This window comes from Aminobacter anthyllidis (assembly GCF_018555685.1).
Classification (GTDB): Bacteria; Pseudomonadota; Alphaproteobacteria; order Rhizobiales; family Rhizobiaceae; genus Aminobacter; species Aminobacter anthyllidis.
The window spans coordinates 115,344-171,126 of sequence record NZ_JAFLWW010000013.1 but is presented as its reverse complement, the minus strand read 5'-3'; the positions used below and the strand labels follow the sequence as shown (position 1 = coordinate 171,126).

55 protein-coding genes (1 of these 55 running past the window's edge) are annotated in these 55,783 nt (G+C 64.5%); 23 read left to right on the top strand and 32 right to left on the bottom strand.

Annotation, left to right across the window (positions count from 1 at the left end; genetic code table 11):
• The 5 genes from J1C56_RS29945 to J1C56_RS29925 all read right to left on the bottom strand — a co-directional run.
• Positions 1–242: the 5' end (the start) of a 2-hydroxyacid dehydrogenase gene (locus J1C56_RS29945; protein WP_214393583.1), read on the bottom strand. Its footprint begins 742 nt before the window's first position; 242 of the gene's 984 nt are visible here — the first part of the coding sequence; its start codon is at positions 240–242; its stop codon lies beyond the left edge, outside the window.
• Complete coding sequence (locus tag J1C56_RS29940) at positions 239–1,273, bottom strand: LacI family DNA-binding transcriptional regulator (protein ID WP_214393582.1); 1,035 nt, start codon at positions 1,271–1,273, stop codon at positions 239–241. The genes J1C56_RS29945 and J1C56_RS29940 overlap by 4 nt, the downstream gene beginning before the upstream one ends.
• Before the next feature lie 64 nt (positions 1,274–1,337).
• Positions 1,338–2,276, bottom strand: coding sequence for a DMT family transporter (locus tag J1C56_RS29935; RefSeq protein ID WP_214393581.1), 939 nt, complete (start codon positions 2,274–2,276; stop codon positions 1,338–1,340).
• A gap of 130 nt (positions 2,277–2,406) precedes the next feature.
• Complete coding sequence (locus J1C56_RS29930; RefSeq protein ID WP_214393580.1) at positions 2,407–2,919, bottom strand: MarR family winged helix-turn-helix transcriptional regulator; 513 nt, start codon at positions 2,917–2,919, stop codon at positions 2,407–2,409.
• Between the two features lie 198 nt (positions 2,920–3,117).
• Positions 3,118–3,852 carry an intradiol ring-cleavage dioxygenase gene (locus J1C56_RS29925; RefSeq protein ID WP_214393579.1) on the bottom strand — a complete coding sequence of 245 codons (735 nt, stop codon included), beginning with the start codon at positions 3,850–3,852 and terminating at the stop codon, positions 3,118–3,120.
• 185 nt (positions 3,853–4,037) lie between these two features.
• Here J1C56_RS29925 and J1C56_RS29920 point away from each other — a divergent pair, with 185 nt between their 5' ends.
• Positions 4,038–5,123: a CobW family GTP-binding protein gene (locus tag J1C56_RS29920; RefSeq protein WP_214393578.1), complete on the top strand. Its 1,086-nt coding sequence runs from the start codon at positions 4,038–4,040 to the stop codon at positions 5,121–5,123.
• Positions 5,124–5,321: 198 nt separating this feature from the next.
• Positions 5,322–6,296, top strand: coding sequence for a WD40 repeat domain-containing protein (locus J1C56_RS29915; protein WP_214393577.1), 975 nt, complete (start codon positions 5,322–5,324; stop codon positions 6,294–6,296).
• 54 nt (positions 6,297–6,350) lie between these two features.
• Here the strand turns inward: J1C56_RS29915 and J1C56_RS29910 are convergent, their stop codons facing one another.
• Complete coding sequence (locus tag J1C56_RS29910; RefSeq protein ID WP_214393576.1) at positions 6,351–6,809, bottom strand: hypothetical protein; 459 nt, start codon at positions 6,807–6,809, stop codon at positions 6,351–6,353.
• 73 nt (positions 6,810–6,882) lie between these two features.
• On the opposite strand from J1C56_RS29910, the gene J1C56_RS29905 reads away from it, so the two are divergent.
• Complete coding sequence (locus J1C56_RS29905) at positions 6,883–7,314, top strand: MarR family winged helix-turn-helix transcriptional regulator (RefSeq protein ID WP_214393575.1); 432 nt, start codon at positions 6,883–6,885, stop codon at positions 7,312–7,314.
• Between the two features lie 49 nt (positions 7,315–7,363).
• On the opposite strand, the gene J1C56_RS29900 is transcribed toward J1C56_RS29905, so the two are convergent.
• Positions 7,364–7,816, bottom strand: coding sequence for a hypothetical protein (locus J1C56_RS29900; RefSeq protein ID WP_214393574.1), 453 nt, complete (start codon positions 7,814–7,816; stop codon positions 7,364–7,366).
• Between the two features lie 152 nt (positions 7,817–7,968).
• On the opposite strand from J1C56_RS29900, the gene J1C56_RS29895 reads away from it, so the two are divergent.
• The 4 genes from J1C56_RS29895 to J1C56_RS29880 all read left to right on the top strand — a co-directional run bounded on the left by J1C56_RS29895 (position 7,969) and on the right by J1C56_RS29880 (position 13,576).
• Complete coding sequence (locus J1C56_RS29895; protein WP_420797445.1) at positions 7,969–9,354, top strand: aspartate aminotransferase family protein; 1,386 nt, start codon at positions 7,969–7,971, stop codon at positions 9,352–9,354.
• Positions 9,355–9,384: 30 nt separating this feature from the next.
• Positions 9,385–10,773, top strand: coding sequence for a glutamine synthetase family protein (locus J1C56_RS29890; protein WP_214393572.1), 1,389 nt, complete (start codon positions 9,385–9,387; stop codon positions 10,771–10,773).
• Between the two features lie 116 nt (positions 10,774–10,889).
• Positions 10,890–12,125 carry a putative DNA modification/repair radical SAM protein gene (locus J1C56_RS29885; RefSeq protein ID WP_214393571.1) on the top strand — a complete coding sequence of 412 codons (1,236 nt, stop codon included), beginning with the start codon at positions 10,890–10,892 and terminating at the stop codon, positions 12,123–12,125.
• Positions 12,125–13,576: a UdgX family uracil-DNA binding protein gene (locus J1C56_RS29880; RefSeq protein WP_214393570.1), complete on the top strand. Its 1,452-nt coding sequence runs from the start codon at positions 12,125–12,127 to the stop codon at positions 13,574–13,576. The genes J1C56_RS29885 and J1C56_RS29880 overlap by 1 nt, the downstream gene beginning before the upstream one ends.
• Here the strand turns inward: J1C56_RS29880 and J1C56_RS29875 are convergent.
• The 4 genes from J1C56_RS29875 to J1C56_RS29860 form a co-directional block, all read right to left on the bottom strand.
• Positions 13,573–14,838, bottom strand: a complete 1,266-nt coding sequence (locus J1C56_RS29875) for a glycerate kinase type-2 family protein (RefSeq protein WP_214393569.1) — start codon at positions 14,836–14,838, stop codon at positions 13,573–13,575. The two genes, J1C56_RS29880 and J1C56_RS29875, sit on opposite strands and share 4 nt — an antisense overlap.
• 170 nt (positions 14,839–15,008) lie before the next feature.
• A complete protein-coding gene (locus J1C56_RS29870; protein ID WP_214393568.1) occupies positions 15,009–15,506 on the bottom strand; it encodes a heme-degrading domain-containing protein in 498 nt (165 codons plus the stop codon).
• A 57-nt stretch (positions 15,507–15,563) separates the two neighbouring features.
• Complete coding sequence (gene guaD / locus J1C56_RS29865) at positions 15,564–16,880, bottom strand: guanine deaminase (RefSeq protein ID WP_214393567.1); 1,317 nt, start codon at positions 16,878–16,880, stop codon at positions 15,564–15,566.
• A gap of 110 nt (positions 16,881–16,990) precedes the next feature.
• A complete protein-coding gene (locus J1C56_RS29860) occupies positions 16,991–18,211 on the bottom strand; it encodes a urate hydroxylase PuuD (protein ID WP_214393566.1) in 1,221 nt (406 codons plus the stop codon).
• A 145-nt stretch (positions 18,212–18,356) separates the two neighbouring features.
• Between J1C56_RS29860 and J1C56_RS29855 the strand changes: the two genes are divergently transcribed.
• Positions 18,357–19,277: a LysR family transcriptional regulator gene (locus tag J1C56_RS29855; RefSeq protein WP_067958054.1), complete on the top strand. Its 921-nt coding sequence runs from the start codon at positions 18,357–18,359 to the stop codon at positions 19,275–19,277.
• Between the two features lie 27 nt (positions 19,278–19,304).
• Here J1C56_RS29855 and J1C56_RS29850 read toward each other — a convergent pair whose 3' ends face one another.
• Complete coding sequence (locus J1C56_RS29850) at positions 19,305–20,504, bottom strand: serine hydrolase domain-containing protein (protein ID WP_214393565.1); 1,200 nt, start codon at positions 20,502–20,504, stop codon at positions 19,305–19,307.
• Positions 20,505–20,693: 189 nt separating this feature from the next.
• Positions 20,694–21,167: an SRPBCC family protein gene (locus J1C56_RS29845; protein ID WP_214393564.1), complete on the bottom strand. Its 474-nt coding sequence runs from the start codon at positions 21,165–21,167 to the stop codon at positions 20,694–20,696.
• Positions 21,168–21,287: 120 nt separating this feature from the next.
• On the opposite strand from J1C56_RS29845, the gene J1C56_RS29840 reads away from it, so the two are divergent.
• Entirely contained in the window at positions 21,288–21,803 is a 516-nt protein-coding gene (locus J1C56_RS29840; RefSeq protein ID WP_214393563.1) for a winged helix-turn-helix transcriptional regulator, read from the top strand.
• 107 nt (positions 21,804–21,910) lie between these two features.
• Positions 21,911–22,399, top strand: coding sequence for a DNA starvation/stationary phase protection protein Dps (gene dps, locus J1C56_RS29835; protein ID WP_214393562.1), 489 nt, complete (start codon positions 21,911–21,913; stop codon positions 22,397–22,399).
• Positions 22,400–22,427: 28 nt separating this feature from the next.
• Here dps and xdhC read toward each other — a convergent pair whose 3' ends face one another.
• Genes xdhC through uraH form a run of 4 tightly spaced genes read right to left on the bottom strand, consistent with a single transcriptional unit; the run spans position 22,428 to position 27,587 of the window.
• On the bottom strand, positions 22,428–23,378 hold the full coding sequence (xdhC, locus tag J1C56_RS29830; protein ID WP_214393561.1) for a xanthine dehydrogenase accessory protein XdhC: 951 nt from the start codon (positions 23,376–23,378) through the stop codon (positions 22,428–22,430).
• Entirely contained in the window at positions 23,375–25,735 is a 2,361-nt protein-coding gene (gene xdhB, locus J1C56_RS29825) for a xanthine dehydrogenase molybdopterin binding subunit (protein ID WP_214393560.1), read from the bottom strand. The genes xdhC and xdhB overlap by 4 nt, the downstream gene beginning before the upstream one ends.
• A gap of 1 nt (position 25,736) precedes the next feature.
• Entirely contained in the window at positions 25,737–27,218 is a 1,482-nt protein-coding gene (gene xdhA, locus J1C56_RS29820; RefSeq protein ID WP_214393559.1) for a xanthine dehydrogenase small subunit, read from the bottom strand.
• A gap of 3 nt (positions 27,219–27,221) precedes the next feature.
• Positions 27,222–27,587 (bottom strand): hydroxyisourate hydrolase, encoded by a 366-nt coding sequence (gene uraH / locus J1C56_RS29815; RefSeq protein WP_214393558.1) that lies wholly within the window; start codon positions 27,585–27,587, stop codon positions 27,222–27,224.
• 180 nt (positions 27,588–27,767) lie between these two features.
• On the opposite strand from uraH, the gene puuE reads away from it, so the two are divergent.
• From puuE to J1C56_RS29795, 4 genes are read left to right on the top strand one after another with little or no spacing between them, the layout of a single operon-like run.
• The gene (puuE, locus tag J1C56_RS29810; RefSeq protein WP_214393557.1) at positions 27,768–29,201 is read left to right on the top strand and encodes an allantoinase PuuE; all 1,434 of its coding nucleotides are present in this window, start codon (positions 27,768–27,770) and stop codon (positions 29,199–29,201) included.
• 6 nt (positions 29,202–29,207) lie between these two features.
• Positions 29,208–30,053, top strand: coding sequence for a bifunctional allantoicase/(S)-ureidoglycine aminohydrolase (locus J1C56_RS29805; protein ID WP_214393556.1), 846 nt, complete (start codon positions 29,208–29,210; stop codon positions 30,051–30,053).
• Between the two features lie 21 nt (positions 30,054–30,074).
• Positions 30,075–30,575: an ureidoglycolate lyase gene (locus tag J1C56_RS29800; protein WP_214393608.1), complete on the top strand. Its 501-nt coding sequence runs from the start codon at positions 30,075–30,077 to the stop codon at positions 30,573–30,575.
• Positions 30,576–30,578: 3 nt separating this feature from the next.
• Positions 30,579–31,172, top strand: a complete 594-nt coding sequence (locus J1C56_RS29795) for a nucleoside deaminase (RefSeq protein ID WP_214393555.1) — start codon at positions 30,579–30,581, stop codon at positions 31,170–31,172.
• Position 31,173: 1 nt separating this feature from the next.
• Here the strand turns inward: J1C56_RS29795 and J1C56_RS29790 are convergent, their stop codons facing one another.
• Together J1C56_RS29790 and J1C56_RS29785 are read right to left on the bottom strand one after the other, a co-directional pair.
• Positions 31,174–31,455, bottom strand: a complete 282-nt coding sequence (locus tag J1C56_RS29790; RefSeq protein ID WP_214393554.1) for a type II toxin-antitoxin system RelE family toxin — start codon at positions 31,453–31,455, stop codon at positions 31,174–31,176.
• Positions 31,445–31,693 carry a type II toxin-antitoxin system Phd/YefM family antitoxin gene (locus J1C56_RS29785; protein WP_214393553.1) on the bottom strand — a complete coding sequence of 83 codons (249 nt, stop codon included), beginning with the start codon at positions 31,691–31,693 and terminating at the stop codon, positions 31,445–31,447. Before J1C56_RS29785 ends, J1C56_RS29790 begins: the two co-directional genes overlap by 11 nt.
• A 147-nt stretch (positions 31,694–31,840) precedes the next feature.
• Here J1C56_RS29785 and J1C56_RS29780 point away from each other — a divergent pair, with 147 nt between their 5' ends.
• From J1C56_RS29780 to J1C56_RS29750, 7 genes are all read left to right on the top strand, one after another.
• Positions 31,841–33,841 (top strand): CocE/NonD family hydrolase, encoded by a 2,001-nt coding sequence (locus J1C56_RS29780; protein WP_214393552.1) that lies wholly within the window; start codon positions 31,841–31,843, stop codon positions 33,839–33,841.
• 142 nt (positions 33,842–33,983) lie between these two features.
• Positions 33,984–35,567 carry an ABC transporter substrate-binding protein gene (locus tag J1C56_RS29775; RefSeq protein ID WP_214393551.1) on the top strand — a complete coding sequence of 528 codons (1,584 nt, stop codon included), beginning with the start codon at positions 33,984–33,986 and terminating at the stop codon, positions 35,565–35,567.
• Positions 35,568–35,580: 13 nt separating this feature from the next.
• Positions 35,581–36,540 (top strand): ABC transporter permease, encoded by a 960-nt coding sequence (locus J1C56_RS29770; RefSeq protein ID WP_214393550.1) that lies wholly within the window; start codon positions 35,581–35,583, stop codon positions 36,538–36,540.
• 10 nt (positions 36,541–36,550) lie between these two features.
• Positions 36,551–37,381 carry an ABC transporter permease gene (locus J1C56_RS29765; RefSeq protein ID WP_214393549.1) on the top strand — a complete coding sequence of 277 codons (831 nt, stop codon included), beginning with the start codon at positions 36,551–36,553 and terminating at the stop codon, positions 37,379–37,381.
• Entirely contained in the window at positions 37,374–39,032 is a 1,659-nt protein-coding gene (locus J1C56_RS29760) for an ABC transporter ATP-binding protein (protein ID WP_214393548.1), read from the top strand. The genes J1C56_RS29765 and J1C56_RS29760 overlap by 8 nt, the downstream gene beginning before the upstream one ends.
• A gap of 40 nt (positions 39,033–39,072) precedes the next feature.
• Positions 39,073–39,306, top strand: a complete 234-nt coding sequence (locus tag J1C56_RS29755) for a type II toxin-antitoxin system ParD family antitoxin (RefSeq protein ID WP_214393547.1) — start codon at positions 39,073–39,075, stop codon at positions 39,304–39,306.
• Position 39,307: 1 nt separating this feature from the next.
• Positions 39,308–39,610 carry a type II toxin-antitoxin system RelE/ParE family toxin gene (locus tag J1C56_RS29750; RefSeq protein WP_214393546.1) on the top strand — a complete coding sequence of 101 codons (303 nt, stop codon included), beginning with the start codon at positions 39,308–39,310 and terminating at the stop codon, positions 39,608–39,610.
• Position 39,611: 1 nt separating this feature from the next.
• Here the strand turns inward: J1C56_RS29750 and J1C56_RS29745 are convergent, their stop codons facing one another.
• From J1C56_RS29745 to bcoG, 6 genes are all read right to left on the bottom strand, one after another.
• Positions 39,612–40,553, bottom strand: coding sequence for an alpha/beta hydrolase (locus J1C56_RS29745; protein WP_214393545.1), 942 nt, complete (start codon positions 40,551–40,553; stop codon positions 39,612–39,614).
• A 10-nt stretch (positions 40,554–40,563) separates the two neighbouring features.
• A complete protein-coding gene (locus tag J1C56_RS29740; RefSeq protein ID WP_214393544.1) occupies positions 40,564–41,346 on the bottom strand; it encodes a carnitinyl-CoA dehydratase in 783 nt (260 codons plus the stop codon).
• Between the two features lie 115 nt (positions 41,347–41,461).
• Positions 41,462–43,714, bottom strand: a complete 2,253-nt coding sequence (locus tag J1C56_RS29735; RefSeq protein WP_214393543.1) for an acetate--CoA ligase family protein — start codon at positions 43,712–43,714, stop codon at positions 41,462–41,464.
• A gap of 71 nt (positions 43,715–43,785) precedes the next feature.
• Positions 43,786–44,949: an acyl-CoA dehydrogenase family protein gene (locus J1C56_RS29730; RefSeq protein WP_214393542.1), complete on the bottom strand. Its 1,164-nt coding sequence runs from the start codon at positions 44,947–44,949 to the stop codon at positions 43,786–43,788.
• 185 nt (positions 44,950–45,134) lie between these two features.
• A complete protein-coding gene (locus J1C56_RS29725; protein ID WP_214393541.1) occupies positions 45,135–46,214 on the bottom strand; it encodes a carnitine 3-dehydrogenase in 1,080 nt (359 codons plus the stop codon).
• Positions 46,215–46,251: 37 nt separating this feature from the next.
• The gene (gene bcoG / locus J1C56_RS29720) at positions 46,252–47,169 is read right to left on the bottom strand and encodes a 3-dehydrocarnitine:acetyl-CoA trimethylamine transferase BcoG (RefSeq protein ID WP_214393540.1); all 918 of its coding nucleotides are present in this window, start codon (positions 47,167–47,169) and stop codon (positions 46,252–46,254) included.
• Between the two features lie 76 nt (positions 47,170–47,245).
• On the opposite strand from bcoG, the gene J1C56_RS29715 reads away from it, so the two are divergent.
• Positions 47,246–48,226 carry a GlxA family transcriptional regulator gene (locus J1C56_RS29715; RefSeq protein ID WP_214393539.1) on the top strand — a complete coding sequence of 327 codons (981 nt, stop codon included), beginning with the start codon at positions 47,246–47,248 and terminating at the stop codon, positions 48,224–48,226.
• 212 nt (positions 48,227–48,438) lie between these two features.
• Here J1C56_RS29715 and J1C56_RS29710 read toward each other — a convergent pair whose 3' ends face one another.
• The 4 genes from J1C56_RS29710 to xylA all read right to left on the bottom strand — a co-directional run bounded on the left by J1C56_RS29710 (position 48,439) and on the right by xylA (position 51,514).
• Positions 48,439–49,197: a TIGR01458 family HAD-type hydrolase gene (locus J1C56_RS29710; protein WP_338001530.1), complete on the bottom strand. Its 759-nt coding sequence runs from the start codon at positions 49,195–49,197 to the stop codon at positions 48,439–48,441.
• Positions 49,198–49,259: 62 nt separating this feature from the next.
• The gene (locus tag J1C56_RS29705; protein ID WP_246592138.1) at positions 49,260–49,493 is read right to left on the bottom strand and encodes a hypothetical protein; all 234 of its coding nucleotides are present in this window, start codon (positions 49,491–49,493) and stop codon (positions 49,260–49,262) included.
• Positions 49,494–49,593: 100 nt separating this feature from the next.
• On the bottom strand, positions 49,594–50,079 hold the full coding sequence (locus J1C56_RS29700) for a GNAT family N-acetyltransferase (RefSeq protein WP_214393537.1): 486 nt from the start codon (positions 50,077–50,079) through the stop codon (positions 49,594–49,596).
• Positions 50,080–50,203: 124 nt separating this feature from the next.
• On the bottom strand, positions 50,204–51,514 hold the full coding sequence (xylA, locus tag J1C56_RS29695; RefSeq protein ID WP_214393536.1) for a xylose isomerase: 1,311 nt from the start codon (positions 51,512–51,514) through the stop codon (positions 50,204–50,206).
• Positions 51,515–51,665: 151 nt separating this feature from the next.
• Between xylA and J1C56_RS29690 the strand changes: the two genes are divergently transcribed.
• Complete coding sequence (locus tag J1C56_RS29690; protein WP_214393535.1) at positions 51,666–52,025, top strand: nuclear transport factor 2 family protein; 360 nt, start codon at positions 51,666–51,668, stop codon at positions 52,023–52,025.
• Positions 52,026–52,036: 11 nt separating this feature from the next.
• Here the strand turns inward: J1C56_RS29690 and xylB are convergent, their stop codons facing one another.
• From xylB to J1C56_RS29675, 3 genes are all read right to left on the bottom strand, one after another.
• Complete coding sequence (gene xylB / locus J1C56_RS29685; RefSeq protein ID WP_214393534.1) at positions 52,037–53,488, bottom strand: xylulokinase; 1,452 nt, start codon at positions 53,486–53,488, stop codon at positions 52,037–52,039.
• Between the two features lie 214 nt (positions 53,489–53,702).
• Positions 53,703–55,025 (bottom strand): tetratricopeptide repeat protein, encoded by a 1,323-nt coding sequence (locus J1C56_RS29680; protein ID WP_214393533.1) that lies wholly within the window; start codon positions 55,023–55,025, stop codon positions 53,703–53,705.
• A 10-nt stretch (positions 55,026–55,035) separates the two neighbouring features.
• The gene (locus J1C56_RS29675; RefSeq protein ID WP_214393532.1) at positions 55,036–55,659 is read right to left on the bottom strand and encodes a LysE family translocator; all 624 of its coding nucleotides are present in this window, start codon (positions 55,657–55,659) and stop codon (positions 55,036–55,038) included.
• Positions 55,660–55,783: the final 124 nt, after the last annotated feature.

Here is a 55,783-nt window from a genome sequence, read left to right as displayed (position 1 = left end):
TCGTAGCCGACGCCGAAATTGGCGATGATCTCGAGATTGGGAAGTGCGTCGATGAAGGCCGCGTCGACGCGGCCCATCGAGGCGATACCGCGCACCTCTGCCTTCATTTCCTCGGTCAACAATGCCGGATCGCCCGATGCGAGATGGATGAGCGGAAATGCCGATTTGAGCCGTTCGGTGACGTGCGGGTGCATCAGGCCGGGGATCAGGATCGCCGGCGCTTCGAAATTCGATACGGTCATGCGCGTTCTTTGGGTTTTCCGGTGGACTGCCTGACGTGCAGCTCAGGCTTGATCAGTTCCTGCGACGGCCGCACCGACTGGCCGTTGAGCTTGTCGAGTAGCGCGCTCGCGGCGCGGCGGCCGACCTCGCGCTGGCCGTTCCACACCGTGGTCAGCGCCGGCGTCGCGATCTGTGCCTCTTCGAGATCGTCATAGCCGGTCACCGAGACATCGATGCCGGGCACGAGGCCGGCGCGGGCGATGCCGTTCATCAGGCCGATGGCGACGAGATCGTTCCAGCAGCAGGCCGCCGTTGGCTTGTCCTTGAGCGCCAGGAACTGTGCTGCCGCCTCGAAGCCACCTTGCTTGGTGCGTGGGCCGGCGATGCGCCATGACGGCAGGACTTCGAGCCCGGCCGCTTCCATGGCGTTGAGATAACCCTGGTAGCGGTGGCGGCCGGTCGAGGTCTGGTCGGTGCCGCCGATCATGGCGATGCGTTTGTGGCCGAGCGAGATCAGGTGGTTGGTGGCGAGCGCGGTGCCGTAGGCGTCGTCGCCCCGGAAGACGGGAACCTCGGCGCCCTCGACCGAACGCGCGATCAGCACCGCCGGCAGGCCGTTCTCCTCGGCCATGATGATGTCTTCGGCCGGTGTTCCGATCGCCGGCGACATGATCACGCCGTCTGCGCCAAGCTGCAGCAGCGTGTCGACGAAGGTGCGCTGCTTTTCGAGGTCATCGTAGTGGTTGGAAAGGATGAAGGTCTGCCGACTGCGGTCGAGCTCGCTTTCGATGGAGCGCAAGATCTCGGCGTAGAACGGGTTCATGATGTCGTGGACGACGACACCGACGATGCCGGAGCGCGAAGTGCGCAGGCTGGCGGCGCGGCGGTTGTAGATATAGCCGATCTCACGAGCGTGCTGCTTGATGCGGTCACGGGTCGTGTCAGCGACAAGCGGGCTGTCGCGCAGCGCTAGCGATACGGTGGCGGTCGAAACACCGAGTGCGTCGGCGATCGTCGAAAGCTTGATCTTCTGAGCCAGCCGGCCCTCCATCCGCTAGCGTGAACGGACGGTCTTTTAAACCGTTTAAAGCCGTATGCCATTGTTCAACGGCAAATCAAAGCTTTTTTGCCAGCTCCTCGACTTCGGCATTGGGCGCGGCACGATTTCGAACCCTGAGCGTATGCTCGCGGTGGATGATGTAGAGGCCGCTGGCGACGATGATCATAGCCCCCGCCAGCGTCCAGCGGTCGGGCAACTGGTCGAACACCAGCCAGCCCAGGATGATCATCCAGACCATCTGGAGGTAGGGGTAAGGCGCAAGTGCCGTTGCGGAGGCGCGTTGGTAGGCCTTGATCAGCAGCCAGTGGCCGAAACCGCCGAAGACGCCGAGCCCGAACAGCACCAGCCAGTCGTAGAGATGGACGGGCAACGAGCCGGCGAGTGGAACGGCCGGCAACATGAAGATGGCGGGCACGACCGCCGAATAGAGGATCAGGCTCTCGGCCGTTTCCCGCTTGCCCATCTGGCGCGTCATGATGGTGTAGAGCGACGAGCTCAGCATCGCGCAGAGCGAAAAGATGTGCCCCATGTCGAAGCCGCCGAAGCCCGGCCGGGTGATGACGAGCACGCCGATGAAGCCGACGAATACCGCGAGCCAGCGCCGCCAGCCGGCCCATTCGCCGAGCAGCGGCCCGGCAAGCGCGGTGATGACCATCGGGCTGGCGAAGTTGATCGACACGGTTTCGGCCAGTTGCAGCGTCTGCAGCGCCAGGAAATTGAAGATCGTCGAGCCGAACATGAAGACGGCGCGCAGGATCTGCAGCCACAGGCTCTGCGGCACCAGGCGCTCAGGCCGTTCCCAGGCCCTGAACAGCACCAGCACGATCGCGGCATGCACGGCGAAGCGCACCCAGGTGACGAAGGGCGCGGCCATGCCTGACGTGACGAGATGCTTGGCGCTGGTGTCGAGGAAGGAAAACACCAGGCCGGAGGCAAATATCAGCAGTATCGCCGACGAGGGCGTTGCTGTTTCTGCTGATTTTTGAGGAGACACGCTGGCAGGCCGGGCAAATGACTAGAGATAATCGGCTATTGCGCCTATCGCCGCCGCCCGGCAAGGTAAAACACGTGGACCAGGCTCTTTTCCATCCCGGACACGGGATGGAGCGCTGCTGCCGCTGTGGCTATTCCGCCGCTTCGGCTTCCACTTCGGGCTCGACCTCGGTCGTGCCCTCGACGTCAGCGGCTGCCTCGTCGTCGATCAGGGTCAGGTCGGACAGATTGGCCTCGATGCGCAGCAGAAGCTTGGAAAGCTGCTTGACGTCCTTCTTGTCAAAACCCTTGAGCGCCTGCTTTTCGGTCTTCTTGACCGACTTTTCGACGGCGCGAATGGCATCGTTGCCGGTTTCGGTCAGGAAGATATGGGCCTGGCGGGCGTCGGTATCGGAAGCACGCTTTTCGAGGAAACCCTGGGCCTGGAGCCGGTTGATGGTCTTGGTGATCGTCGGCGGACGCACCCCGAGCCGCGAAGCGAGCTGGCCAGGGGTCTGGCCGTCGTCGTCGTGCAGCGACAGCATGATCTGGTCCTGGCCGGCATAGAAGCCATGCGCTAAAAGCCGTGCGGCAAGCGAGGTGCGCGCCAGCCGGGCCACCTGGTGAAGCCGGCTCATCGCCGCGCCTTTGTTGGACTTGGACATCCGCCTCTCCTGCGCCACGCCCCCGTGCCGTAATGGCCGAGAATAGTTGCTGCGTGGCCCTTGGCAATCGACCGCGCGGGAGATTGTTGCCAGCTCAGTTTGCCGGCAACCGACCATCCGCAGGAGCGCTATTGCCAGACGCATGTTACAGTTCGATGACATATACCCTTCGCCGGCAAATCTTCCCGCGAAGTGGGGTCATCCTGCCCGTTTCACCGCAATGATCATCAGCGCTTCATAGGCGGAAGCCGCCTCGCGCACCGCACTTTGCGTGCCCGAACCGGCGCGGCGCAGGATGCCGTCGTTAGCATTCATCGTGTCGCGTTGTCCGCCGCGCTGGTTGTAGGGCGTCCTGGTCGAGAAGATATGCTCGCTCACATCGTCGGGGAAGAACATCTGCCCGGTCATTTCAGAGCCTTCCCTCGGAAAGGCCTTGAAGTGGATGTGGGTGGTGCGGCCGCGGTACCAGCCGGGATAGATGGTCTCAAAGGACACGATGCCGGTCTTGTCGGCCCGTTGCCAGCCGCGCAGGAACTTCTGGCCCGTGGTGTCGACGTCGCGGCCGTCACCCTGGCCCGGGTAGCCGGAATAGTGCCCCGTTGCATCGCAATGCCATAGGTCGACGCGCGCGCCCTCGATCGGATTGCACGCTTCATCGACGATCTGCAGGCGTACGGTCAGCTTGACGCCTTCGCGGCCTTCGGTGATCTCGCTGCGCTCGAGTTCCGGGTCGAAATAATAGGGACCTTCGGTGGTCTCGGGCGTGATTGAGCAGACGCCGGCTTCCGGCATCAGCAGCGCTGTATCGGATGTCGGCGAAGCCTGCTGGGCAAAAAGCTGCACCGGTACGAGCGCGCTGCCGCCGGCGGTCACCGCGATCAGGCCAAGCGCCCGGCGGCGGCTCAGTTTGTTGGGAAAAGACGCTTTCTGCATCGCTGGCTGTCTCCGCGAAATGGGTCGGCAAGCCCCTTGCCCAGCCATCAATCTAGGCATGGTCTAGCTATCGTCCCAATGAAACTTCCGTAATGTCCGGCGAGCGCATTCGTGATGTCGTTTGAGACGTGCAAAAGCCCGTCCGGCATCCTATATGGAGCCTCTATCCGATCCCGAGGACGACCATGACCGAAGCCCAGACCCAAATCCCCGTGACCGTGCTGACCGGCTATCTCGGTTCCGGCAAGACGACGCTGCTCAACCGCATCCTGTCGGAGAACCACGGCAAGCGTTATGCGGTCATCGTCAACGAATTCGGCGAGATCGGCATCGACAACGACCTGATCGTGGAATCCGACGAGGAAATCTACGAGATGAACAATGGCTGCGTCTGCTGCACCGTGCGCGGCGACCTGATCCGCGTCGTCGAAGGCCTGATGCGCCGTCCCGGCCGTTTCGACGCCATCATTGTCGAGACAACCGGCCTTGCCGACCCGGTGCCGGTGGCCCAGACCTTCTTCATGGACGACGACGTCCGCTCCAAGACCAAGCTCGACGCGGTCGTCGCCCTTGTCGACGCCAAGCACCTGCCGCTGCGCCTCAAGGATTCCCGCGAAGCTGAGGACCAGATCGCCTTTGCCGACGTGGTCGTGCTCAACAAGACCGACCTGGTGACAGCTGACGAGTTGCGCGACGTCGAAGCTGCCATCCGCGCCATCAATCCGTCGGCCAAGATCCACCGCACCACCCGTGCGGGCGTTCCGCTCGACCAGGTGCTCGACCGCGGCGCCTTCGATTTGAAGCGCGTGCTGGCCGACGATCCTCATTTCCTCGACGCGCACGATCATGACCACGACCATGAGTGCGGCCCGGATTGCGGCCACGACCATCATCATCACCATGATCATGGTCACGACCATGCGCATCACGATCATGACCACCACGAGCATGGCGCGGTATCGCCGATCCATGACGTGACGGTGCAATCGGTGTCGCTGCGCGGCGGCGAGATGGATTCCAAGAAGTTCTTCCCCTGGATCGAGAAGATCACCCAGATGGAAGGCCCCAACATCCTGCGCCTCAAGGGCATCATCGCCATCAAGGACGATCCGGACCGCTACGTCATCCAGGGCGTCCACATGATCATCGAGGGCGACCACCAGCGCGCCTGGAAAGACGACGAGAAGCATGAAAGCCGGCTGGTGTTCATCGGCCGCGAGCTTGACGCCGAGCGGCTGAAGCGCAGCTTCGAGGCCTGCCAGGCGGCGTAAGCGCCAACTGTCCACGGAATACTCTGCCCCTCATCCGCCTGCCGGCACTGCCGAGGCGAGCCACTGGTCTCGCCCCGTCCTTCGGACCCCCGTGAACGGGGAGAAGTGACAAGCGGTAACGCTGACGCCCCCTCGCCCCGTTTACGGGGAGAGGGTAAGGGTGAGGGGCAGCATAAATCTCGAATGGAATAATCTCTTATGCCGACAGTCGCCCCGCTTGATCTCGAAGGCCATTGCATTGCGGCCGCCTTCCTCGACAATATCCCGTTCTTCGCCCTCGCCGACGGCATGGTGCACTGGCTCGACCATGGCCAGAAGTCGTTGAAGCTGCATGACGGGCTGCTGTCGGCGACGGCCACCGCCAGGAACGACCTGATGATTTCGGGCGGCGAGGACGGCAAGGTGATGTCGTTGACCTCAGCGGGTGTTGCCGAAGAGATGGCAAGCATCGGCAAGAAGTGGGTGACCTCGGTTGCCTCGGGACCGCAAGGTGCGCTTGCCTATGCCAGCGGCCGCAATGCCTGGGTGCGTTTCGCCGACGGCAAGACCAAGGAATTCGCCCACCCGCGTTCGGTCGAAGGCATCGCCTTTTCGCCCAAGGGCATGCGCATCGGCGTCGCCCGCTACAATGGCGCGACGCTGCATTTCCCCGCCGCCGACGGCACGCCGACCGAACTGCAATGGGACGGCGCCCATACCGGCATCACATTCTCGCCCGACGGCGCCTTCCTTGTCACCACCATGCAGGAAAACGCCCTGCATGGCTGGAAGCTCGTCGATGCCAAGCACATGCGCATGACCGGCTATCCCGCCAAGGTGAAGAGCCTGTCGTGGAGCGCCAAGGGCAAGTGGCTGGCGAGCTCGGGCGCGCCGGCGGCGATCGTCTGGCCGTTCAGCGGCAAGGATGGTCCGATGGGCAAGGCGCCGCTGGAACTCGGCACGCGCGGCAACACCATGGTGACCTCGGTCGCCTGTCACCCGAGCGAGGACATCGTCGCCATCGGTTATGAAGACGGCATGGTGCTGGCCGTACGTTTTGCCGATGCCAAGGAAGTGCTGCTGCGCCGCCCCGGCAAGGGCGCGATCACCTCGATGGCCTGGGACAAGGAAGAACGCCGCATCGCCTTCGGCAGTGCTGCCGGCGATTGCGGCGTCATCGACATCACCGGCTAGCGCAATTCCAGGAAAACTGTGAAACGGTTTTCCGTCAGGAATTGCGCACAACGTCTAAAGTCGGCCGGCGTGCACAGCCCTCGCCGGCTTCCGGCGAAGCGCAAGCCCGTCGCGCAAGTTGAGCGACAGAAGCGCAATATTGACGGCTCCGGCCGCCAGCTCCAGTGTCTGCACGATAATGAAGGCCGCATCGAAACGGCCTTCCGCCGCCCAGCCGGCCAGCACATAGGCCGAGGGCAGCAGCACCAGCAGGCCGTTGGCGGCGCCGATGCGCATGCGGCGTTTCTTGTGCTGGACAACAGGGCTCTTCCAACCCTTGCCAAGCGAAAAGCCCGAGCCGCCGGCAACGATCATCGCCGGGATCAGCACGACCATGCCGGCCAGGATCGCCGCCTTGGCCGCGGCGATGGTTTCGGCGTTGCCGGTGAGTTCGGCTCCAACCGTGGAAATCCAGAAGCAGACGACCGTGAGCAAGGCGACCCCACCGGCCACGGCATGAAGTTTCGCTTTCATTGTCGAACCTCCAGTTTGCATAGCAAGCTATATATCATTGCATAGCATACTATTCAACAGCTATCTGTCTGTCATGGCTTTCCAGAAAGAACGCTCGGCCGGATACCTCGCCAACCAGATGGCGCGCCTCTTTGCCAAGGGCCTGCACGAGCGTATCCGCCCCCTCGGGCTGGCACCGGCGCAGTTCATGACACTGCTGGCGCTGTGGGACGAGGATGGGCTGGCCCAGAGCGAACTGGTGCGGCGCCTCGATGTCGAACAGGCGACGATGGCCAATACGCTGACCAGAATGGAGCGCGACGGTCTGATCGAACGGCGCGCCAATCCCGACGACGGGCGCTCGCAGGCCATCCACCTGACGCCAAGGGCAAAGGCGCTGCGCGATCCCGCAACCACCGCCGCCCGCGCCCAGAACGAGACCGCGCTGGCAGAATTCACCGACGAGGAGCGGCAGACGTTCCTGGCGCTGATGCGGCGCGCCATCGCCGCCATGCACAAGGATTGACCGCCAGCCTGCGCGGCCAGCGAACCAATGCCGAACTATCCAGCTGGAGCTATTCGACCAGGCAGGTGGCGCGGCCAGTGAAATTGTAGGTCTTGCCGTCGCCACCGCTGGCGTCGGTCATGTCGAAGACAGTAACCGAATACTGGCCGATATAGTCGCCTTCGTCGCCTGACTTGGTTCTTACCGTAATCTCGACATAGCCATGCGGTTTGTCGCTTTCGCGCTCGCGATAGACGACCATGCGGAGCTCTTCGCCATCAAGCCAGTATTGCGCAAGGTGCTCGCGCTCGAAGCTCATCGCGCGCAAATCTTGCGAAATCGCCTTTTCAGCTAGCTCGATCTCGCCGCGAAAATTGAACACTGGACTTCCCATGCCGCGAGTGACGCCACTCTCGATGGTCAGTTTCACCGCCTCATCCTTGGCACCGCATGAGAGCCCGCCAGAGGCACCGGCCGGGCCCGCCGCAAGCAGGATCGACATGGCCGTCATCATAACACGCATCGGCATTCACCCCCAAAGCACAGTGTCATGATCGCCGATGTTCGGCGGCGGTCAAGAGCTGGCCTGCTGCGCCAATCGACGCCTTGCGCACGGCCAATTGCCGTTTCGCGTCGGCTCTGGCTAGAGTGGCGCCCGTCCGTCCAATGGGAGCCATGATGAACCGCATCGAACGACCAGAAGCCACCGAAGGCGGCGTGCCGCTGTCGCGCATAGCAGAGCTTGCAACGACGGAGGCGGAAATCTTCCGCCGCGCCCGGCCCAAATCCGAGGCGGCACTCGGCAATGGCATGGCGGGCTTCTTCGGCGGCGTTCCGATGCACTGGATGAAAGACTGGCCGACGCCGTTCCCGATCCTGGTCGACAAGGCGAGCGGCGCTGTCATCACCGATGTCGACGGCAACAGGCTTGCCGATTTCTGCCTCGGCGACACCGGTTCGATGTTCGGCCATTCGCCCGCCCCCGTCGCCCGCGCCATCCGCCGGCAGGCAAGCCGCGGCCTGACCTACATGCTGCCGTCGGAGGATTCGCTGACGCTCGGACTGCTGCTGGCAAAACGCTTCGGCCTGCCGCACTGGCAGATCGCCACCACAGCCACCGACGCCAACCGTTTCGCCCTGCGCGTCGCCCGCGCCGTCACCGGCCGCGACAAGATCCTGGTGTTCAACGGCTGCTATCACGGCGCCGTCGACGAAACGATGGTGCGCCTCGACGATGGCAAGCCGATCAACCGTCCCGGCCTCGCCGGCGAGTTCCGCGACCTCACCGCCCGCACCCGCATCGTCGAGTTCAACGACCTGCCGGCGCTGGAGAAAGCACTCAGCCATGGCGACGTCGCCTGCGTCATCACCGAGCCGGTGCTGACCAATTCGTGCATGGTGCTGCCCGAACCCGGCTTCCTTGAAGGCGTACGCGCGCTGACGCGGAAAGCCGGTACACTGCTTTTGATCGACGAGACCCACACCATCTCGACCGGACCCGGTGGCTACACCCGCAAGCACGATCTCGACCCCGATTTGTTCGTGCTCGGCAAGCCCGTCGCCGGTGGCGTGCCGGCCAGCGTCTGGGGCATGAGCGAAGAGGTGGCCGCGCGTTACGCCGACTACAACCGTACCAAGGAGCCGGGCTATTCCGGCATGGGCACGACGCTGTCGGCCAATCCTCTTCAGTTCGCGGCGATGCGGGCCACGCTCGAAGAGGTGATGACCGACGACAACTACGCCCACATGGAGACGCTGGCCGAGCGGCTGGCCAAAGGTCTCGACAAGGCGATCCGAAAACACAAACTGCCCTGGCACGTGATGCGGGTCGGTGCGCGCGTCGAATTCATCTGCGCGCCGGGACCGCTGCGCAACGGCGGCGAGGCCGAACATGCGCATGCCTCCCGGCTGGAGGCTGCCGTGCATGTGGCGCTGGTCAATCGCGGCGTGCTGATCGCGCCGTTCCACAACATGATGCTGGTCTCGCCGGTGACGTCAGCGCGGCAGGTCGACAAGCTGATTGCGGCTTTCGGCGACATTGCCGCCCGACTTGCGGCATGAGACAAGGTTTCAGGACAATCGAGTGACATCATGACATCACCTTCCGGCTCGACCGTCGACGAGGCCAGAGCCTTCCTTGACGCGAACCCAGACATCGAAGCCTTCGACATCGTGCTGACCGACGCCAATGGCGTCGGCCGCGGCAAGATCATCCGCCGCCACGAGCTGATGGGGCTTTACGAAGGCGGGCGGCATTTGCCGATCTCCATCCTCGGCCTCGACATTACGGGCGAGGACGTGCACGAAACCGGCCTGATCTGGGATTCCGGCGACGGCGACCTCAGGGCCTGGCCGATCCCCGGCACGCTGAAGCCGATGCATGCGACGAGCCCGGCACGCGGCCAGCTGCTGATGTCGATGTACCATCTCGACGGCGCGCCGATGACCTCGGACCCGAGGCTCGCGCTGCAGCGCCAGGTCGACAAGCTGGCGGCCAAGGGCCTGCATCCGGCCGGCGCCTTCGAGCTCGAATTCTTCCTGCTGTCCAACGAGCGTGACGGCGACGGCAAGGTCCAGCCGGCCCGCGCGGTGCTCGACGGCCGCGTGTCAGGCAAGACCGAGGTCTATTCGGTGGACCACCTGCACGGCATGGAGCCTTTGTTCTCCGACATCTATGCCGCGGCCAAGCTGCAGGGCATTCCGGCTGAAACCGTCATCTCGGAATACGCGCCGGGCCAGTACGAGCTCACCTTGCGCTACCGCAAGGACGTGATGCAGGCTGCCGACGACCTGATAATGCTCAAGCGCATCGTCCGCATGCAGGCGCGCCGTCATGGCGTGACCGCGTGCTTCATGGCCAAGCCGATCGAGAAGTATGCCGGCTCGGGTATGCATTTCCACGCTTCGCTGCTCGACAATGACGGCAACAACGTCTTCACCGAGGCCAAGGAAGGCGAGTGGCAGCCACTGCTGCTCAACGCGATCGGCGGGCTGGCCGCGACGATGGCGGAATCGATGCTGGTGTTTGCGCCGCACGCCAACTCCTGGCGCCGCTTCGTGTCGCAGTCCTACGCACCGGTGGCCCCGACATGGGGCGTCAACAACCGCTCCGTGGCGTTGCGCGTGCCGGCGGGCGACGCCAAGAACCGCCGCATCGAGCACCGCCCCTCGGGCGTCGACGCCAACCCATATCTGGTGGCCGCGACCATCCTCGCCGGCATCTCCAAGGGCCTCGACGAACAGCTCGATCCCGGCCCCGAAACCTCGGGCAACGGCTACGAACAGGCCGAAGGCACCGAAAGCGTGATGCCGCCGGACTGGCGTTCAGCGATCGAGGCAGCCAAGGGCTCGGAATTCCTGCGCGAGGCGCTCGGCCACGACCTGCACCGCACCTTCACGGCGATCAAGGAAAGCGAATATCTCCGCGTCGCCCGCACGGTGAGCGAACTGGATTATCACCTCTATCTGCACGAGGTGTAATCCCTGAGGGATGGCGGACAACCGCCCGCCATCCCTGCTCCTCCGAGGAGATCACATTTCGCCACGTCGCGACGAAGGCTCTGGCCTTGTCAGTCCAAAGAACGTATCATGAACAAATGGCAGTTCTTTCAACCCGCGAGAAACTCGCGATCCTTTCCGACGCCGCGAAATATGACGCCTCCTGCGCCTCGTCGGGTGCCGGCGGGCGCGACTCGCTCAAGTCTGGCGGCATCGGCTCGACCGAGGGCATGGGCATCTGCCACTCCTACGCACCCGACGGCCGCTGCATCTCGCTGCTCAAGATCCTGCTGACCAACTTCTGCATCTACGACTGCAGCTACTGCATCAACCGCTCGTCCTCCAATGTCCGCCGCGCCCGCTTCACTGTCGACGAGGTCGTGCGGCTGACCATGGACTTCTACAAGCGCAACTACATCGAGGGTCTGTTCCTGTCCTCCGGCGTCATCCGCTCGCCCGACGAGACCATGACAGAGATGGTGGAGGTGGTGAGGCGGCTAAGGCTCGACGAGAAGTTCGGCGGTTACATCCATCTCAAGACGATTCCGGAAGCCTCGGCCGAACTGGTCGAAAAGGCCGGCCTCTACGCCGACCGGCTGTCGATCAATGTCGAATTGCCGACCGACGAGGGCGTGAAACGGCTGGCGCCGGAGAAGCGACCGGAGACGATCCGCGTCTCGATGGCCAAGCTGCGCTCGAAGATCGAGGAAAAGGCGGAGCCGACGCTGAGGACCAAGACGCGCGAACGCTTTGCCCCCGGCGGGCAGTCGACGCAGATGATTGTCGGTGCCGATGCCACGCCAGATGCCGGCATCCTCAAGACCAGCGCCCGGCTCTATGGCAGCTACCAGCTGCGGCGCGTCTACTACTCGGCCTTCAGCCCGATCCCCGACGCCTCCTCCGCCTTACCCCTCAGGAAGCCGCCGCTGATGCGCGAACACCGGCTCTACCAGGCCGACTGGCTGATGCGCTTCTACGGCTTCGACCAAAGCGAGATTCTGGACGGCCAACCCGATGGCATGCTCGACCTGGAGATCGACCCCAAGCTCGCCTGGGCGCTGCGCAACCGCGCCTCGTTTCCCCTCGACGTCAACCGCGCCGACAAGGAGATGCTGCTGCGCATCCCGGGTTTTGGCACACGCGCCGTGGAACGCATCATCGAGACCCGCCGCTTCAAGCGGTTGCGGCTCGAGGACGTCGGCCGGCTATGCCAATCCATCGCCAAGGTGCGCCCGTTCATCGTCGCCGACGGCTGGTCGCCGGGTGCCACGACCGACGCAGCACGGCTGCGCGAGACGATCGCGCCGAAGCCACGACAACTCGAGCTGTTATGATGGTAAGCCAGCCCACCTTGTCACTGGCCGCCTACGCCGTGCAGCTCGCCGGCCCGACCGACTTCGACGGCTGGCGCGACGCCGCGCGAAAGCTGGCGACAAACGAGGTGAGGCCCGAGGACATCGAGTGGCATGTCGGCGGAGCAGCGACCGAGCTGCCAGCGCCGACCCCGGGTGTCGAATTCAGGGTCTCGCGAGACTTCATCGACCGCGCGGCCATCGTGGCCTGCCATTCCGACAGCGAACGCTTCGCCCTGCTTTACCGGCTGCTCTGGCGGCAGCGCAGCGCGCCGCATCTGCTCCGCATCGCCTCCGACCCCGACGTGCGCCGTTTCGAGGCGATGGAGAAGTCGGTCAGGCGCGACGAGCACAAGATGCATGCCTTCGTCCGCTTCCGGAAGATCGGCGACGGCGTCGACGAGCGTTTCGTCGCCTGGTTCGAGCCCGACCACTTCATCCTCGAACTGGCAGCACCTTTCTTCGTGCGCCGCTTCACCGGCATGCACTGGGCGATCCTGACGCCGCATGGCTCGGCGGAATGGGACCGCGAAAGGCTGGCCCTCGGACCCGCCGCCTCGAAGGAGGACGCCCCCGACAGCGACCAGTCGGAAGAGATGTGGCGGACATATTTCGCCAGCATCTTCAATCCGGCCCGACTGAAGGTGAAGGCGATGCAATCGGAGATGCCGAAGAAATACTGGCGAAACCTTCCCGAGGTTTCGCTCATTCCCGGACTGGTGGCCGGCGCCGACCAGGCCGCCAGGGAGATGATCGCGAGGATGCCGACGATGCCCGCACCGCATCATGAGGCGATTCAGGCCAGGCACTGGCCGGCTGCGGAAGAACAGGCAGCGACTGAGGCGCAATCCATCGACGCCCTGCGCCAGCAGGCGAGCCAGTGCCGCCGCTGCCCGCTGTGGAGCGAGGCGACGCAGACGGTGTTCGGCGAAGGCCCTGACGATGCCGAACTGGTGTTCGTCGGCGAACAGCCCGGCGACCAGGAGGATCTGCAGGGCAGGCCCTTCGTCGGCCCCGCCGGCAAGATCTTCGACGCGGTGCTCGGCGAAGCCGGCATCGACCGCGCCGCGGTCTACGTCACCAATGCCGTCAAGCACTTCAAGTTCGAGCCGCGCGGCAAGCGGCGCATCCACAGCAAGCCCAATGCCGGCGAGGTGCAGGCCTGCCGCTGGTGGCTGGCGCAGGAGCTGACGCTGCTGAAGCCGAAGCTGGTGGTGGCGCTCGGCGTGACCGCCGCCCAGTCGCTGCTGGAGGCGCCGGTGGCGATCACCAGGCAGCGCGGCCAGACCATCATGCGCGACGACGGGCTCGCCGTGTTCCTGACGATCCACCCCTCCTACATCCTGCGCATTCGCGACCCGCAGGAGGCGGCAACCGAATGCGCCCGCTTCGCCGAGGACATCAGGACAGTGCGCGAGACGATGGCCGCCTAGCGAACCAGGATCGCGCGGAGATCGTTGACGTTGGTGCCAGTCGGCCCGGGGACGAAAAGATCGCCCACCGAATTGAACGCCGTCCAGGCATTGTTACCGGCGAGCATCGCCTTGGCATCGACGCCAGAGGCGTGCATGCGGGCGACCGTCGACGCGTCGGCAAAGGCACCTGCATTGTCTTCCGAACCGTCGATACCGTCGGTGTCGGCTGCCAGTGCGTCGATGCCCGCAATTCCGTCGATGCCGATGGCAAATGCCAGCAAGAACTCGCTGTTACGGCCACCCTTGCCCTTGGCACGCAGTGTGACGGTGGTCTCACCACCCGACAGGATCAGCACCGGCTTGCTGAACGGACGGTTGCGCACCGCAACTTCACGCGCGATCGCAGCGTGAACGCCGCCGACCTCGCGCGCCTCGCCTTCAATGGCGTCGGAGAGGATGACTGTTTCAACGCCCTGCTTTCGCGCCGCTTCGACGGCGGCGTCGAGCGACACGGCGGCGGAGGCGATGACATGCACTTCGTTGCGGGCAAAGCGCGGGTCGGAAGGTGACGGGGCGTCGGCGGCAGGTGAGTTGATATGCGCCATGACTGTGGGCGGCAGCGCGATCCTGTAGGTCTCGATCAGCCTAAGCGCGGCAGCGCGCGTGGCCTCGTCGGGCACCGTTGGTCCCGACGCGACCAGCGCCGGGTTGTCACCGGGGATGTCCGAGACGACCAGCGACACCACGCGCGCCGGCCAGGCAGCGGCAGCGAGCCGGCCGCCCTTGATACCGGAAATGTGCTTGCGGATGGTGTTCATCGCCGAAATCGGCGCGCCGGAGGCAAGCAGCGCCTCGTTGACGGCGATCTCGTCGGCCAGCGTGAGGTTGCCGGCAGGTGACGGCAGCAGGGCCGAGCCGCCGCCCGAGACCAGCGCGACGACGAGATCGTCCTCGGTCAGGCCGGACACCGTCTGGAGCAAAAGCTTCGCCGCTTCGAGGCCATTGGCGTCGGGCACCGGGTGCGACGCCTCGACGATTTTGATGCGCTCGCAAGGGGCGGCAAAGCCGTAGCGGGTGACGACGACGCCCTCCAGCGGCCCGTCCCAGGCTTTTTCGAAAGCAGCCGCCATCTGCGCCGAGCCCTTGCCGGCGCCGATGACGATGGTGCGGCCCTTGGGCTTTTCCGGCAAATGGCGGCGGATGGTGAGCTCGGGGTCGGCGGCCGCGACTGCGGCCTCGAAAATGCTGGTGAGGAAGTGTCTGGGTTCGAAATTAGTCATCCGGACTCTCGCTATACGCTTCGCTTGTTCAGGTAGCGCTGCCCCTCATCCCCCTGCCGGGACCTTCTCCCCGTGAAGTACGGGGAGAAGGAGGAGCGGCAACGTCGACGCCCCCTCTCCCCGTTCTTCACGGGGAGAGGGTAAGGGTGAGGGGCCGCACGGCGTTCAAATCATGCAGGCCCGAGCGCAAGCTCCGATCTGGGAATGCCGAGGTAGTCAGCGATAGCCGCGACCACCACCTCGTGGTCCTGGCGCTCCGGCAGCCCTGAAACGGCAATGGCGCCGATGACGCCGACGCCCTTGACCTTGATGGGGAAGCCGCCGCCGGCAAGCACATAGTCGTCGATCGGCAAGGCATCGCCGACCGGAAAGGTGCGGTCGCTCCGCGCCTTCGAGAGCACCATGCGATAGCTGCTGCGGTGGAAGGTCCTGACGACGTTGATCTTGCGCCGCGCCCAGTCGGTGTTGTTGACGGTCGAGCCTGATAGCGCGCAGTAAAACAGCGCGCGGTCCCACAGCCGGATGTCGACGATGATCGGGAAGTTTTCCGACAGGCCGCGGGTGCGGATCGCCGAGCCAATCTCGAAGGCAATCGCCTCGTCGAAGCGGTCGAAGACCAGTCGGTCTTCCTGCTCGGCGATTTTTTCCAGGTCCTCGGCTGCTGCCATCGTCCGTTCCTCCCTCAGACACGGCTCACATGGCAGACACGAGCCGATGACGCAAGGTCAGGCGGCCTGATCCATCGTCGACTTTGCGGCTTTGCCAGCGACATAGACCTCGACCACGGCGCGGTCGTCGCCGAGCGTCTGCAACAGGAAAAGCTCCTCGGCCAGCGTGCCGGTGCGCTCCATCCGAAGCCGCATGCCAGGCGTTGCGCGAGCGTTGAGCACCACGATATCTGCGTCGGTGCCGACATCGAGCGTGCCGACCTTGTCTGCGATCGAGAGCGACTCGGCATTGCCTCGCGTCAGCTGCCAGTAGGAGGCCAGCGGGTTGAGCTTCTCGCCATTGAGAGCGATGACCTTGTAGGCCTCGTCCATGGTGCGCAGCATCGAATAGTTGGTGCCCCCGCCGACGTCGGTGGCGGTGGCGATCCTGAGCGGCTTGTCGCGCTTGCGATAGCGCTGGTAGTCGAACAGGCCCGAGCCGAGGAACAGGTTGGAGGTCGGGCAGAACACCGCGATCGAGCCATGGTCGGAGATGGCGTCGGATTCGCGTTCGCCGAGATGGATGCAGTGGCCGAGCAGCGTGCGTTTGCCGAGCAGGCCATAATGCTCGTAGACATCGGTGTAGTCGCGCGACCAGGGATAGAGTTCCTGGGTGAAGGCGATCTCGGCGTGGTTTTCCGACAGATGCGTCTGGATATGCAGGTCGGGGTGCTCGCGCGCCAGCTGGCCGGCCATCTCCATCTGCTCGGGAGTCGAGGTGATGGCGAAGCGTGGCGTGATGGCGACGTGCTGCCGTCCCTTGCCGTGCCACTCGGATATCAGCGCCTTGGTGTCGTCATAGCTCGCCTGCGGCGTGTCCAGCACGCCTTCAGGGGCGTTGCGATCCATCATCACCTTGCCGGCAATGTTGAGCATGTTGCGCTCATGCGATTCGGCGAAGAACGCCTCGGCCGACTGCTTGTGCACCGAGCAATAGGCGGCAACGGTCGTCGTGCCGTGGCGCACCATCTCGTCGAGGAACAGGCGCGCGATGCGGCGGCCGTGCTGGGCATCGATGAAGCGCGTTTCCTCGGGGAAAGTGTACTTGTTCAGCCATTCCAGCAGCTCGGCGCCATAGGCGGCAATGATCTGCATCTGCGGGATGTGGACATGCGCGTCGATGAAGCCGGGCAGGATCAGGTGCGGGCGATGGTCGATGACCTTGGCGCCACCCGCCTGGGCCGCAACCTCTGCATAGGCCCCCACGGCGGCGATCTTGCCGTCGCGCATCAGGACGGCGCCGTCTTCCTCATAGGCATAGGACGCATGGTCGTCGGCGCTGTCGGGCCAGCGCAGGAAGGACAAGGTACGGCCGCGAAGAAGTGTGGTGGTCATGATCGAACTCTACAAGCTTTCTGGCGTGGCGAAACCGCGGCTGTCCCCGCGCGTCGAATTGGGCGCGACGAGTGCGCCCCGAGCTTTCGGTCTGCGTCGTGGTACCGCTGTTACTTCCGCGCCTGTTCGTACCAGGCGACCAGCAGCGCGCGTTCTTCCGGCGTGATCTGGGTCACGTTGGCGGGCGGCATGGCATGGCTGCGGCCGGCCTGCAGGTAGATCTCGCGGGCATGCTGGGCAATCGCGTTGTCGGTCTCCAGCACCACGCCCTTTGGCGCGTGATAGACACCCTCGTAGGACGGCTCGTTGGCATGGCACATGGCGCAGCGGCCGAGAACCGTGTCACGCACCTTGGGGAACTGTGCCGAGGCGACGAAGGGCGCCGTGGTCACGGAGGCATTCTTGTCCTCGCCGGTCAAAACCTTCGGCACCGTCGACAGCCACATGATGATGATGAACACGATGCCGGCCGCCAGCCACGTCCAGTGCGGGTTGCCCTCGCGCTTGTGCAGCGTGTTGAAGTAGTGGCGGATCAGCACGCCGATGATGAAGATCAGCGAGGCGATGACCCAGTTGAATTCGGTGCCAAACGCCAGCGGATAGTGGTTCGACAGCATCAGGAACACGACCGGCAGGGTCAGGTAGTTGTTGTGCGTCGAGCGCGTCTTGGCGATCTTGCCGTATTTCGGATCGGGCTTGCGGCCGGCGATGAGGTCGGCGACGACGATCTTCTGGTTCGGGATGATGGTCATGAAGACGTTGGCCGACATGATCGTGGCGGTGAAGGCGCCGAGATGCAGGAAGGCGGCGCGACCAGTGAACAGTTGGGTGTAGCCCCAGCTCATGAACACCACGACGGCGTAGAGGATGATCATCAACAGCGTGTCGTGGTCGCCGAGCTTCGACTTGCAGAGCTGGTCGTAGATCAGCCAGCCAATGCCGATCGAGGCGAGCGAAATGGCGATTGCCACCGGCGCCGACACGTCAAGCACGTTGCGGTCGATCAGGAACAGCTCGGCTCCGCCGTAATAGACGAGGCACAAAAGCGCGAATCCCGACAGCCAGGTGGCGTAAGACTCCCACTTGAACCAGGTCAGGTGCTCCGGCATCTGGGCCGGCGCCACCAGGTACTTCTGGATATGGTAGAAGCCGCCGCCATGGACCTGCCACTCCTCGCCATGGGCGCCGACGGGCAGATTGGCATGCTTCCTCAGTCCGAGGTCAAGCGCGATGAAGTAGAAGGACGAGCCGATCCAGGCCATGGCGGTGATGACATGCAGCCACCGCACGGCGAAGCTCGCCCATTCCATGAAAAACGCCAAGTCGTACATCCGCCGTCCCTTTTTCGCAGCGTGCCGATCTTACGATGCCCGATGCATTGGGGAAGTGAAAGGATTCGCGATGACTTTCAAAAAAATCTGGAAAATACTAGCGTAGCGCGGCACGGCATATGCCGGCTATGGAACCCTGCATCGCATGGCTTATCTCGACAACATCGCCGTCTTCGTACGCGTCGTGGAACTCGGCAATCTCTCCGCCGCGGGACGCGACATGCGCATTTCCCCCGCTGTCGCCTCCAATCGCATCAAGGAGCTGGAAAAGCACCTTGGCGTCAGGCTGTTCAACCGCACCACCCGCCAGCTAATGCCGACCGAGCATGGCAACGTGTTTTACTCCGGCGCCAAGCAGGTGCTGGAAGCGATCACCGAGGCCGAAGCCGCAGTCTCGGCGCTGTCCGGCCAGCCGCGCGGCACCATTCGCGTCACCGCCCCGCTCGGCCTTGGGCGGCGCCTCGTCGCCTCTGGAATCCCCGAATTCCATGACAAATACCCCGACATCGAGGTCCGACTCAGGCTTTCGGACCACAATGTCGACATCCTCAAGGAAGGCCTCGACGTCGCCTTCCGGCTCGGCGTGATCGAGGATTCGAGCCTCAGGATGCGTGGCATCATGGAATGCGAGCGCGTGCTGGTCGCCGCGCCCAAATATCTCGAGAAGCGCGGCGAGCCCGAAAGCGCCAACGAGCTGATCGGCAAGAAGCATGACTGCCTGATGCTGCGCTATCCCGGGTCGCGCGAGTATTTCTGGACGCTGGAGACACCCAACGGCCCGACCAAATTCGAGGTTCATGGGCCTTTCGATTCGGACGACGGCGACGTGCTGACCGGCTGGGCTCTGGCCGGGCGCGGCATCATCAACAAGCCGCGCTTCGAGGTCGAGCCCTTCATCCGCGACCAGCGGCTGAAGATCATCCTGCCGCAGACACCGCCAACGCCCGTGCAGTTCGCCGCCGTCTATCCGCACAAGAAGCTGCAGGACCCGAAGGTCCGGCTGCTGCTCGACTTCATGGCGGAGCGCTGCCACAAGCTGATCAAGGACATTCTGGCCGGCAAATGAGGCCGACAAGGATGTGAGGCGAACGCCTCACCCCTCGATCGCCTGGTAGGCCGATGTCCAGAAGTCGACATAATGCTTGGGCGCCTCGGGCGAATCCATCAGCTTCTGGGACAGCAGGATGCCGGCAAGGTCGTTTTCGGGATCGGCATAGGCTGATGTGCCGTAGCCGCCGTCCCAGCCGAAGCGCCCCGGTGTCGTAAAGAGATTGTCGCGCCTGAGCGCCACCGACATGCCGAGACCCCAGCCCGAATTGCCGTTGAAAAACATCTCAGCACTCGCCTTCTCTGCGTCGGTGAGCTGGTCTGTCGTCATCAGCTCGACCGAGGCGCGCGACAGGATGCGCTCGCTGCCGAGCTTGCCCTTGCCGAGCAGCATCTTCTGGAAAGCGAGATAGTCGTCGGCTGTCGACACAAGCCCGCCGCCGCCGGATTCGAAGGCCGCGGGCTTGGCAAACAAGCCCCCCTTGGCCTCGTCATAGACGCCGAGCTTGCCGGTCCGGAAATCCCTGGAGTAGGCGGTGGCAAGCCGGTCGACCTTCTCCGCCGGAACATGGAAGCCGGTGTCCTTCATGCCAAGCGGGCCGAAGATGCGCTCCTGCATGAAGGCGGACAGCGGCTGTCCGGCAGCGCGTGCGACCAGCACGCCGGCGACATCGAGACCGGTGTGATAGAGCCAGCCTTCGCCCGGCTGATGAGCGAGCGGCAACGAGCCGACGGCCTTCATGAAGGCATCTGGCGAGCCGCGGTACAGGTCCGCACTTGGCGCGATGCCGGCCTCGGCCATCGCATGCTGCACCGGATAGGCGAATGGATAGACCATGATTGCGCCAACGCCGAAGCGCAGGGTGAGCAGATCGCGCAAGGTGATCGGGCGGCTGGCGGGAACCGTATCGGTGAGCTTGCCGTCAACGCTCTTGAGCACCTTGCGGTCGGCAAGCTCGGGCAGCCATTTGTCGACGGGATCGTCGAGGCGCAGCCGCGACTCCTCGACCAGGATCATCGCCGCGGCCGCGGTGACCGGCTTGGTCAGCGAAGCGATGCGGAAGATGCTGTCGCGCCGCATTGGTGCTGTGCCGTTAAGCGACAGCGCGCCGACTGCCTCGACATGGGTCTCGCCGCCACGGCTGACCGCCCAGACAAGACCCGGCACGTCGCCGCTTTCGACATGGCCGGCCATGACCTTGCGCATCCGCTCGAGCCGGTCTGCTACAAAATTTCCCGTGCTCATCGCCGTGCTCCTTGTTGTCGCGGTAGTGGCCGAAGCCAGTTGCGTAGGCGCCTGCTGGGCGCCGACGGCCGTCGGCGCAGCAACAGTCGCCGACAACGCAAATCCCTTCATCAGGGTACGACGATCCAACCCCGAAGACATACTCATGCTAGCCTCCTTGCTTGCCATCCCGCCAACTCCAGGCGCCGCCTACGCGGCAACCGACACCTTCTCGACCTCGCCAGCCAGGAGCTCGAGCAGCCCCCTGCAGCCGGCCTCGCGATCGGCGGAGCCGTCCTGTCCATCGAGGAACGAATCCTGCTCGACATAGGCCAGCCTCGTGCCATTGCCTTCAGGCTTGAACTCGATGGTGGCGAGCGAGGCGGAAAAGGGGATGCCGGCAAGCGCCATGACATAGGCGATGACGATGCGCTGGTCGGTGACGATGTCGAGATAAGTGGTGTCGTTGGAAACCTCTGGGCCGCCCTGGAAGCGGAAACGGCTGCGCTCCGAACCGCCAACACGGAAATCGAGTGAGAATTCGTCGACTTCCCAGCCCTCGCCCTCGGCGAACCAGCGGCGCTTGCGCTCGGCATTGGAGAAGGCAGCGAACACCTCGGCGGGCGATGCCGCGTAAAAGCGGTCGATGCTGAAACTGGCCTGAACTGTTGCAATTGCGGTCATTACATTCTCCATCAAAAGGGTTGCTCGATATTTGGCTCCTGCAACCGGTTGTGATTACTAACTGGTTGCAAGATAGGTAAACTGATTTTATATTGCAACTGGTTTTTGGAGACGCATTGCATGAACCAGCATCACCGGTCGGGTTGCCCGATCAACCTCACCCTCGAGGTGGTCGGCGACAAATGGAGCCTCATCGTCCTGCGCGACATGATGTTCGGCAACCGCAGGCACTTCCGCGAGTTGCTGACCCAGTCGGAGGAAGGCATCGCCTCCAACATCCTGGCCGACCGGCTGCGGCGGCTGCTCGAGGACGGGCTGATCAGCAAGGCCGACGACCCCAGCCACAAGCAGAAGGCGATCTACTCGCTGACGGAAATGGCGATCGAGCTGTTGCCGGTTTTCGCGCAGATCGCCGCCTGGGGCCGCAAGTGGCTGCCGGTCAGCGAGGAGCTCAGCATCCGCGCCGAGCTTCTGGAAAAGGGCGGGCCTGAAATGTGGCAGCGGTTCATGGAGGAACTGCGCACCGACCATCTCGGCGAGCCGTTATCGGAGGCGGCGCAGAGCCGGATTCCGGTACGCCAGGAGTTGCAGGCGGCCTATCTCGAAGTCGTCGCCCGGAACGCCGTGGCTGGCTGAAATTCCGCTGGGCCAGCCCGGAACCGAACTGTCATGAGGCTGTTGTAGGCTGCGTGCGTCACCTGGAAACCGCCGGGCGGCGCGACCATTCTATCAAGGAGCAGGCAATGATTTCGCATCCGACGCGCAACGATCTCAAGTCCAACGCCAAGAAGGTTTCGATCGAACTGCTCAACGCGCGGCTCGCCGATGCGATCGACCTGGCGCTGATCACCAAGCAGGCGCATTGGAACGTCAAGGGGCCGCATTTCATCGCCATCCACGAAATGCTGGACGGCTTCCGCAAGGACCTGGACGAACATGTCGACACCATCGCCGAACGCGTCGCCCAGTTGGGCGGGGCTGCCCTCGGCACCTCGCAGGTCGTCGTCGAGGCCAGCAAGCTGAAGCCCTATCCAACCGACATCGCCAAGACCAAGGACCATATTGCGGCACTGATCGACCGCTATGCCGACGCCGCGAAAAGCGTGCGTGCCGCCATCGACGAGACCGGAGAGGCAGGAGACGCCGATACGGCAGACATTTTCACCGCCTATTCCCGCGCGCTCGACAAGTCGCTGTGGTTCCTCGAAGCCCACATCCAGGAAAGCGAATAGCCGCGCGGCAGGAATCAGGCCGCGCCGGTTACTTCCCCCGGGGAGCCAGCGCGGTCATGATCTCGGCCGCGGCGAGCGCGGCGATGACGGCGGGGCGCTTGTCCTTGACCGCGTCGCCGCCGATCGGGCAGACGAGCCGCGCGAACTGTTCCTCGCTGCCGCCAGCCGACTTGAGGAACCAGCTTCTGAACGTCGCCTTCTTGGTCTTTGAGCCGATCATGCCGACATAGGCCGCGTCCTCGCGCTTGAGCGCCTCGGCGACGATCAGGAAATCGAGCGCGTGGTCATGCGTCAGCACCACGAAGGCCGTACCCGCCGGCGCCTCGCGCACCATCTCCTCCGGCATCGGCGTCAGCCGCGTGACGACGTTGTCGGGCATGCCTTCGAGCGCGTCAGTGCGGGTCTCGACGACGACGACATTGAGCGGCAAAAGCGCGAAGGCCGATGCCAGCGCATGGCCGACATGGCCGCCGCCAAAGACATGGACATGCGGCAGGGCGGCGTCCGACGCCTCGGCACTGGCCAGCAGATCGGTGCGCAACGCCTGATCGACTTTGCTGACGGCGACCTCGACCCGTCCGCCACAGCACTGGCCGATCTCCGGCCCAAGGGGAATGTCGAGGGTGAGACTTTCCCTCCCCCTTGAGGGGACCGTGGCGGCGAAGCCGCCGGGTGGGGTCCCATCGGCCGGACTCAACGCCCCTTGGGCGCTTCTTCCTGAGGTTACCCCCTCTGCCCGCTTCGCGGGCATCTCCCCCTCAACGGGGGAGATTGTCTCCTTCAGCATCGCTCGCGCCGTGTCGATCGCCATGAACTCAAGCTGACCGCCGCCGATGGTGCCGAAGATGCGCTGCGGCGACACCAGCATCCACGCGCCCTTTTCGCGCGGCGTCGAGCCCTTGGCCTCGGCCACCTCGACCAGCGCCACCGAAGGTGCTGCAGCGAGGAAGGCCCTGAGGCTTTTGGCCGTCGTGCTCACTGTGCCTGGGCCGCCTCGGCCCTGAGGCGTTCGATCGCCATCAGCACCCGCTCCGGCGTGGCCGGGGCGTCGAGACGCGGGCAGATCTTGTGCTCGGCAACACTTGCCACCGCATCCGACAGCGCATGCAGCACCGCCATGCCATGCGGCAGCGGCGGCTCGCCGACGGCCTTCGAGCGGTGGATCGTCGGCTCGTAGGCCTCGGACCAGTCGGTCAGCGCGACGTTGAAGATCTTGGGCCGGTCGGACGCCAGCGGGATCTTGTAGGTCGACGGCGCATGCGTGCGCAGTCGGCCCTTGCCGTCCCACCACAGCTCTTCGGTGGTCAGCCAGCCCATGCCTTGGATGAAGCCGCCCTCGACCTGGCCGATGTCGATAGCCCGGTTCAGCGAGCGGCCGGTGTCGTGCAGGATGTCGGCGCGCTCGACGACATATTCGCCGGTCAAAACATCGACCGAGACCTCCGCGCAGGCCGCGCCATAGGCGTAGTAATAGAAGGCATGGCCCCTGCCCTTGGCGCGATCCCAATGGATCTTCGGCGTCTTGTAGTGGCCGGCGGCCGACAGCTGGATGCGGTTGAGATAGGCCTGCTTGACCAGGTCGTTGAAGGAAATCTCCTGGTTGCCGACGCGCACGCGGTTGGGCAGGAACACCACCTGGTCGACCGGCACCTGGTATTTGTCGGCGGCGAAATCGGTCAGCCGCTTGCGGATCTGCCGCGCCGCATCCTGCGCTGCCATGCCGTTGAGGTCGGCACCCGACGACGCCGCCGTCGGCGCGGTGTTGGGCACCTTGGCCGTGGTCGTCGCGGTGATCTTCACCCTTTCCAGGTCGATCTGGAACTCTTCCGCCACCACCTGCGCCACCTTGAGGTGCAGGCCCTGGCCCATCTCGGTGCCGCCATGGTTCATGTGCACCGAGCCATCGGCATAGACATGCACCAGCGCGCCGGCCTGGTTGGACTCGGTCTTGGTGAACGAGATGCCGAACTTGACCGGCGTCAGCGCCAGACCGCGCTTGATGAAACGGCTATTGGCATTGAAGGCCGCGATCTCGCGCCGGCGCCGCGCATATTGGGCGCTTTCCTCGAGTTCGGCGACGATGCGCTGGATGATGCAGTCCTCGACCTTCTGGTGATAGGGCGTGAGGTTACGCTCGCCCGGCGTGCCGATCTGGTCGTAGAAATTCAGCTTGCGGATTTCGAGCGAGTCCTTGCCGACGGCGAAGGCGACCTCGTCGATGACGCGCTCGGCACCGACCATGCCTTGCGGCCCGCCAAAGCCACGGAACGCCGTGTTGGAGACGGTGTTGGTGTAGAGCGGTGCCGACTTGGCATGCACGTTGGGATAGAAATAGGCGTTGTCGCAGTGAAACAGCGCCCGGTCGCCGACCGGTCCCGACAGGTCGGCCGAAAAGCCGGCATTGAGCGCGAACATGTAGTCGACGCCGAGGATGTTGCCCTCGTCGTCGAAGCCGACCTCGTAGTCGATGGCGAAGTCATGGCGCTTGCCGGTGGCGGTCATGTCCTCGTCGCGGTCGAGCCTGACCTTGACGGCGCGCTTGTGCTTCTTGGCGGCGATGGCGGCAAGCGCCGCGCACTGGTTGGCCTGGGTTTCCTTGCCACCGAAGCCGCCGCCCATGCGGCGCACCTCGACCGTCACCGCGTGGCTCGGCACGCCGAGAACATGGGAGACGAGATGCTGGGTCTCGCTTGGCCCTTGCGTCGAGCAATAGACTGTTACCTCGTCGTCTTCGCCGGGCACGGCCAGCGACACCTGGCCTTCGAGGTAGAAATGGTCCTGGCCGCCGAGCTTCATCCGCCCCTTGATCCGGCGCGGGGCCGCGGCAATCGCCGCCGCCGCATCGCCGCGATTGAGCGTCAGCGGGGTCGTCACCTGCTTGTCTTTTTCGGTGTCGAGATCCCAGATGCTGATGACCGCCGGCAGCTCGTCATACTCGACCTTTGCCAGGCGCGCGGCCCGGCGCGCCTGCTCGCGCGTTTCGGCAACGACCGCGAAGATCGGCTGGCCGTGGAACTGCACCTTGCCTTGGGCGAGGACAGGGTCGTCATGCATGCCGCTCGGCGAGATGTCGTTATCGCCGGGAACATCGGCATGGGTCAAAACGTCGACGACGCCGGGTGCTGCGCGGACCGCCGACAGGTCGACTGACTTCAGCGTGCCATGCGCGACATTCGACAGGCCGAGCCCGACATGCAGCGTGCCGGCAGGCTCGGGCATGTCGTCGATATAGACGGCCTCGCCGGCGACATGCTTGTGCGCGGAATCGTGGCGCTGGTCGGTGTGGACGCCGCCCGAAATCTTTTGGGCCTTGAGGTTCGGAGTGTGCTGGGTCATCTCACGCGGCCTCGTATCTCGACACCTGCAGCGGTGCCTTGGTGCCGGTCGTTTCCATGTAGAAACGCAACAGCAGGTTTTTCGCCGCCAGCGCGCGGTACTCTGATGTGGCGCGCATGTCGGTCAGCGGTGTGTAGTCATCGGTATATCTAGCCATTGCCGCCTCGACCGTCGCTTCCGTCCAGGGCTGGCCAACGAGCGCTGCCTCGACCGCCGAAGCACGCTTCGGCGTCGCCGCCATGCCGCCATAAGCGATGCGGACCTGGTCGACGGTGCCGTCCTTGGCCAGCTTCAGCCAGAAGGCGCCGAGCGTCGCGGTGATGTCCTCGTCGCGGCGCTTGGTGATCTTGTGGACAGCGAAATGCTCGCCCTTGTCAGGCACCGGCACATGCACGGCCTCGACGAACTCACCCGGCGCACGGTCCTGCTTGCCATAGGCGATGAAGAAGTCCTGCAGCGAAATCGTCCGCCGCGTCTTGCCCTTGCGCAGGGTCAGCGTTGCGCCGAGCGCGATCAGCGGCGGCGGCGTGTCGCCGATGGGCGAGCCGTTGGCGATGTTGCCGCCGATGGTGCCCATGTTGCGCACCTGCTGCCCACCGATGCGGTCGATCAGCGGCCCAAGGGCTGGAATGCGCTTCGACAGCGTCTCAAACGCTTCGGTGTAGGTGACGCCGGCGCCGATCGAGATGACGCCCTTGTCTTCGCTCAGCGAGTGCAGACCGTCGATGTTGGCGATGAACACGGCGGGCGAAATGTTGCGCATGTGCTTGGTGACCCAGAGGCCGACGTCGGTCGAACCGGCGACGACGGTCGCTGTCGGCTCGGCTTCGAGCACCGCGGCCAGGTCATCGACATTGGCCGGGATGACGAAGCGGTCCTTGCCCTCGCCAACCTCGACGCGGGTGCCGTCCTTGAACGCTTCGAGGCGGGCGGTGATCGCCTTGCGCTCGACAAGCAGCGGGTCCTTGGCGACCTTGCCGTAGTCGGAAATGGCGCGCGCGGCACGCATGATCGCCTCGTAGCCGGTGCAGCGGCAGAGATTGCCCTGCAGGGCTTTCTCGATCAGAGCATCGGAAGGTTCGGGCGATGCCATCCACAGGCCGTAGAGCGACATGACGAAGCCCGGCGTGCAGAAGCCGCACTGCGAGCCGTGGAAATCAACCATTGCCTGCTGCACCGGGTGCAGCTTGCCATTGCTGGTGCCGAGATGCTCGACCGTCACGACATGGCAACCGTCGAGCGAACCCATGAAACGGATGCAGGCGTTGACGCTTTCGTAGACTAGCTTGCCGCCGGAGAGCCGGCCGACCAGCACCGTGCAGGCGCCGCAATCGCCTTCGGCGCAGCCTTCCTTGGTACCGCGCAGCGTGCGCTGGAGCCGGAGATAATCGAGCAGCGTGGCGTCGGGCGCGACATTGCCCAGCGTCACATCCTCGCCATTGAGGATGAAGCGAATATGGTTGCGCGTCTTGATCGTCGCCATGGCTCAGCTCCCCCTATAGGTGGAATAGCCGAAGGGCGAGATCAACAGGGGTACGTGATAATGCGTCCGTTCGGCCATGCCGAAGCGGATCGGCACGATGTCGAGGAACGCCGGCTTCGGCAGATCCGTGCCCAGGCGGCGGAGATAATCGCCGGCAGCGAAGATCAACTCATACTCGCCGGTCAGGAACTCGTCGCCGGCGAGAAGCGGCGCGTCGCAGCGGCCGTCGGAATTGGTGACAACCCTCTTCAGCAGCGTGCGCGCGTCGCCTTCAATGCGGAACAGCGAGATTGCCAGGCCTTCTGCAGGCTTGCCGGTAGCAGTATCAAGGACATGGGTGGTGAGGCGTCCGCCTTCGGCCTTTGTCATTCGCTCTCCCTATTGGCGCTGAACGCCATCGTCATAGATTTTGCGCCATTTAAGGCTATTGCATAAGGTGTGGTCGAGCAGAGCACTACAAAAAGACTTTCAAATTTTTTCGAGGGAATGTCTGACGCACCTTTCGCTATTCTGCTCAAGTGCCCGGCAAGAATCCGGTTTTGAGGGAACATGCGTTACGTAAGAGACATGCGCGGCTACGGCGCCAACCCACCCCACCCGCAATGGCCAGGCAACGCGAATGTTTGCGTGCAGTTCGTGGTCAACTACGAAGAGGGCGGCGAAAACAACATCCTGCATGGCGACGCCGCTTCGGAAGCGTTCCTGTCGGAGGTCGTCGGTGCTGCACAATGGCCCGGCAAGCGCCACTGGAACATGGAATCGATCTACGAATACGGCTCCCGCGCCGGCTTCTGGCGGCTCCACCGCATGTTCACCGAAGCCAAAGTACCGGTCACCGTCTATGGCGTGGCGACCGCCCTTGCGCGTTCCCCCGACCATGTCGCGGCGATGCAGCAGGCCGACTGGGAAATTGCCTCGCATGGCTTGCGCTGGATCGACTACCGTGATCACGCGGAGGCCGACGAACGCGCCGACCTGATCGAAGCGGTTCGCCTGCACACCGAAGTCGTCGGCGAACGCCCCAAGGGCCTCTATCTCGGCCGCACCTCGGTCTATTCGGTCCGTCTCGCCGCTGAAGAAGGCGGCTTCGAGTGGATTTCCGATACCTATGACGACGAGCTACCCTACTGGCTCGACCATGACGGCCACGGCAATGCGATCGCCCCGCAGCTGGTCATCCCCTACACGCTCGACGCCAACGACATGCGTTTTGCCACCGCGCAAGGGTTCAATTCGGGCGACCAGTTCTATGCCTATCTCAAGGACAGCTTCGACACGCTGTACCGCGAGGGTGCAGCTGGGCGGCCGCGCATGATGAGCATCGGCCTGCACTGCCGCCTCGTCGGCCGTCCCGGCCGCGCCGAAGCGCTGCGCCGCTTCATCGAATATGTGCAGGGCCACGACAAGGTCTGGCTGGCCCGCCGCCAGGACATCGCCCAGCATTGGCAGCAGCACCACCCCTACCAGCCGCAGGCGTTGCGCCCCTCGCGCATGGCGCGCGACGAATTCGTCCAGCACTTCGGCTCGATCTTCGAGCACTCCCCCTGGATCGCCGAGCGCGCTTTCGAATTCGAGCTCGGACCGGCGCATGACAGCGCCGGCGGCGTGCACAACGCGCTCTGCCGCGCCTTCCGCTCGGCAAGCGAGACGGAGCGGCTCGGCGTGCTGACCGCCCACCCAGATCTCGCCGGCAAGCTGGCCCAGGCCAAGCGACTGACGGAAGAGTCGACTAAGGAGCAGGCATCCGCTGGGCTCGACGCACTGACCGACGCCGAGCGTACCCGCTTCACCCAACTCAACGCCACCTATGTCGACAAATTCGGCTTCCCGTTCATCATCGCGGTGCGCGACAACGACAAGGCGAGCATATTGAAGGCGTTCGAGACCCGCATCGCCAACAACCGCGACCAGGAATTCGCAACCGCCTGCAAGCAGGTGGAGCGTATCGCCTGGTACCGACTTCACGACCTCCTTCCAAGCTAAGAGACCATGGCAAACCGCTCCTATTACGCTCCAAAAGGCGGCTTGCCGCCCCAGACCGACCTGATCACCGACCGCGCCGTCTTCACCGAAGCCTATGCGGTGATCCCGAAGCGCGAGTTTTCGGACATCGTCACCAGCTTCCTGCCGCACTGGGACAAGACGCGGCTGTGGGTCATCGCCCGTCCCCTGTCGGGATTTGCCGAGACGTTCTCGCAATACATCATGGAAGTGCAGCCCGGCGGCGGCAGCGAACGGCCGGAACCGGATGCGGGCGCGGAAGGCGTGTTTTTCGTCGTTGAAGGCGAAGTGACCGTAACGATCTCAGGCAAGAGCCATGTGCTGACGCCGGGCGGCTATGCCTATCTGCCGCCGGCGAGCGGCTGGACGGTACGCAACGCCGGCACCGAGACCGCGCGCTTCCACTGGATCCGCAAGGCCTATGAATATGTCGACGGCCTCGATGCGCCCGATCCGCTGTTCCTCAACGACAACGACATCGAGCCCAACGCCATGCCCGATACGGACGGCAGGTGGGCAACGACGCGCTTTGTCGATCCCAACGATTTGCGCCACGACATGCATGTCACTGTGGTGACCTTCGAGCCGGGTGGAATCATCCCGTTCCCGGAAACCCACGTCATGGAGCACGGCCTCTACGTGCTCGAAGGCAAGGCGGTCTACCGGCTGAACAGTGACTGGGTCGAGGTCGAAGCTGGCGACTTCATGTGGCTGCGCGCCTTCTGCCCGCAGGCCTGCTATGCCGGCGGTCCCGGCAAGTTCCGCTACCTCCTCTACAAGGACGTCAACCGCCACATGCAGCTCGGCGCCTTCAACGCCACGCGCCGCCGCTAAGGATAAGCCATGTCGGGTGAGATGAAGCGGATCGTCGCAAAGCCGCTGACGCGGGAGAATTTCGCCGAGTTCGGCGAGGTGATCGACACCAATTGCGACAGCCACTACCCGATCAATGCAGGCAAATGCGAGCGCTATCATGCGCTCGCCCGCGCCGAGGCCGCCGGCCCCGACGGCCACGTCATCATCAACATCTTCAAGGGCACGCCCTACCCGTTCCCGCTCAAGCTCTCGATGGTCGAGCGTCACCCGTTCGGCAGCCAGGCCTTCATTCCGCTCACCCAGCGGCCCTATCTCGTCGTCGTCTGCCACGACATCGGCGACGGCCCGGGCGAGCCGCATGCCTTCATCACCGCGCCCGGCCAGGGCGTGAATTACCCGCGCAATCTGTGGCACGGCGTGCTGACGCCGATCGGCGAAAACCAGGACTTCGTCGTCGTCGACCGCGGCGGCACCGGCCCCAATCTCGAAGAGTTCCATTTCTCGCACCCTTACGAAATCGTCCTCCCGGAAGGCTTCTGACACATGGCTGAACTTTCCCTGATCGAACGCCTGTTCGACGTCATCGAACACGACATCGTGCCCAAGACCGCCGAAGGCGTGACGAAGGGCAACAAGCTGTTCGGCGCCGCGCTGCTTGCCAAGGACGACCGCTCGCTGGTGCTGGCAGAGACCAACAACGAGCTCGAAAACCCGCTCTGGCATGGCGAGATGCATTGCCTGAAGCGCTTCTACGAAATGCCCAAGGCAACCCGCGCCGACACCAAGGACCTGATCTTCCTGTCGACCCACGAGCCCTGCTCGCTGTGCCTGTCGGCCATCACCTGGGCCGGCTTCGACAATTTCTACTATCTGTTCAGCCACGAGGATTCGCGCGACAGCTTCGCCATCCCGCATGACCTCAAGATCCTGAAAGAGGTCTTCACGCTGGAGCCCGGCGGCTACAACGCCGAAAACGCCTACTGGAAGAGCTTTTCGCTGCGCAAGCTGGTGCGCGAACTGCCCGAGGCCGACCGCACGCGGCTCGAAGAGCGCGTCGCGAGGATTTCGGCGCGCTACGACGAGATGTCGGAGACCTACCAGGAGAGCAAGGGCGACAACGACATCCCGCTGAACTAGCTTAGCGCCTGGCCGCCTTGGCATAGACTTCAAGGCGGTCCCGCCGGCCGACGGCAATGACCAGCACCACCAGCCTGTCGTCTTCCACCTCGTAGACCAGGCGATACCCCGCGCTGCGTAGCTTGATTTTGTAGCGGTCCTTGGCGCCGTGCAGCTTGGCCGAGGGAACGCGCGGGTTGTCGCAACGCTCCTTCAGCTTCTTGCGGAACTGCTCACGCGTATTGGCGTCGAGCGACTTCCATTCCTTCAGTGCGGTTTCGAGGAATTCGACCTCATATGGCATCCAGGTCTACCTGGATACGCTTTTCGCCCTTGCGCGCGTCGGCGAGCGCGTTGAGCTCGATATCATCGAGGCGCTCCATCATCGCCTCGAAAGCCTTTGCGGGCACGCAGTAGAAAGCCGGCTCGTTGCGGTTGAGAATGGCGACGGGGAAGCCCTCCCCGGCGGCCACCGTGCCCATCGGATTTTTCTTCAGCTCCGAGACGCTGGCTGTCACTTCGGCAAGAACAGTGTTCGGCATCTTCATGGCTCCAATTCGAGAGCTATAATTAGTACCTTTAACAGGTCATTTCAATCTGCTGTGCCCTGCGGCCGTCGATGACGTTTCCACGCTAGTCAGCAGCGGCTGCGGTGTGCACAAATGGCGAAGCACAAGACTGGAATGCCCATGAAAACCATCACCGAATTTCCGCGCGACATCGTCGAATTCCCTGACATGGGCATCGTCATACCCGACGGCACGCGGCTGTCGGCGCGGGTGTGGATGCCCGCCGATGCCGACCAGGATCCGGTGCCCGTCATCCTCGAGCACCTGCCCTACCGCAAGCGCGACGGCACGACGACGCGCGACTGCCTGACCCACCCCTACTTCGCCGGCCACGGCTATGCCTGCATCCGCGTCGACATGCGCGGCAACGGCGATTCCGAAGGGCTGATGGAGGATGAATACACCGAACAGGAATGGCAGGACGCTTGCGACGTCATCGCCTGGGCGGCAGCCCAGCCCTGGTGCAATGGCAAGGTCGGCATGATGGGCATCTCCTGGGGCGGCTTCAACGGCCTGCAGGTGGCGGCAAAGCAGCCCAAGGCGCTGAAGGCAATCATCACCTTGTGCTCGACCGACGACCGCTACGCCGACGACATCCACTACAAGGGCGGCCTGCTGCTCAACGAAAACATGGGCTGGGGCGCGACCATGCTGTCCTATTCGTCCAGGCCGCCGGACCCGGCGCTTGTCGGCGGCAAATGGCGCGACATGTGGCTCGACCGGCTCGAGCACGAGCCGTTCCTGCCAGCGGTTTGGCTCAGGCACCAGACCCGCGACGCCTATTGGAAACGCGGCTCGGTCAATGAGGATTTTTCCGCGATCAAGGCGGCGGTTCTGGCCATCGGCGGCTGGGGCGACGCCTACAAGAATGCGGTGTCTCGCCTGGTCCAGGGCGTGCAGGCGCCGGTCAAGGGCATCGTCGGACCCTGGATCCACAAATACCCGCATTTCGCCGTGCCCAAGCCGGCCATCGGCTTTCTTCAGGAAGCGCTGCGCTGGTGGGACCACTGGCTCAAGGGCATCGAGACAGGCGTCGAGGACGACCCGGCGATGCGGCTCTACGTCATGGACTCCGAGCCGCCGCGCGACTGGTATCTCGAGCGCCCAGGCCGCTGGGTAGCGGAGCGGCAATGGCCGTCGCCCGGCATCGCAACGAAGCGCCTGGCGCTCGGTTCGTCGGGCGAGTTGGCTGAGACGGCAGCGTTTGCGGCCCCGCTTGCGATCAACTCGCCGCAGGATTGCGGCATGGATGGCGGCGAATATTGCGCCATCTGGCTCGGGCCGGAACTGCCGGGCGACCAGCGCGTCGATGACGGCAAGTCGGCATGCTTCGACGGCGCCGTGCTCGATGCCCCGCTCGACATTGTCGGCGCGCCGGTCATACGGCTCAAGCTCGCCGCCAACCGCAGGCGGGCGATGGTCGCGGTGCGCCTGTGCGACGTCCAGCCTGATGGTGCTTCGACGCGCATCACCTATGGCGTTCTCAATCTCTGCCACCGCAACAGCCACGAATTCCCCGAGGACGTGGTGCTCGGCGAGACGATGGAGATCGCCTTCAAGCTCGACGACATCGCCTACCGCGTGCTGCCGGGCAACAGGCTGCGCGTCGCCATTTCCTCGACCTACTGGCCGCTGGTCTGGTCGTCGCCCGAAGAGGTGACGCTGACGCTCCATGACGGCGCAATCGAGCTGCCGGTGCGTCTCTCCGGCGACGGCGACGAATGGGCATTCGAACAGCCCGAGGGCGCCACGCCCTGGCAGATCGAAACGCTGCGCGAAAGCTCGAACAGCCGCACGGTCGAGCGCACCGACGCCAAGGTGACCTTGAGCATCGTCGACGACTTCGGCGAAATCCGCGATTCCGACCACGGCCTGGTCATCGGCGATGTCGCCCGCGAGACATGGACAATCGACCCATCCGACCCGCTTTCTGCCCGTGGCGAAACCCACTGGACACAGACTTTGTCGAGAAACGACTGGGCGATCCGGACAGAAACTTTCACGACAATGCGTTCCGACGGCCAAAACTTCCAGTTGACCGGCCGGATCGAGGCTTACGAAGGCGACAAGCTCGTCTTCGAGCGCGATTTCGACGAAATTATCGCGCGCGACCACATCTGACACGGAAGCGGCTTAGTCCAAATGCGACATGGAGATTGCGCCACTCGATGTCGCATTCGGCCTTGCCGATGACCTTACGTTACGGTCAATATTGCCACCAGAAGTCGAGCAATAACGACCGCCAGAGTGAGGAGCCTTTCCAATGTCCAACGAACTGGAATATCTGAGCCGCCGAGTCGCTGCGGGCAAGTTGAACCGCCGTGACTTCCTCGGCCGCGCCGCGGCCCTGGGTGTTGCGGCAACTTTCGCGAACTCGTTGCTCGCCAGCGCCGCCAAGGCAGAAGGCCCCGTCAAGGGCGGCATCCTGCGCGCCGGCATGCAAGGTGGTGCTGCCACCGACAGCCTCGACCCGGCGTCGTGGTCGAGCCAGGTGCCCTATTTCTTCGGCCGCCAGTGGGGCGAGCAGCTGGTGCAGATTTCGCCCGAGGGCGAGCCCAAGCCTGCGCTCGCCGAGGAGTGGGGTGCGTCCGACGACGCCAAGACCTGGACCTTCAAGATCCGCAAGGGCGTGCAGTTCCATGACGGCAAGGAGATGACCCCCGCCGACGTCGTGGCGACCATCGAGCGCCATTCCGACGAGAAGGCGAAATCAGGCGCGCTCGGCCTAATGGGCGGCATCGCCTCGGTCAAGGCCGACGGCCAGAACGTCGTCTTCGAGCTCAAGGACGCCAATGCCGACCTGCCGTTCCTGCTCGACGACTACCATTTGATGATCCAGCCCAATGGCGGCAAGGATAAGCCCGACGCCGGCATCGGCACTGGCCCCTACAAGGTCACCGTCAACGAGGCCGGCGTGCGGCTCGGCGCCGAGAAGTTCGCCAACTACTGGCGCGACGACCGCGGCTTCGCCGACCAGATCGAGATCATCGTCATCAACGACGCCACGGCCCGCACCTCGGCCTTGCAGGGCGGCCAGGTCGACATCATCAACCGCGTCGAGCCCAAGATCGTCGAACTGATCAAGCGCGTGCCTGGCGTCGTCATCCGCAACGTCGCCGGCCGCGGCCACTATGTCTTCATTGCCCATTGCAACACGGCACCCTTTGACAACAACGACCTCAGGCTGGCGCTCAAATATGCGCTCGACCGCGAGGAGATGCTGCAGAAGATCCTGATGGGCTACGGCTCGCTGGGCAACGACACGCCCATCAACAAGGCCTATCCGCTGTTCACCGAAATGGAACAGCGCAAGTTCGATCCGGAAAAGGCAGCGTTCCACTACAAGAAGTCGGGCCATTCCGGCTCGGTGCTGCTGCGCACCTCCGACGTCGCCTTCCCAGGTGCCGTCGATGCCGCCCAGCTCTACCAGCAGAGTGCCGCCAAGGCCGGCATCACGCTCGAGGTCAAGCGCGAGCCCGGTGACGGTTACTGGTCGGAAGTCTGGAACAAGCAGCCCTTCTCGGCTTCCTACTGGGGCGGGCGCCCGACCCAGGACCAGATGTACTCGACGGCCTACTATTCCAAGGCCGAATGGAACGACACGCGTTTCCAGCGCGAGGACTTCGACAAGATGCTGCTTGCAGCCCGCTCGGAACTCGATCCGGCGAAGCGCAAGCAGATCTACGCCGACATGGGCCAGATCGTGCGCGACGAAGGCGGCGTGATCACCCCGATGTTCAATGACTTCATCGACGCAACCAGCGCCAAGGTCGGCGGCTGGGTCGATGACGGCAACCAGGAGATGATGGGCGGCTACGCGCTGTCCAAGTGCTGGCTGAACGCCTGACGGCCCGGCCCGCATGTCTTCCCCGATCCTGAAACTGATAGCCCAGCGCGTCGCGCTGGGCCTACTCCTGCTCCTGGCCGTTTCGGTCCTGATCTTCGCCGGCACCCAGATCCTGCCCGGCGACGTCGCCCAATCCATTCTCGGCCAGTCGGCCACGCCGCAGGCACTCGCCAACCTGCGCGAGGAACTCGGCCTCAACGCGCCTGCCTATGTCAGGTATTTCCGCTGGCTCGGCGGCGTCTTGACCGGCGACCTCGGCACCGCCTTGTCGAGCCGGCAGGATATCGCCACCGCCATTGGCGGTCGGCTGTGGAACACGCTGTTCCTCGCCTTCTGGGCGGCGATCGTGTCGATACCGCTGGCCATCATCCTCGGCCTGCTCGCCGTGCGCTACCGCAACGGCTGGATCGACAAGACCATCTCTGGCCTGGCGCTGGCCTCGACCTCGTTGCCGGAGTTCTTCGTCGGCTACCTGCTCGTCTACTTCTTCGCGGTGAAATGGCAGATCTTCCCGGGCATCTCCACCGTCTATGACGGCATGCCGTTCCTCGAACGCATGAAGGCCATCGCCCTGCCGGCAACGGCCCTGACACTTGTGGTGCTGGCCCACATGATGCGCATGACGCGTGCGGCGATCCTCAACGTCATGCAGTCGGCCTATATCGAGACCGCCGAACTCAAGGGCCTTTCGCCTTTCGAGATCATCCGCAAGCACGCCTTCCCCAATGCGATCGCGCCTGTGATCAACGTCGTCATGCTCAACCTCGCCTTCCTCATCGTCGGCGTCGTCGTCATCGAGGTGATCTTCGTCTATCCGGGCATGGGGCAATATCTCGTCGACCATGTCGCCAAGCGCGACGTGCCGGTGGTGCAGGCGGTGGGACTGATCTTCGCTGCCGTCTATATCGGCCTCAACATCATCGCCGACATTGCCGCCATCGTCGCCAATCCACGCCTCCGGCATCCGAAATGAGAGGCGCACCATGCTCGATCTGAAACATATCCCCCTTGGTGCTGCGATCGGCCTGATCCTGACGGCGCTGTTTTTGATCACGGCTATCTTCGCGCCGCTGATCGCGCCCTACGGCCTCGGCGAGATCGTCGGCGACGTCTGGGCACCGATGTCGTCGCAATTCCTGCTCGGCACCGACAATCTCGGCCGCGACCTGCTCTCGCGCATGATCTACGGCGCGCGCACAACCATCTTCATCGCGGTGATGGCAACGGCATTGTCGTTCTCGCTCGGCGCGATCCTCGGCTTTACCGCCGCAGTCGTCGGCGGCTGGCTCGACACGGGCATGTCGCGTTTCGTCGACCTCTTGATGGCGATCCCGACGCTGATCTTCGCGCTGGTAGTGCTGTCGGTGCTGCCGTCGACACTGCTCACGCTGATCCTTGTGATGGGCATCCTCGACGCCACCCGCGTCTACCGCCTGTCGCGGGCGGTCGCCGTCGACATCAACGTCATGGACTTCGTCGAAGCGGCCAAGCTGCGCGGCGAAGGCAATGGCTGGATCATCTTCCGCGAGATCCTGCCCAACGCCTTGTCGCCGCTGATTTCCGAACTCGGCCTGCGCTTCATCTATGCCGTGCTGTTCCTGTCCGCGCTCTCGTTCCTCGGCCTCGGCGTACAACCGCCGGATGCCGACTGGGGCGGCATGGTCAAGGAAAACAAGGACGGCATCGTCTTCGGCATTCCGGCAGCCCTGATCCCGGCGGCGGCGATCGCCGCACTCGCCATCTCCGTCAACCTCGTCGCCGACTGGGTGCTCAACCGCACCACCGATCTCAAGGGAGGGCGCGGCAATGGCTAAGGCACCCGCCAACGGCTCCGACCTGCTGCTCGACATCCGCAACCTCAGGATCGAGGCCAAGGTCTATCCGCCGGGCGAGGCACCACGCACCATCACGCTGGTGCACGACGTTTCGCTGACGCTGAACAAGGGCAAGGTGCTCGGCCTGATCGGCGAATCCGGTGCCGGCAAGTCGACCATCGGCCTGTCGTCGATGGCCTATGGCCGCGGCGGCGTGAAGATCACTGGCGGCGAGATCATCCTCAACGGCCGCGATATCCGCAAGGGTGGCACCCAAGGCATCCGCGCCCTGCGCGGCCGCGAGGTCTGTTACGTCGCGCAGTCGGCGGCAGCGGCCTTCAACCCGGCGCACCGACTGATGGACCAGGTCGTCGAAGCCTCGATCCTGCATGGCGTGGCGAGCCGCGCCGAGGCGGAAAAGCGGGCCGTGGCGCTGTTCAGGAAACTCAGCCTTCCTGACCCTGAGAACATCGGCAAGCGCTTCCCGCACCAAGTCTCGGGCGGGCAACTGCAGCGCGTCATGACGGCAATGGCGCTGTGCTCCGAGCCCGACCTGATCGTCTTCGACGAGCCAACGACGGCGCTCGACGTGACCACCCAGATCGACGTGCTCGCCGCCATCAAGGAAGCGATCCGCGACACTGGCGTGGCAGCACTCTACATCAGCCACGACCTTGCCGTTGTCGCCCAGGTCTCCGACGAGATCATGGTGCTGAGGCACGGCAAGCTGGTCGAATGGGGCGGTACGCGCCAGATCATCAAGGAGCCGCGCCAGGAGTACACTTCAGCGCTGGTCTCCGTGCATGAGATCGCGCACGAGGAAAAAAAGCCCGACGCAAGCCCGTTCCTCTCGGTCAGGAACGTGACCGCGGCCTATGCCGGCGGCAAGATCAAGGTGCTGAAAAACGTCTCTGTCGACATCCTGCCCGGCCAGACGCTGGCCGTCGTCGGCGAGTCCGGTTCGGGCAAGTCGACGCTGGCCCGCGCCATTACCGGCCTGTTGCCGCCCGAGCAAGGCAGCATCACCTTTGCCGGTCGTACGCTCGGCAACCGCCTTGCCGAGCGCAGCCGCGACGACCTGCGCGAACTGCAGATGATCTACCAGATGGCCGATGTGGCAATGAACCCACGCCAGACCGTGGGCACCATCATCGGCCGTCCGCTGGAGTTCTATTTCGGCATGGGTGGCAAGGAGCGCGATACCAGGGTCGCCGAACTGCTGGACAAGATCGAGATGGGGCGCGGTTTCATCGATCGCTACCCGGCGGAGCTTTCCGGCGGTCAGAAACAACGCGTCTGCATTGCCCGTGCGCTTGCCGCCAAACCGAGACTGATCATCTGCGACGAGGTGACGAGCGCGCTCGACCCGCTGGTCGCCAACGGCATCCTCAAGCTGCTGCTCGGGCTACAGGCCGAGGAAGGCGTCGCCTATTTGTTCATCACCCACGACCTGGCAACGGTGAAGTCGATCGCCGACTCCATCGCCGTCATGTACCGCGGCGAAGTCGTGCGCTACGGGCCGAAATCCGAAGTGCTGAAGCCGCCCTTCGACGCCTACACCGACCTGCTGCTGTCGTCAGTGCCGGAGATGGAGATCGGCTGGCTGGAAAAGGCGATCAGTGGACGCCGGATGGCGAGCGCGGGGAATTGAGTGATTTGGCAAGAATACCAATCTTTGGTATTCTTGCCGCATGAACAAGAACACCTCCATCTCGCTCGGCCAGCATTTCTCCGAGTTCGTCGACCGACAGGTCGAGGACGGCCGCTACAACTCGGCCAGCGAGGTCATACGCGCCGGCTTGAGGCTGCTCGAAGAGCACGAACTGCAGGTGGCACAATTGCGCGCGGCGATCATCGAAGGCGAGGAAAGCGGATTGTCCAAGCCGCTCGACATCGAGGACTTCCTCGGCCGGATGCGCGCCTGATATGGCCGCTAAGCGGCTGATCTTTACTCCGGCAGCCGAAGCGGATCTCCAGCAGATTTGGCGCTACACCGCCGACACGTGGAATCAAGATCAGGCCGACCGGTATATCCTGCAGATTCACGACGCGTGCTTGGACATCGCCAAGAGCCGGCGCAAAGGGCGTTCGCTCGCGGATATCAGGGCAGGCTATCATAAGCTGGGCGTCGGCTCACATTTCATCGTCTATCGCATCGTTGGTGAAGCGATCGACGTGGTCCGTATTCTTCACCAGCGCATGGACATAGGGGCACGCCTCGAAAAGTAGCTCACCACACCCACTCGCCCCGCCCCAGCACAGCCACGGCATCGACGATGCGGGTGAAGCTTTGGCGGGCGCGGGTGACGGTGTGGCGCGCACGCAGATAGCCGTGCACAAGACCTGGCTCCTCGAACCAGAAGGCTTTGCCGCCTGACGCAACGATACGCTCGCCATAGGCCTCGCCATCGGACGAAAGCGGGTCGCATTCGGCTGTGATGACGACACTTGGCGGCAGGTTGGCAAAGTCGGCGTCGGCAAGTGGCGACAGCGTGATGTCCCCCGTGCGGTCCTCGCCGCCGGTAAGGATGTCCTTGTAGAATTCGAGATCGCGCATGGTCAGCATCGGCGCCTCGGCGTGGCTGACATAGGAGCCGCGGCTGCGATCACCGCCGAGGCCGGGATAGACCAGCAATTGCCCGACCGGACGCCTGACGTGCCCGCGCGTCGCGTGGCTGACGGCGGCCGCGATGTTGCCTCCGGCGCTGTCGCCGGCGAGGACTATGGGCTGACTGTATCTCGCCACCGCCCATTCGAAGGCGGCCATGGCATCGTCGAAGGCCGCCGGATGTTTGTGCTCGGGCGCCAGCCTGTAGTCGACTGACACGACCTCGTAGCCGGTTCGGCCGCACAGCTCGGCGCAGACGTCGTCATGGCTGTCGAGCCCGCCGAGGATGAAGCCGCCACCGTGGAAATAGAGCACCACCGCCTCCGGCGCCTTGCCAGCGAGGCGGTAGATGCGGGCGGGCACGTCGTGTCCGGGCGCCACGACGACAATCGTCTCGGCCGACACACCCTCGGGATAGCCGGCGAAGAACTCCCGGCACATGCGGTCGTAGATCTCGCGCTGCTGGGTGATCGTGTAGTCGATGGTATCGGGCGGATAGTAGGAGTTCGTCCGCTCGATGAAAGCCCAGGTCTCGGCGTCGATGAGCTTTGCGTAGTCGGTCATTGGCGCGGGCCTACTTCCCCTTCCATACCGGATCGCGCTTCTCGGCGAACGCCTTGAAGCCTTCCAGATTGTCCTCCGAGGCGTAGAGTTCGTCTACCGTTGGGAATTGCCGCTTGGTGATGCGGTTCATCGTTTCCTGGAAACCCATCACCTCGGCTGCGCGCGCCACCTCCTTGATGGCGGCGAAGACCAGCGGCGGGCCGCCGGCGAGCAGGCGGGCGATCTCCCAGACACGGTCTTCGAGCTTGTCGGCTGGCAGCACCTCGTTGACCAGGCCCCAGCGATGCGCCTCGGCCACGTCCATCCAGCGCCCGGTGAGCAACAGGTCCATCGCCACGTGATAGGGGATACGCTTGGGCAGCTTGATGGTCGCAGCGTCCGCCAGCGTGCCGGCCTTGATCTCGGGCAGCGCGAAGCTCGAATGCTCCGAGGCGTAGATCAGGTCGCAGGACAGCGCCAGCTCGAAGCCGCCACCCACCGCCATGCCATTGACGCAGGCGATGACTGGCTTGTTGAGGTCGCGCAGTTCCTGCAGCCCGCCGAAACCGCCGACGCCATAATCGCCATCGACCGCGTCGCCACTGGCCGCAGCCTTGAGGTCCCAACCGGCCGAGAAGAATTTTTCGCCAGCCGTCTTCACGATGGCGATACGAAGCCCATCATCGTCGCGAAAAGCCTTGAAGGTCTCGCCCAACAGCCTTGATGTCGCAAGGTCGATGGCATTGGCCTTGGGCCGATCGAGCGTGACTTCGAGGATCACGCCCTCCCTGCGGGTTTTCACGACGTCGGACATTTTTACTCTCCTGCGTTGGCGGTCCCCTCCCCCTTGAGGGGAGGGTGTCCGGACGAAGTCCGGGCGGGTGGGGTCGTTGCGGCAGTGTGCGACGCCGCGGCGGGTTCTTCCGAGGCTACCCCTCCGGCCGCTGCGCGGCCACCTCCCGCTCAAGGGGGGAGGATAACACCAGCAGTGCATCAGCAATCCAGGCGCCCTGCCCTTCACCACAGACGATCAGCGGGTTGACGTCGAGCTCCTCGACAGCATCGGCATGCCCGGACACGAATGCCGCGATCCCCATGATCGCGTCGATGGCGGCTGGAACGTCCGCCCTGGCGCGGCCGCGATAGCCGTCGAGCAACGGATACATCTTCAGCCCCTTGAGTGCCGCCTCGACCTCGCCGCGCGAGGTAGGCAGCAGCAGCGTGGCGCTGTCCTTCAGCAGTTCGACCAGCACGCCGCCGGTGCCGATGGTCATGACCGGGCCAAACAGCGGATCGCTGGTGACACCGACGATGAGTTCGGCCAAAGCGCCCGAGACCATCTTTTCGACATAGAGGCCGGAGCCGAGCGAAAAGAGGGCCGCCGCGGCTGCGCCAACCTCCTCGCCGGCCTGCAGGTTGAGCCTGACGGCACCGAGTTCGCTCTTGTGGGCGACGCCGAGCGCCTTGAGCGCGACGGGATGGCCCAACGCCTCCGCCCCCGCGATGGCCTCCGCCACGCTCGCCGCGCGACGGCCCGCGGGTACGGCAAGGCCGGCCCCGCGCAACAGGGATTTGGCGGCGGCCTCGTCGAGCTGGGTATCCTCCCCCCTTGAGGGGCAGGTGCCCGCGAAGCGGGCGGAGGGGGTAGCATCGGAAGGCACCGCCGACGCACCGTGCACGACCCCACCCCGATCGGCTTCGCCGATCGACCCTCCCCTCAAGGAGGAGGGATCGCGCCGCCACGCCTCTCCAATTGTCGCCGCGGCCTCCGCCGCGTCCATCGCTTCCGCAATCCCTTGCAGCGGCACGATGCCGCGCCAAAAGAGATCGGCAGCGTGTTCCTCGGTCAGGTTCTCCGACATCGACGCCACCACGGCACCTCGCGCGCCATTGGCCTTCAGCGCCGCCTCGAAGGCACGCACGGTCGGCCACCAGTCGGCATCCGAGCAGCGGTCATTGCGCGGGAAGTCGAGCACCAGCAGGTTGAGGTCGAAACCGCCCGATGCCATGGCGGTGAAAGTGGCCGTCATCGCCGGTTCGTCGTTCCAGATGAAGGTGTGGTAGTCGAGCGGATTGGCGACCGAAACGAAGGCACCGAGCGTCGATTTTATCCGCGCATAGTGGTCAGGCGTAAGCGCGGGGAAACGTAGCCGCCGGCCCTCGGCGCTGTCGGCCATGACGGACGCCTCGCCGCCCGAGCAACTCATCGACGACAGCGTGAAACCCGGCAGCGGACCCACGGCATGCAGCAGCTTCAGCGTCTCGAGCAGCGCGGGAATGGTGTCGACACGAGCAATACCCAGGCGCTTGAGGAAAGCGTCTGACGCTGCGTCCGACCCCGCCAGCGATGCCGTGTGCGAGATCGTCGCCTTGCGTGCCTGTTCTGAGCGGCCGACCTTCATGGCGACGATCGGCTTGCCCAGCTCGCGTGCCCGCGCCGCCAGTCGCTCGAAGCCGTCGACCTTGTCGAAGCCTTCGATATGCAGACCGAGGCAGGACACGCGGTCGTCCTCGATCAGGCCCAGCGCCATCTCGGACAGGCCGGTCTGCGCCTGATTGCCAGCGGTCATCAGGAACGCCACCGGCAGGCCGCGCTTCTGCATGGTGAGGTTGCAGGCGATGTTCGACGATTGCGTGATGATGGCGACCCCGCGCCCGTCGGGCGCAAGCCTTTGGCCGCCATGCTGGTCGGGCCACAAAAGCGCGCCGTCGGCATAGTTGATCAGGCCATAGCAATTGGGTCCGATGACCGGCATCGCGCCGGCCGCCGCCACCAACTCGCCTTGCAGCCGCTCGCCATCGGCATCGTCATTGCCGGCCTCGAGGAAACCCGAGGCAAAGCAGATCGCCCCACCCGCCCCGCGTTCGGCAAGCGCTGCGATCACCTCGATGGTCAGGAAGCGGTTGACGCCGACAAAGGCCGCATCGGGTGCTTCCGGCAACTCCGCCACCGAGCGGAAGGTCCTTATGCCTTCGACCTCGGCTTTTGTCGGATGCACCGGCCAGATGTCGCCGGCGAAGCCCATCTTCAGGCACTGCCTGACCACGGCCGCTGCCTGAGAGCCGCCGAACACGGCGATCGACTTCGGCCGCAGCAGGCGTTCGAGGCGGCCTTTACCCTCCCCCTTTTGGGGGTCGACGCGCAGCGTCGGGGTGGGGGTGTCAGAAGTCGAGCCAGACATTTTTCACCCCCACCCGGCCCTGCGGGCCACCCTCCCCACAAGGGGGAGGGTCGAACCAAGAAGCAGCCGCATCATCCGCCCACCGCCCTGAGCAGCGCGCGCGAAATGATGTGGCGCTGGATTTCCGACGTGCCTTCCCAGATGCGTTCGACGCGCGCGTCGCGCCAGATGCGCTCGAGCGGCAGGTCGTCCATCAGGCCCATGCCGCCATGGATCTGGATCGCCTCATCGGCGACGAAAGCCAGCATCTCGGTGGCCTTGAGCTTGGCCATCGCCATGTCCTGGTCGGTCACCGTGCCCTGGTCGTATTTCCAGCCGGCCTCCATCACCATCAGTTCGGCTGCCTTGAGCTCGGTCGCCATGTCGGCGAGCTTGAACGACACGCCCTGGAACTTGCCGATCTGCTGGCCGAATTGCTCGCGTTGCGCGGCATAGTCGATGGCGTGGCCAAGCGCGCGTTCGGCGCGGCCGAGGCAGGTAGCGCCCACTTGCAGCCGCGTCGCGCCAAGCCAGCTGTTGGCTACCTCGAAGCCCTTGTGCACCTCGCCGAGCACTTGGGCTCCCGGCAGGCGGCAGTCGTCGAACTCCAGCACCGAATTGGTGTAGCCGCGATGCGAGACGTTGCGGTAGCCGTCACGCACGGTGAAGCCAGGCGTGCCCTTGTCGACGAAAAACGCGGTGATCTTCTTGCGCTTGCCGCGTGGTGATTCCTCCTCGCCGGAGGCTATGAAGACGATGGCGAAGTCGGCGATGTCGGCGTGTGAGATGAAATGCTTGGTCCCGTTGAGCACCCAGTCGCTGCCATCCTGGACAGCAGACGCCTTCATGCCGCGCAGGTCGGAACCCGCCCCCGGCTCGGTCATGGCGAGACAGTCCGACTTCTCGCCGCGAATGCAGGGAAACAGATACTTCTCGCGCTGCTCAGGCGTGCCTGCGAGCAGGATGTTCGACGGGCGCGCGACGCAGGTCCAGTGCAGCGCATAGTTGGCGCGGCCGAGCTCCTTTTCGTAGAGCAGCCATGTCAGCGTATCGAGCCCGGCGCCGCCGACATCGGCCGGCATGTTGGCGGCATAGAGTCCGGCGGCGATCGCCTTTGCCTTGATCTCCTCGATCAGCTCGCGCCGCAGGTGGCCGGTGCGCTCGACCTCCAGCTCATGGGGATAGAGCTCGTTTTCGACAAAGGCGCGCGTCGTGTCGACGATGAGCTGCTGTTCCTCGGACAGACCGAAATGCATGACTTCACCTTCCAAATTTGTCGTGCCTCCTTCGAGGCTCGCTCCGCTCGCACCTCAGGATGAGGGAGGCCAAGCGAGGCGCTTCCGGCCAAGAGATCACAGGATAGGCGTTCCTCGTCCCGCGGCACCCACGGTCCTCATCCTGAGGTGCGAGCGGAGCGAGCCTCGGACGCACCTGCATCGTCTCAGCCCTTCTTCTTGGCCGCAGCCTTCTTCACCGGCTTGCTTGCCTTGGCCTTTTCGGCGGCCTTGGAGACCTTGGGCTTGGCTTGGGCGGCGAGTTGTTTCGTGTAGTCCTTGTAGAGCGCGCCGGCGCCCCAGCCCTTGCCCTTGTTCTGCTTCGACAGCGCATCCATGATCGCGACGAGATTGTCGTCGCGGATCTTTTCCAGCTCGCGGATCGACCACTTGTCGGACTGCTCGTCCGACTGGGTGGCGATCAGGTCGACAAGCTCGTCGTTGAACTCCGGCACGTCCATCAGCTTGGTCCACGGCCATTTCAGGCACGGCCCGAACTGGGCCATGAAGTGGCGCATGCCCGCCTCGCCGCCAGCGACCCGATAGACCTGGAACATGCCCATCTGGGCCCAGCGCAGGCCAAAGCCGTAGCGCATGATGTCGTCGAGTTCCTCGACCGAGCAGATGCCGTCCTTGATCAGCCACAGCGCCTCGCGCCATGCCGCCTCCAGCAGGCGGTCGCCGACGAAGGCTTCGATCTCCTTGCGGATGACGACCGGCTTCATGCCGATCGAGGAATAGATCTCCTTGGCGACTTCGATCGCTTCAGGGAACGTCTGGGCGCCGCCAACGATCTCGACGATGGGCAGGAGATAGACTGGGTTGAACGGATGCCCGACCACCAGTCTTTCAGGGTGCTTCTTCATCGCCACCTGCATGTCAGACGGCTTGATGCCCGAGGTGGACGAGCCGATGATCGCATTGGCAGGCGCATGTAGATCGATCTCGGCCAGCACCTTGTGCTTGAGGTCGAGCCGTTCAGGCACGCTTTCCTGGATGAAGTCGGCGTCCGCCACGGCTTCCGCGATGGTCTTGGCGAAGGTCAGCGTGCCTTCCTTGGGCAGGCCGCCGGGCAGCATCTGCTTGTAGGCGCGGCGCGCGCCCTTCATCACTTCGCCGACCTTGCGGGAAGCCTCCGGATCGGGATCGAAGATCGACACGTCGATGCCGTTGAGCAGTAGCCGCGCCACCCAGCCGGCGCCGATGACCCCGCCGCCGATGGCGGCTGCTTTGGAAATTGTGCTCACGAAAATACCCCTCCCGGCAGATTTGAACTTGCAGCGATCAAGCCGCCAGCGGCGCGCGCTTGACAAGGTTGAGCTTCTTGCGCACCTCTTCCGGCCCGATCACCCGCGCGCCGAGCGTCTCGATGACTGTCACCGCCTTTTCGACCAGCTGCGCGTTGGTGGCGAGCACGCCCTTGTCGAGCCAGAGATTGTCCTCGAGGCCGACGCGCACATTGCCGCCGGCCAGCACAGCGGCCGCCGCATAGGCCATCTGGTTGCGGCCGAGCGAAAAGGCCGAGAAGGTCCAGCTCTTCGGTACGTTGTTGACCATCGCCATGAAGGTGTTGAGGTCGTCGGGTGCACCCCACGGCACGCCCATGCACAGCTGCACCAGCGCGTCGGGCGCAAGCACGCCCTCCTCCACCAGCTGCTTGGCGAACCATAGGTGGCCGGTGTCGAAGGCCTCGATCTCGGGCTTGACGCCCATCGCGGTCATCATGCCGCCCATGGCGCGCAGCATGCCCGGCGTGTTGGTCATGACGTAGTCGGCTTCGGCGAAATTCATCGTGCCGCAGTCGAGCGTGCAGATCTCCGGCAGGCACTGGCGCACATGCTCGACGCGGTTGGTGGCGCCGCCCATGTCGGTGCCGGCCTCCTTCAGCGGCAGCGGGGTCTCGACGCCGCCGAACACCATGTCTCCGCCCATGCCGGCGGTCAGGTTCAGCACCACGTCGACGTTTGCTTCACGGATGCGCTCGGTCACCTCGCGGTAGAGATGGATGTCGCGGCGCGGCTTGCCGGTATCGGGGTCACGGACGTGGCAGTGGACGATCGCAGCTCCCGCCTTGGCCGCCTCGATGGCCGAATCGGCGATCTGCTTGGGCGAGCGCGGCACCAGATGGCTACGATCCTGCGTGCCGCCGGACCCGGTCACGGCACAGGTAATGAAAACCTCGCGGTTCATCTCGAGCGGCATCGCATTCCTCCCTTACGAAACTTGACGGATCATCGCGCCGCTTGCGTCGACTTGTTTTGCGTTTTACGAAAGGCAAATGGCAAAAAGCGAAAAGCCGACAATCTTTCGCGAGGAGCGCTCGCCGCTCAAGGTGACGATGCTGGTGTTCTCCGGCGCGTCCATCATGTGCGTGGCGTCGGCCGTCGACCCGCTGCGCGCCGCCAACCGCATCGCCGGCGAGACGCATTTCGACTTCCGGCTGGTTTCCGCCACCGGCGAACCGGCGATCACCACCTGCGGCCTGCCGGTGGCGGTCTCGAGCGCCTTCGACCCCGACGAGGCCTGCGACGTGCTGATGGTCATCGCCGGCTTTGGAACGCAAGGTTACACCACGTCGAAGCTGCTGGCCGGCATCAGGCGCTGCGCCCGCCAGGCGCGTGCGGCCGGCGGCATCGAGGCCGGCACCTGGCTCGTCGCCCGCGCCGGGCTTTTGGAAGGCCGCGCCGCAACCACACACTGGGAGGACATGGAGGATTTCGCCTCGGCATTCCCCGATGTCGAGGTCCGCCCCGACCGCTACATCATCGACGGGCCGGTGTTCACCTCGGGCGGTGCGGCACCAACCTTCGATCTGATGCTGCATCTGGTGCGCTCGCGCCTCGGCATGGCCACCGCGCTCGATGTCGCCAGCGTCTTCATCTACGACCAATCGCGTGCCGCCACCGACGCGCAACCGCTGGTCTCCCTCGGCCGGCTCGACGGCTACGACCCACGTCTCGCCCAGGCGATCCGGCTGATGGAAGCGCATGTCGACCAGCCGCTGACGATTGCAGCGATTGCCAAACGTGCCGGCGTGACTGCCCGCACGCTCGAAAGCATCTTCCGCGCCTCGATCGGCGAGACGCCCGGCGCCTACTATCTCAGGCTGAGATTGAATGCGGCGCGAAGGCTGGTGGTCGACACGCGTGTCAGCATGGCCGAAGTCGCCGAGCGGACCGGCTTTTCCTCCGCCGCCGCATTTTCCCGCAGTTTCTCGAATGCGTTCGGAACGGCCCCGGTGAGGATGCGGCGGGGGTGAACGGCACCCTAAAGGCTCGGTCTCGCGGCTTCAGACCCCCACCCTCAATCCCTCCCCACAAGGGGGAGGGAGGCTTTGCGTCGCGCCATCAAATGGTGAGAACATCTTGCCTGGACTAAGCAGCTTGAGAATCCCCTCCCCTTGTGGGGAGGGGTTAGGGGTGGGGGTAACCTCGTACGCACCTGCGAGAAGTAGGATGCAGGCCACGGCGGCTAGCCACGCTTGCGAAGGATCCAATCCACCGCACCGGGCAGATCATCCACCACCGCAGTCGGATGTGGCGCATGGCGGCTCTCGTCGCCGGCGCGATACTTGCCGGTTCGCACCAGAAGGGCCGAGCCGATGCCCGCCCTCAGGGCACCGGCAACATCGCTTTCGGCGTCGTCGCCGACCATCACCGCTTGCCCCAGCATGCAGTCCAGCCCGGCAAGCGCCGCGTGGAAGAAGTCGCGCGACGGCTTGCCCAGCACCGTCGCCTGCTTGCCGGCGGCGAATTCGAGCGCCGCGACGAAAGCGCCGGCATCGAGGCTAAGCCCGCCATCGGCGTCCTTGAAGGTGCGGTTGACCGCAAGCGCGACAAACTCGGCACCGTCGATGAGCTGGCGGAAGGCGACGTTCATCGCGGCATAGGTGAAGGCGTCGGCGGCATCGCCGACCACCACGGCCCTTCGGTCGCCGAACATCTTGCCGGCGAATTCGGGCACGAGGTCTGGATGGACCAGCAGCTGCGGCGCGCAACCTTCACGGGCGAGCCACTCGACAGCCGCGCGCGCCGGCGTGAACAATTCTTCGTCGCCGACGGCAACGCCAAGGCTGGCAAGTTGCGCAACGATCGCCCGGTGCGGCGAACGCGTCGTGTTGGAGACGAAACGGATTGGCAGGCCCTCGGCACGGAGCCGCCCGATGGCTGCCACCGCGCCTGGTATCGGCGTGTCGCCGTCATAGACGACGCCCGAGAGATCGAGCAGCACCGCGCGTATCATGCAAGAAGGATGGCCGACCGCCCTTGGTTCGTCAAACCACGCTGTCGGGATCAGGCCGCGGCGCGGCCGTCGGTATCGATATGCGTCCGCATGTTTCGGGCAAGCACGGCCTCAAGCCGCATCGTCACCGCCCGCGTCCACTCGTCAGAAAGCTCCGGCTCCAGCGACGGAGGCGGCAGCGCCATCAGCCTGTCGACGAACGACACATCGCCAGCGCTGCCGAGCAGCGCTTCGATTGCCGGATCGTGGGTATTGCCGGTGAAAGTCTCTTGTTCCCGTCTCATGGGGCGCTAAGTCCCTGATTCGACGGGCGTCTTGAGGGCAAGAAAGAGGCAATTCGGGGGCAGGCGTGTGCGCCGGCACAGGCCTCAACCAGACCGATTCCTAGCCGGCTTTGAGCGGCTTTTCGAACAGCACCGTGGTCAGCCCGCTGTCCCACTCCTCGTCGGGATAACGCGCCGTCTCGACATAACCCATGGCGCGATAGAAGCCCTGGCTCTGCTGGTTGAAGGTATCGGTTTCGAGCCGCACCTTTGGAAAACCGGCCTGGCCGATCTCCTGCTCTGCCCGCGCCAGAAGCAGCCTGCCGAGACCGAGGCGCTGGAACCTGCCGGCGACGTGCAGTGCTTCGATGAAGTCGCCGCTCCAGTGGACCATGCCAGCGAGCTGGCCGTCGACCTCGGCCACCCAGAAGGCGAGACCATTTTCATCGACATAACGACCGCCGACATCGGACGAGAGATAGCGATCGGCAGCCGCCTCGGTGATCTCCGGCCGCCAGGTGCTCTCGAACGTATCGGCCAGCACCTGCTTCACCTCGGCGAAGTCCTCTGTCTTTGCCGGCCGCACCAAGGTGTTGCGCTTGTCCATGCTGTCGCTCCTGCTCTTAAGGCGCTCGTCTAGCAGCAGCCCTGCGTTTGGGCATCGGACAGCGCGGACAAAAAATGGCGCCAGCCCGAGGGGCCAGCGCCATCTGTGATCGCCTGCGAGCCCGTCAGACGTAGCGGTTGACGACGTTCTCCAGATACTCCTGCCGGCCCGACTTGGGCTGCGGCTCGATGCCATCAGCAACGACGCGCGCGGCGATCTGTTCGAGGCTGCGCTCGCCAGCCAGCATCGCCTTGGCTTCGGCAGAATTCCAACCGGCGTAGCGGGCGTCGAGCGGAGCCGACAGCGCCTTGTCCTCGATCATCTTCGCCGCGGCCTTGAGGCCGCGCGCGCAGGCGTCCATGCCGCCGACATGGGCGACCAGCAAATCCTCGGGATCGAGCGACTGGCGGCGCAGCTTGGCGTCGAAATTGGTGCCGCCTGATTTGAAGCCGCCGCCCGCTAGCACCTGGTAATAAGCCAGCGCCATCTCGGGCACGTTGTTGGGGAACTGGTCGGTGTCCCAGCCCGACTGGTAGTCGTTGCGGTTCATGTCGATGGAGCCGAAGATGCCGAGCGCATTGGCGGTCGCCAGCTCGTGTTCGAAGGAATGGCCGGCGAGGATCGCATGGCCCTGCTCGATATTGACCTTCACCTCGTTCTCCAGCCCGTACTTCTTGAGGAAGCCATAAACGGTGGCGACGTCGTAATCGTACTGGTGCTTGGTCGGCTCCTGTGGCTTCGGCTCGATCAGGATCGTGCCGGTGAAGCCGCTTCTGTGCTTGTAGTCGACGACGAGGTTGAGGAAGCGGCCGAGCTGGTCGAGCTCGCGGCCCATGTCGGTGTTGAGCAGCGTCTCATAGCCCTCGCGCCCGCCCCACAGCACATAGTTCTCGCCCTTGAGCCGCTTGGTGACGTCCATGCAATGCTTCACCGTCGCCGCGGCATAGGCAAAGACATCGGGATCGGGGTTGGTCGCGGCACCCGCCATGAAGCGGCGGTTGGAAAACAGGTTCGCCGTGCCCCACAACAGCTTGACGCCGGTCTTGGCCATCTTGCCTTCGAAATAGTCGGCGATCTCGTCGAGGCGCTTGGCGCTCTCGGCGAAGGTGGCGCCCTCGGGCCGCACGTCGGCGTCGTGGAAGCAGTAATAGGGAACGCCCAGCAACGAGAACAACTCGAAGGCGACGTCGGCCTTCAGCTTGGCGTTCTCCATCGTCTCGCCAAACCAGGGCCGCTCGAAGGTCTGGCCGCCGAACGGATCGCCGCCCGGCCAGGCAAATGTGTGCCAGTAGGCGACGGCAAAGCGCAGATGGTCTTCCAGCCGCTTGCCCAGCACCACCTCGTCGGCATTGTAGTGGCGATAGGCCAGCGGATTGGTGCTGTCGGGGCCTTCATAGCGGACAGGCTTGATGTCGCCGAAATAGCCGGTGCTCATGGGAGAACTCCTTTCAGTGAGTACGCATGACCGCCCGTTTCGGGGCAGTCGCCGAATTTCCGTATTCGATTACCTCAGGCGTAATTGGTTTCAGTCGAGCCTGCTGCGAAAAGGGTCGCGTCAACCAAGACGTGTCAGACGGAGAGCAGAAATGACCGACTACAACGCCATCGCCGAAGCCTACTTCGCTGCCTGGAACGAGACCAATGCCGCCGCCCGCAAGGCGCTTGTCGAGGCCGTCTTCACGACCGGCGTCAGCTATCGCGACCCGATCATGCAGGGCGACGGCCATGCCGGAATCGACGCGCTGATCGCCGGCGTGCATGGCCAGTTCCCCGGCTTCCGCTTCAAGCTCAAGGGCAAGGCCGACGGCTTCGGCGACAACATCCGTTTTTCCTGGGGCCTTGGTCCCGATGGCGCGGAAGCCGTGATCGAAGGCTCCGATTTCGCCACGATCAAGGACGGCCGCCTGGGCCTCATCACCGGCTTCCTCGACAAGGTGCCGGGCTGATCTATCGCCGTTCACATCGTCCCCCGGATCGCCGGATAAAGCTTGCGGTAGCGCTGGTAGGCCTCGTCATAGGCGCCTGCCAGCGCTGCCACCGGTTCGATGGTTTCGGCCGTGTCGGGCGGCGTGCAGACCTGGTGCGGATCGGCACCCTCGGCTGCGATGAGGCCGAGGCGCGCGGCACCGAAGGCCGCGCCGAAATCGCCGTCGGCGGGAATGTCGACCGGCAGCCCGAGTGCTGTGGCGATCGACTTCAGCCAGTAGCGCGAGCGCGAGCCGCCGCCGATGGCCGTTACCCTAGTCAGCGTCGTGCCGGCCTTGGCCAACGCCTCGAGGCTGTCACGGAAGGCAAAGGCCACGCCCTCGAGCACGGCCTGGGTAAGCCCGGCCCGGTCGATCTCATGGGCGAGACCGGTGAAGGAGCCGCGGATTGCGGCATCGTTGTGCGGCGTGCGCTCGCCCGAGAGATAGGGCAGGAATGTCACGCCCGAGGGCGCACGCAATGCATCGCCCAGTTCGCCGGTCAGTTCGGCCGCGTCCTTGCCGGTGATGTTGCTCAGCCAGTTGAGCGAATCCGTCGCCGACAGGATGACGCCCATCTGGTGCCAGGCGTTGGGCAGCGCATGACAGAACGTGTGCACGGCACTTTCCGGATTCGGCAAATAGGCGCCATTGGCGGCAAACAGCACGCCCGACGTGCCGAGCGACACGAAGGCCGCGCCCGGCTTGACCGTGCCCATGCCGCAGGCGGAAGCGGCGTTGTCGCCGGCGCCGCCTGAGATCACCACGCCCTGCCCCATGCCCCATTTCGACGCCAGTTCGCCGCGTAGCGTCCCGGCACGATCGGTGCCTTCGACCAGCGACGGCATATGTTCGGTGCCAAGACCGGTGGCGGCCAGAAGCTCAGGCGACCAGCGCCGGGCCGCGACGTCGAGCCACGCTGTGCCGGCGGAATCAGACATTTCGGAAATGTATTCGCCTGCCAGCCACAGCCGGAGATAGTCCTTGGGCAACAGCACCTTCGCCACCTTGGCGAAAACCTGGGGCTCGTTGGCCTTCACCCAGGCGAGCTTGGGCGCGGTGAAGCCGGGGAAGACGATGTTGCCTGTGATCTTGCGGAAGCGCGGGTCGGCGTCGAGGCTGGCAGCCTCGGCAAAGCTGCGCGTATCGTTCCACAGGATGCAGGGGCGCAGCACCTTTCCCGCTGTGTCGAGCAGCGTCGCGCCATGCATCTGGCCGGACAGGCCGATGCCGCGCACGGCGGCGATTTCGCGGGGATGTGCCGCCTTGAGCTCGGCGATCGCCTCTTCCGTGGCGCGGATCCAGTCGGCCGGGTCCTGCTCGGACCAGCCGTGATGCGGCCTGGAGACATCGAGTGAACCATGGCCGGAACCAATGATCTTCTGGTCGGCATCCATCAACAGCGCCTTGACGCCTGACGTGCCGAGATCGAGCCCGAGATACATGCCATTCCTCCCGAATGAGCGACGCGGACGGCAAGCGTCCGTCCTCTCACGTCATTGGTCGGCCTTCATCGCCAAACAGGCAGAAACGGCCAGGCCATCGTCCCGTTCCTCCGACGGACGCTGCTTATTAGCAAACATTCGGGGGTTGGGTCGACATTTATTTCGGAACTCGCAAAAAATAAATCGAACGCCTGTCGGCAACCGGCCAGCCGGCTCAGCCATGCGCAAGAAGCGCCGCGCGTTGGACGAACAGGCCCGACAGCGGACTTGCCGGCCGCGCATGATGGCGCGCCGCGGCCAACCTGACCGCCAGCGCGTCATTGCCGCCACGCAGCGCCGCCTCGATCAGCGTCAGCTCGATCACGTCGCGCTGGGCATGGCTGCCGCCGAAGCGGTGGGCGATGGCCCGGACAGGTTCGAGCAGCCGCACCGTCTCGCCATAACGCCCTTCGCCGAAGGCCTTGATCGCCAGCGTGACGGGGTGGCCGACATCCCTGGTGAAGGCGGCATTGTCGTCGTCGCGGGCGATCGCCTCGCGCTGGGCATCGAGCATCGCCCTGGCCGGCGTTTCCAGCCCGGCGCCGACGAAGGCCATCATCGCGTGCGCGTCGTTGAAGGCGTAGTTGCCGGCGGCGGCCTTCGGTGCCCAGTTCGCCGCGAGGCCAGCCCAGCGCGCGCCGACGTCGACGCCGCCGAGATGCAGCCGCCACAGGATCGCCGAGGCATCGACCATGTTGAGCGCCAGCTTCGACTGCGCCCCGTAGATCGGCCCGTCATAAAGGGCGAGAACCTCGTCGGTCTCGCCGAGATCGTAGTGGAACAGCGCCAGGTGCCACCAGTTGTGGACCTGGAGAAAGCTCTCCTTCGTCCAGGCGTCGGTGTTGCCGCGCATCCAGGCAATGCCGTCGCGCTGTCGGCTCTGCATCTCCATCACATGCGCCACCGCATGCTGGGCCCAGCCATCGCGCGGTTCGAGCGCCACCGCCTCGCGGCCCAACGCCTCGGCCCTGATGTAGTCGCCCATCTCCTCGAAGCCGAAGGCCTGCATGCCGAGGATGGCATGATAGCCGGGCATGCCCTTGTCCCATGACGGCATCGCCTTGGCGATGCGGTCGCGCAACATCGGGGCATTGCCGGTGAAGAAGTCGATCTGGTGCCCGGCCTGCAGCGCCAGCGCATCGGTCGGATGCTCGGCCGCCAGTTCTCCGAGGATGTGCCCGGCCTCGTGCCAATGCCCGGCCGCGAGACGGCCAAGGGCTGCGACATGCGCCTTCTCGCGCGCGGTAGCGGCAAGCCCTAGGGCGGCGGCATGGCAGTCATGTGCGACCGCCATTGCCTCGCGCTCGGTGGACAGGCCGTAGAGCCAGCCCTTCAGCACATGCGCCATGACGAAGTCGGGCGCGGCAGCGATTGCCTTGTCGGCGGAGCCGACCGGATCGCCGGCGAAGCGCTGGAGTTCGCTCACCCCGCGCTCGTAATGCGCTGCTGCCGCCTCGTCGGCGCCGCTCAGCGCAAAACCGAGCCCGTCTTTCGCCATTGCAGGTCCCTCAGTGCCCTGGCCGCGCGACCGCCGCTGCAATGCCCGCGCCGACCAGCAACGTGCCGCCGGTGCGGTTGAAGATGCGGATGGCGCGCGGGTTGGAAACGACACTGCGCGCGCGCGCCGCCACCAGCGCGTAACCGAAGGCATTGGCGAAGGCGAGCGTCAGGAAGGTCAGCTCGAAGATCAGCATCTGCGTCCAGAAATCGCCGCTGCGGTCGAGAAACTGCGGCAGGAAGGCGACGAAGAAAGTGATGCTCTTCGGGTTCAGCGCCGTCACGATCCAGGCATGCGCCATCATCTTGACGGCCGATGCGGCATCCGTGCGCGGCTTGGCGTCGAGCGACCCTCCGGCGCGAAACAGCTTGATGCCGAGATAGACCAGATAAGCCGCGCCGATCCACTTCACGATGGTAAAGATGGTGGCGGAAGCAGCGAGCAGAGCGCCGATGCCGAGCATCGACAGCGTCATGGCGGTGAAGTCGCCCAGCGCCACGCCGACTGCCATCGGCAGCGCGGTGCGCCAGCCCTGGCCGAGCGCGTAGGATACGACCAACAGAATGGTGGGGCCGGGAATGACCAGCAGCACCGCGGACGCGGCGGCAAAGGCGGCCCAGCTTTCGAACGACATGCAAACTCTCCCTCGTTGAAAACGGGATCAAGCTCCGGCTCCGCGCCGATGTAAAGCCCTTAACGGGCGGCATGTGGCGTTCATGCTTTTTCAACCATGAATGGTGAAAATGCATTCCATCCAG

Bases quoted from the DNA above. Each gene is read 5' to 3' on its own strand.
- J1C56_RS29940 (WP_214393582.1), bottom strand. From the start codon at position 1,273: ATGGAGGGCCGGCTGGCTCAGAAGATCAAGCTTTCGACGATCGCCGAC.
- J1C56_RS29930 (WP_214393580.1), bottom strand. From the start codon at position 2,919: ATGTCCAAGTCCAACAAAGGCGCGGCGATGAGCCGGCTTCACCAGGTG.
- J1C56_RS29925 (WP_214393579.1), bottom strand. From the start codon at position 3,852: ATGCAGAAAGCGTCTTTTCCCAACAAACTGAGCCGCCGCCGGGCGCTT.
- J1C56_RS29920 (WP_214393578.1), top strand. From the start codon at position 4,038: ATGACCGAAGCCCAGACCCAAATCCCCGTGACCGTGCTGACCGGCTAT.
- J1C56_RS29915 (WP_214393577.1), top strand. From the start codon at position 5,322: ATGCCGACAGTCGCCCCGCTTGATCTCGAAGGCCATTGCATTGCGGCC.
- J1C56_RS29910 (WP_214393576.1), bottom strand. From the start codon at position 6,809: ATGAAAGCGAAACTTCATGCCGTGGCCGGTGGGGTCGCCTTGCTCACG.
- J1C56_RS29905 (WP_214393575.1), top strand. From the start codon at position 6,883: ATGGCTTTCCAGAAAGAACGCTCGGCCGGATACCTCGCCAACCAGATG.
- J1C56_RS29900 (WP_214393574.1), bottom strand. From the start codon at position 7,816: ATGCGTGTTATGATGACGGCCATGTCGATCCTGCTTGCGGCGGGCCCG.
- J1C56_RS29895 (WP_420797445.1), top strand. From the start codon at position 7,969: ATGATGAACCGCATCGAACGACCAGAAGCCACCGAAGGCGGCGTGCCG.
- J1C56_RS29890 (WP_214393572.1), top strand. From the start codon at position 9,385: ATGACATCACCTTCCGGCTCGACCGTCGACGAGGCCAGAGCCTTCCTT.
- J1C56_RS29885 (WP_214393571.1), top strand. From the start codon at position 10,890: ATGGCAGTTCTTTCAACCCGCGAGAAACTCGCGATCCTTTCCGACGCC.
- J1C56_RS29880 (WP_214393570.1), top strand. From the start codon at position 12,125: ATGGTAAGCCAGCCCACCTTGTCACTGGCCGCCTACGCCGTGCAGCTC.
- J1C56_RS29875 (WP_214393569.1), bottom strand. From the start codon at position 14,838: ATGACTAATTTCGAACCCAGACACTTCCTCACCAGCATTTTCGAGGCC.
- J1C56_RS29870 (WP_214393568.1), bottom strand. From the start codon at position 15,506: ATGGCAGCAGCCGAGGACCTGGAAAAAATCGCCGAGCAGGAAGACCGA.
- guaD (WP_214393567.1), bottom strand. From the start codon at position 16,880: ATGACCACCACACTTCTTCGCGGCCGTACCTTGTCCTTCCTGCGCTGG.
- J1C56_RS29860 (WP_214393566.1), bottom strand. From the start codon at position 18,211: ATGTACGACTTGGCGTTTTTCATGGAATGGGCGAGCTTCGCCGTGCGG.
- J1C56_RS29855 (WP_067958054.1), top strand. From the start codon at position 18,357: ATGGCTTATCTCGACAACATCGCCGTCTTCGTACGCGTCGTGGAACTC.
- J1C56_RS29850 (WP_214393565.1), bottom strand. From the start codon at position 20,504: ATGAGCACGGGAAATTTTGTAGCAGACCGGCTCGAGCGGATGCGCAAG.
- J1C56_RS29845 (WP_214393564.1), bottom strand. From the start codon at position 21,167: ATGACCGCAATTGCAACAGTTCAGGCCAGTTTCAGCATCGACCGCTTT.
- J1C56_RS29840 (WP_214393563.1), top strand. From the start codon at position 21,288: ATGAACCAGCATCACCGGTCGGGTTGCCCGATCAACCTCACCCTCGAG.
- dps (WP_214393562.1), top strand. From the start codon at position 21,911: ATGATTTCGCATCCGACGCGCAACGATCTCAAGTCCAACGCCAAGAAG.
- xdhB (WP_214393560.1), bottom strand. From the start codon at position 25,735: ATGACCCAGCACACTCCGAACCTCAAGGCCCAAAAGATTTCGGGCGGC.
- xdhA (WP_214393559.1), bottom strand. From the start codon at position 27,218: ATGGCGACGATCAAGACGCGCAACCATATTCGCTTCATCCTCAATGGC.
- uraH (WP_214393558.1), bottom strand. From the start codon at position 27,587: ATGACAAAGGCCGAAGGCGGACGCCTCACCACCCATGTCCTTGATACT.
- puuE (WP_214393557.1), top strand. From the start codon at position 27,768: ATGCGTTACGTAAGAGACATGCGCGGCTACGGCGCCAACCCACCCCAC.
- J1C56_RS29805 (WP_214393556.1), top strand. From the start codon at position 29,208: ATGGCAAACCGCTCCTATTACGCTCCAAAAGGCGGCTTGCCGCCCCAG.
- J1C56_RS29800 (WP_214393608.1), top strand. From the start codon at position 30,075: ATGAAGCGGATCGTCGCAAAGCCGCTGACGCGGGAGAATTTCGCCGAG.
- J1C56_RS29795 (WP_214393555.1), top strand. From the start codon at position 30,579: ATGGCTGAACTTTCCCTGATCGAACGCCTGTTCGACGTCATCGAACAC.
- J1C56_RS29790 (WP_214393554.1), bottom strand. From the start codon at position 31,455: ATGCCATATGAGGTCGAATTCCTCGAAACCGCACTGAAGGAATGGAAG.
- J1C56_RS29785 (WP_214393553.1), bottom strand. From the start codon at position 31,693: ATGCCGAACACTGTTCTTGCCGAAGTGACAGCCAGCGTCTCGGAGCTG.
- J1C56_RS29780 (WP_214393552.1), top strand. From the start codon at position 31,841: ATGAAAACCATCACCGAATTTCCGCGCGACATCGTCGAATTCCCTGAC.
- J1C56_RS29775 (WP_214393551.1), top strand. From the start codon at position 33,984: ATGTCCAACGAACTGGAATATCTGAGCCGCCGAGTCGCTGCGGGCAAG.
- J1C56_RS29770 (WP_214393550.1), top strand. From the start codon at position 35,581: ATGTCTTCCCCGATCCTGAAACTGATAGCCCAGCGCGTCGCGCTGGGC.
- J1C56_RS29765 (WP_214393549.1), top strand. From the start codon at position 36,551: ATGCTCGATCTGAAACATATCCCCCTTGGTGCTGCGATCGGCCTGATC.
- J1C56_RS29760 (WP_214393548.1), top strand. From the start codon at position 37,374: ATGGCTAAGGCACCCGCCAACGGCTCCGACCTGCTGCTCGACATCCGC.
- J1C56_RS29755 (WP_214393547.1), top strand. From the start codon at position 39,073: ATGAACAAGAACACCTCCATCTCGCTCGGCCAGCATTTCTCCGAGTTC.
- J1C56_RS29750 (WP_214393546.1), top strand. From the start codon at position 39,308: ATGGCCGCTAAGCGGCTGATCTTTACTCCGGCAGCCGAAGCGGATCTC.
- J1C56_RS29745 (WP_214393545.1), bottom strand. From the start codon at position 40,553: ATGACCGACTACGCAAAGCTCATCGACGCCGAGACCTGGGCTTTCATC.
- J1C56_RS29740 (WP_214393544.1), bottom strand. From the start codon at position 41,346: ATGTCCGACGTCGTGAAAACCCGCAGGGAGGGCGTGATCCTCGAAGTC.
- J1C56_RS29735 (WP_214393543.1), bottom strand. From the start codon at position 43,714: ATGTCTGGCTCGACTTCTGACACCCCCACCCCGACGCTGCGCGTCGAC.
- J1C56_RS29730 (WP_214393542.1), bottom strand. From the start codon at position 44,949: ATGCATTTCGGTCTGTCCGAGGAACAGCAGCTCATCGTCGACACGACG.
- bcoG (WP_214393540.1), bottom strand. From the start codon at position 47,169: ATGCCGCTCGAGATGAACCGCGAGGTTTTCATTACCTGTGCCGTGACC.
- J1C56_RS29715 (WP_214393539.1), top strand. From the start codon at position 47,246: ATGGCAAAAAGCGAAAAGCCGACAATCTTTCGCGAGGAGCGCTCGCCG.
- J1C56_RS29705 (WP_246592138.1), bottom strand. From the start codon at position 49,493: ATGAGACGGGAACAAGAGACTTTCACCGGCAATACCCACGATCCGGCA.
- J1C56_RS29700 (WP_214393537.1), bottom strand. From the start codon at position 50,079: ATGGACAAGCGCAACACCTTGGTGCGGCCGGCAAAGACAGAGGACTTC.
- xylA (WP_214393536.1), bottom strand. From the start codon at position 51,514: ATGAGCACCGGCTATTTCGGCGACATCAAGCCTGTCCGCTATGAAGGC.
- J1C56_RS29690 (WP_214393535.1), top strand. From the start codon at position 51,666: ATGACCGACTACAACGCCATCGCCGAAGCCTACTTCGCTGCCTGGAAC.
- xylB (WP_214393534.1), bottom strand. From the start codon at position 53,488: ATGTATCTCGGGCTCGATCTCGGCACGTCAGGCGTCAAGGCGCTGTTG.
- J1C56_RS29680 (WP_214393533.1), bottom strand. From the start codon at position 55,025: ATGGCGAAAGACGGGCTCGGTTTTGCGCTGAGCGGCGCCGACGAGGCG.
- J1C56_RS29675 (WP_214393532.1), bottom strand. From the start codon at position 55,659: ATGTCGTTCGAAAGCTGGGCCGCCTTTGCCGCCGCGTCCGCGGTGCTG.